The sequence below is a fragment of the Streptomyces sp. NPDC048352 genome (assembly GCF_040651895.1).
Lineage (GTDB): Bacteria > Actinomycetota > Actinomycetes > Streptomycetales > Streptomycetaceae > Streptomyces.
The window spans coordinates 1-54,381 of the sequence record NZ_JBEZKZ010000035.1 but is presented as its reverse complement, the minus strand read 5'-3'; the positions used below and the strand labels follow the sequence as shown (position 1 = coordinate 54,381).

56 protein-coding genes (1 of these 56 only partly in view) are annotated in these 54,381 nt (G+C 74.4%); 28 read left to right on the top strand and 28 right to left on the bottom strand.

The window, feature by feature from the left end; genetic code table 11:
- The 4 genes from AB0D45_RS19500 to AB0D45_RS19485 form a co-directional block, all read right to left on the bottom strand.
- A protein-coding gene (locus tag AB0D45_RS19500; protein ID WP_362460526.1) for a 2'-5' RNA ligase family protein crosses the window boundary here: on the bottom strand, positions 1-63 show its start. 489 nt of this gene lie to the left of the window's left edge; only the first 63 of its 552 coding nucleotides appear in the window; it begins with the start codon at positions 61-63; its stop codon lies off the left edge, out of view.
- Positions 64-195: 132 nt separating this feature from the next.
- A complete protein-coding gene (locus AB0D45_RS19495) occupies positions 196-693 on the bottom strand; it encodes a DUF3291 domain-containing protein (RefSeq protein WP_362460523.1) in 498 nt (165 codons plus the stop codon).
- 32 nt (positions 694-725) lie between these two features.
- A complete protein-coding gene (locus AB0D45_RS19490; RefSeq protein WP_362460521.1) occupies positions 726-1,430 on the bottom strand; it encodes a helix-turn-helix domain-containing protein in 705 nt (234 codons plus the stop codon).
- A gap of 145 nt (positions 1,431-1,575) precedes the next feature.
- Positions 1,576-2,025 carry an SRPBCC family protein gene (locus tag AB0D45_RS19485; protein ID WP_362460519.1) on the bottom strand — a complete coding sequence of 150 codons (450 nt, stop codon included), beginning with the start codon at positions 2,023-2,025 and terminating at the stop codon, positions 1,576-1,578.
- A 323-nt stretch (positions 2,026-2,348) separates the two neighbouring features.
- Here AB0D45_RS19485 and AB0D45_RS19480 point away from each other — a divergent pair, with 323 nt between their 5' ends.
- Complete coding sequence (locus AB0D45_RS19480) at positions 2,349-2,624, top strand: isoamylase early set domain-containing protein (protein ID WP_361609654.1); 276 nt, start codon at positions 2,349-2,351, stop codon at positions 2,622-2,624.
- Between the two features lie 45 nt (positions 2,625-2,669).
- Here the strand turns inward: AB0D45_RS19480 and AB0D45_RS19475 are convergent, their stop codons facing one another.
- Entirely contained in the window at positions 2,670-4,286 is a 1,617-nt protein-coding gene (locus AB0D45_RS19475) for an FAD-binding oxidoreductase (RefSeq protein ID WP_362460516.1), read from the bottom strand.
- Positions 4,287-4,358: 72 nt separating this feature from the next.
- On the opposite strand from AB0D45_RS19475, the gene AB0D45_RS19470 reads away from it, so the two are divergent.
- The 7 genes from AB0D45_RS19470 (at position 4,359) to AB0D45_RS19440 (ending at position 14,235) form a co-directional block, all read left to right on the top strand.
- The gene (locus AB0D45_RS19470; RefSeq protein ID WP_362460513.1) at positions 4,359-4,985 is read left to right on the top strand and encodes a TetR/AcrR family transcriptional regulator; all 627 of its coding nucleotides are present in this window, start codon (positions 4,359-4,361) and stop codon (positions 4,983-4,985) included.
- Positions 4,986-5,076: 91 nt separating this feature from the next.
- Complete coding sequence (locus tag AB0D45_RS19465) at positions 5,077-5,883, top strand: alpha/beta fold hydrolase (RefSeq protein ID WP_362460510.1); 807 nt, start codon at positions 5,077-5,079, stop codon at positions 5,881-5,883.
- Between the two features lie 240 nt (positions 5,884-6,123).
- Positions 6,124-7,689, top strand: a complete 1,566-nt coding sequence (locus AB0D45_RS19460) for an SDR family oxidoreductase (protein WP_362460508.1) — start codon at positions 6,124-6,126, stop codon at positions 7,687-7,689.
- 165 nt (positions 7,690-7,854) lie between these two features.
- Entirely contained in the window at positions 7,855-10,494 is a 2,640-nt protein-coding gene (gene lanKC / locus AB0D45_RS19455; protein ID WP_362460505.1) for a class III lanthionine synthetase LanKC, read from the top strand.
- The gene (locus AB0D45_RS19450; protein ID WP_362183365.1) at positions 10,491-10,628 is read left to right on the top strand and encodes a SapB/AmfS family lanthipeptide; all 138 of its coding nucleotides are present in this window, start codon (positions 10,491-10,493) and stop codon (positions 10,626-10,628) included. Before lanKC ends, AB0D45_RS19450 begins: the two co-directional genes overlap by 4 nt.
- Before the next feature lie 77 nt (positions 10,629-10,705).
- The gene (locus AB0D45_RS19445) at positions 10,706-12,484 is read left to right on the top strand and encodes an ABC transporter ATP-binding protein (RefSeq protein ID WP_362460502.1); all 1,779 of its coding nucleotides are present in this window, start codon (positions 10,706-10,708) and stop codon (positions 12,482-12,484) included.
- Positions 12,481-14,235 (top strand): ABC transporter ATP-binding protein, encoded by a 1,755-nt coding sequence (locus tag AB0D45_RS19440; RefSeq protein ID WP_362460500.1) that lies wholly within the window; start codon positions 12,481-12,483, stop codon positions 14,233-14,235. Before AB0D45_RS19445 ends, AB0D45_RS19440 begins: the two co-directional genes overlap by 4 nt.
- 16 nt (positions 14,236-14,251) lie before the next feature.
- On the opposite strand, the gene AB0D45_RS19435 is transcribed toward AB0D45_RS19440, so the two are convergent.
- A complete protein-coding gene (locus tag AB0D45_RS19435; RefSeq protein WP_362460497.1) occupies positions 14,252-14,860 on the bottom strand; it encodes a response regulator transcription factor in 609 nt (202 codons plus the stop codon).
- Between the two features lie 375 nt (positions 14,861-15,235).
- Between AB0D45_RS19435 and AB0D45_RS19430 the strand changes: the two genes are divergently transcribed.
- Positions 15,236-15,841, top strand: a complete 606-nt coding sequence (locus tag AB0D45_RS19430) for a sugar O-acetyltransferase (protein ID WP_362460494.1) — start codon at positions 15,236-15,238, stop codon at positions 15,839-15,841.
- A 36-nt stretch (positions 15,842-15,877) separates the two neighbouring features.
- Here AB0D45_RS19430 and AB0D45_RS19425 read toward each other — a convergent pair whose 3' ends face one another.
- Positions 15,878-16,543 (bottom strand): DUF4230 domain-containing protein, encoded by a 666-nt coding sequence (locus AB0D45_RS19425; RefSeq protein ID WP_362460492.1) that lies wholly within the window; start codon positions 16,541-16,543, stop codon positions 15,878-15,880.
- Positions 16,544-16,682: 139 nt separating this feature from the next.
- On the opposite strand from AB0D45_RS19425, the gene AB0D45_RS19420 reads away from it, so the two are divergent.
- On the top strand, positions 16,683-17,357 hold the full coding sequence (locus AB0D45_RS19420) for a VanZ family protein (RefSeq protein ID WP_362460490.1): 675 nt from the start codon (positions 16,683-16,685) through the stop codon (positions 17,355-17,357).
- Between the two features lie 63 nt (positions 17,358-17,420).
- Positions 17,421-18,095 (top strand): response regulator transcription factor, encoded by a 675-nt coding sequence (locus tag AB0D45_RS19415; protein WP_362460487.1) that lies wholly within the window; start codon positions 17,421-17,423, stop codon positions 18,093-18,095.
- Here AB0D45_RS19415 and AB0D45_RS19410 read toward each other — a convergent pair.
- The gene (locus tag AB0D45_RS19410) at positions 18,092-19,255 is read right to left on the bottom strand and encodes a histidine kinase (protein ID WP_362460485.1); all 1,164 of its coding nucleotides are present in this window, start codon (positions 19,253-19,255) and stop codon (positions 18,092-18,094) included. The genes AB0D45_RS19415 and AB0D45_RS19410 overlap by 4 nt on opposite strands.
- A gap of 266 nt (positions 19,256-19,521) precedes the next feature.
- Here AB0D45_RS19410 and AB0D45_RS19405 point away from each other — a divergent pair, with 266 nt between their 5' ends.
- The 3 genes from AB0D45_RS19405 to AB0D45_RS19395 all read left to right on the top strand — a co-directional run bounded on the left by AB0D45_RS19405 (position 19,522) and on the right by AB0D45_RS19395 (position 21,005).
- Positions 19,522-20,115, top strand: a complete 594-nt coding sequence (locus tag AB0D45_RS19405; RefSeq protein ID WP_362460482.1) for a hypothetical protein — start codon at positions 19,522-19,524, stop codon at positions 20,113-20,115.
- Positions 20,116-20,141: 26 nt separating this feature from the next.
- The gene (locus tag AB0D45_RS19400; protein ID WP_362460479.1) at positions 20,142-20,516 is read left to right on the top strand and encodes a hypothetical protein; all 375 of its coding nucleotides are present in this window, start codon (positions 20,142-20,144) and stop codon (positions 20,514-20,516) included.
- Positions 20,517-20,627: 111 nt separating this feature from the next.
- Positions 20,628-21,005, top strand: a complete 378-nt coding sequence (locus AB0D45_RS19395) for a hypothetical protein (RefSeq protein ID WP_362460476.1) — start codon at positions 20,628-20,630, stop codon at positions 21,003-21,005.
- 25 nt (positions 21,006-21,030) lie between these two features.
- Here the strand turns inward: AB0D45_RS19395 and AB0D45_RS19390 are convergent, their stop codons facing one another.
- Both AB0D45_RS19390 and AB0D45_RS19385 read right to left on the bottom strand, forming a co-directional pair.
- Complete coding sequence (locus tag AB0D45_RS19390; protein ID WP_362460473.1) at positions 21,031-21,534, bottom strand: dihydrofolate reductase; 504 nt, start codon at positions 21,532-21,534, stop codon at positions 21,031-21,033.
- A complete protein-coding gene (locus AB0D45_RS19385; RefSeq protein ID WP_361606851.1) occupies positions 21,531-22,328 on the bottom strand; it encodes a thymidylate synthase in 798 nt (265 codons plus the stop codon). The genes AB0D45_RS19390 and AB0D45_RS19385 overlap by 4 nt, the downstream gene beginning before the upstream one ends.
- A gap of 161 nt (positions 22,329-22,489) precedes the next feature.
- Between AB0D45_RS19385 and AB0D45_RS19380 the strand changes: the two genes are divergently transcribed.
- The 3 genes from AB0D45_RS19380 to AB0D45_RS19370 all read left to right on the top strand — a co-directional run bounded on the left by AB0D45_RS19380 (position 22,490) and on the right by AB0D45_RS19370 (position 25,496).
- Positions 22,490-23,176 (top strand): intradiol ring-cleavage dioxygenase, encoded by a 687-nt coding sequence (locus AB0D45_RS19380; RefSeq protein ID WP_362460470.1) that lies wholly within the window; start codon positions 22,490-22,492, stop codon positions 23,174-23,176.
- Between the two features lie 356 nt (positions 23,177-23,532).
- Positions 23,533-23,958 (top strand): YjbQ family protein, encoded by a 426-nt coding sequence (locus tag AB0D45_RS19375; RefSeq protein WP_361606857.1) that lies wholly within the window; start codon positions 23,533-23,535, stop codon positions 23,956-23,958.
- Positions 23,959-24,017: 59 nt separating this feature from the next.
- A complete protein-coding gene (locus AB0D45_RS19370) occupies positions 24,018-25,496 on the top strand; it encodes an MFS transporter (protein WP_362460467.1) in 1,479 nt (492 codons plus the stop codon).
- 12 nt (positions 25,497-25,508) lie between these two features.
- Here AB0D45_RS19370 and AB0D45_RS19365 read toward each other — a convergent pair whose 3' ends face one another.
- From AB0D45_RS19365 to AB0D45_RS19355, 3 genes are all read right to left on the bottom strand, one after another.
- Positions 25,509-27,932 carry a SpoIIE family protein phosphatase gene (locus tag AB0D45_RS19365; protein WP_362460464.1) on the bottom strand — a complete coding sequence of 808 codons (2,424 nt, stop codon included), beginning with the start codon at positions 27,930-27,932 and terminating at the stop codon, positions 25,509-25,511.
- Positions 27,929-31,999 carry a HAMP domain-containing protein gene (locus AB0D45_RS19360; protein WP_362460461.1) on the bottom strand — a complete coding sequence of 1,357 codons (4,071 nt, stop codon included), beginning with the start codon at positions 31,997-31,999 and terminating at the stop codon, positions 27,929-27,931. The genes AB0D45_RS19365 and AB0D45_RS19360 overlap by 4 nt, the downstream gene beginning before the upstream one ends.
- A 66-nt stretch (positions 32,000-32,065) precedes the next feature.
- Entirely contained in the window at positions 32,066-32,410 is a 345-nt protein-coding gene (locus AB0D45_RS19355) for an STAS domain-containing protein (RefSeq protein WP_361606866.1), read from the bottom strand.
- Between the two features lie 189 nt (positions 32,411-32,599).
- Between AB0D45_RS19355 and AB0D45_RS19350 the strand changes: the two genes are divergently transcribed.
- From AB0D45_RS19350 to AB0D45_RS19335, 4 genes are all read left to right on the top strand, one after another.
- Positions 32,600-33,517, top strand: coding sequence for a SigB/SigF/SigG family RNA polymerase sigma factor (locus tag AB0D45_RS19350; RefSeq protein ID WP_362460458.1), 918 nt, complete (start codon positions 32,600-32,602; stop codon positions 33,515-33,517).
- Positions 33,518-33,526: 9 nt separating this feature from the next.
- A complete protein-coding gene (locus AB0D45_RS19345) occupies positions 33,527-33,835 on the top strand; it encodes an STAS domain-containing protein (RefSeq protein ID WP_361606872.1) in 309 nt (102 codons plus the stop codon).
- Positions 33,832-34,782, top strand: a complete 951-nt coding sequence (locus AB0D45_RS19340) for a sensor histidine kinase (RefSeq protein WP_362460455.1) — start codon at positions 33,832-33,834, stop codon at positions 34,780-34,782. Before AB0D45_RS19345 ends, AB0D45_RS19340 begins: the two co-directional genes overlap by 4 nt.
- Before the next feature lie 175 nt (positions 34,783-34,957).
- Positions 34,958-35,422 (top strand): ATP-binding protein, encoded by a 465-nt coding sequence (locus AB0D45_RS19335; RefSeq protein ID WP_362460452.1) that lies wholly within the window; start codon positions 34,958-34,960, stop codon positions 35,420-35,422.
- 28 nt (positions 35,423-35,450) lie between these two features.
- Here the strand turns inward: AB0D45_RS19335 and AB0D45_RS19330 are convergent, their stop codons facing one another.
- The 3 genes from AB0D45_RS19330 to AB0D45_RS19320 all read right to left on the bottom strand — a co-directional run bounded on the left by AB0D45_RS19330 (position 35,451) and on the right by AB0D45_RS19320 (position 38,177).
- Complete coding sequence (locus AB0D45_RS19330) at positions 35,451-37,178, bottom strand: SpoIIE family protein phosphatase (RefSeq protein WP_362460449.1); 1,728 nt, start codon at positions 37,176-37,178, stop codon at positions 35,451-35,453.
- A gap of 416 nt (positions 37,179-37,594) precedes the next feature.
- Entirely contained in the window at positions 37,595-37,786 is a 192-nt protein-coding gene (locus tag AB0D45_RS19325; RefSeq protein ID WP_362460446.1) for a hypothetical protein, read from the bottom strand.
- 22 nt (positions 37,787-37,808) lie between these two features.
- Positions 37,809-38,177 (bottom strand): PRC-barrel domain-containing protein, encoded by a 369-nt coding sequence (locus tag AB0D45_RS19320; protein ID WP_361611540.1) that lies wholly within the window; start codon positions 38,175-38,177, stop codon positions 37,809-37,811.
- Between the two features lie 176 nt (positions 38,178-38,353).
- Between AB0D45_RS19320 and AB0D45_RS19315 the strand changes: the two genes are divergently transcribed.
- Positions 38,354-38,785 carry a hypothetical protein gene (locus AB0D45_RS19315; protein WP_362460443.1) on the top strand — a complete coding sequence of 144 codons (432 nt, stop codon included), beginning with the start codon at positions 38,354-38,356 and terminating at the stop codon, positions 38,783-38,785.
- Here the strand turns inward: AB0D45_RS19315 and AB0D45_RS19310 are convergent.
- Complete coding sequence (locus AB0D45_RS19310) at positions 38,746-39,723, bottom strand: helix-turn-helix domain-containing protein (RefSeq protein ID WP_362460440.1); 978 nt, start codon at positions 39,721-39,723, stop codon at positions 38,746-38,748. The genes AB0D45_RS19315 and AB0D45_RS19310 overlap by 40 nt on opposite strands.
- 436 nt (positions 39,724-40,159) lie before the next feature.
- The gene (locus tag AB0D45_RS19305) at positions 40,160-40,282 is read right to left on the bottom strand and encodes a hypothetical protein (protein ID WP_362460437.1); all 123 of its coding nucleotides are present in this window, start codon (positions 40,280-40,282) and stop codon (positions 40,160-40,162) included.
- A gap of 141 nt (positions 40,283-40,423) precedes the next feature.
- Between AB0D45_RS19305 and AB0D45_RS19300 the strand changes: the two genes are divergently transcribed.
- Together AB0D45_RS19300 and AB0D45_RS19295 are read left to right on the top strand one after the other, a co-directional pair.
- Positions 40,424-40,696 carry a WhiB family transcriptional regulator gene (locus tag AB0D45_RS19300; protein ID WP_361611486.1) on the top strand — a complete coding sequence of 91 codons (273 nt, stop codon included), beginning with the start codon at positions 40,424-40,426 and terminating at the stop codon, positions 40,694-40,696.
- A gap of 437 nt (positions 40,697-41,133) precedes the next feature.
- On the top strand, positions 41,134-41,595 hold the full coding sequence (locus tag AB0D45_RS19295; RefSeq protein WP_362460434.1) for a C40 family peptidase: 462 nt from the start codon (positions 41,134-41,136) through the stop codon (positions 41,593-41,595).
- A gap of 164 nt (positions 41,596-41,759) precedes the next feature.
- Here AB0D45_RS19295 and AB0D45_RS19290 read toward each other — a convergent pair whose 3' ends face one another.
- The 3 genes from AB0D45_RS19290 to AB0D45_RS19280 all read right to left on the bottom strand — a co-directional run bounded on the left by AB0D45_RS19290 (position 41,760) and on the right by AB0D45_RS19280 (position 43,447).
- The gene (locus AB0D45_RS19290; RefSeq protein ID WP_362460432.1) at positions 41,760-41,921 is read right to left on the bottom strand and encodes a hydrophobic protein; all 162 of its coding nucleotides are present in this window, start codon (positions 41,919-41,921) and stop codon (positions 41,760-41,762) included.
- Between the two features lie 173 nt (positions 41,922-42,094).
- On the bottom strand, positions 42,095-42,391 hold the full coding sequence (locus AB0D45_RS19285) for a hypothetical protein (RefSeq protein WP_362460429.1): 297 nt from the start codon (positions 42,389-42,391) through the stop codon (positions 42,095-42,097).
- Between the two features lie 264 nt (positions 42,392-42,655).
- Positions 42,656-43,447, bottom strand: coding sequence for an SDR family oxidoreductase (locus AB0D45_RS19280; protein WP_362460426.1), 792 nt, complete (start codon positions 43,445-43,447; stop codon positions 42,656-42,658).
- Positions 43,448-43,592: 145 nt separating this feature from the next.
- Here AB0D45_RS19280 and AB0D45_RS19275 point away from each other — a divergent pair, with 145 nt between their 5' ends.
- Complete coding sequence (locus AB0D45_RS19275; RefSeq protein WP_362460424.1) at positions 43,593-44,165, top strand: TetR family transcriptional regulator; 573 nt, start codon at positions 43,593-43,595, stop codon at positions 44,163-44,165.
- Between the two features lie 26 nt (positions 44,166-44,191).
- Positions 44,192-45,100, top strand: coding sequence for an allantoinase PuuE (puuE, locus tag AB0D45_RS19270; protein ID WP_361611246.1), 909 nt, complete (start codon positions 44,192-44,194; stop codon positions 45,098-45,100).
- 45 nt (positions 45,101-45,145) lie between these two features.
- Here the strand turns inward: puuE and AB0D45_RS19265 are convergent, their stop codons facing one another.
- The 4 genes from AB0D45_RS19265 to AB0D45_RS19250 form a co-directional block, all read right to left on the bottom strand.
- Complete coding sequence (locus tag AB0D45_RS19265) at positions 45,146-46,054, bottom strand: Rieske (2Fe-2S) protein (protein WP_362460421.1); 909 nt, start codon at positions 46,052-46,054, stop codon at positions 45,146-45,148.
- 96 nt (positions 46,055-46,150) lie between these two features.
- On the bottom strand, positions 46,151-46,510 hold the full coding sequence (locus AB0D45_RS19260; protein WP_362460418.1) for a subtilase-type protease inhibitor: 360 nt from the start codon (positions 46,508-46,510) through the stop codon (positions 46,151-46,153).
- A gap of 342 nt (positions 46,511-46,852) precedes the next feature.
- Positions 46,853-47,716 carry a DUF4389 domain-containing protein gene (locus tag AB0D45_RS19255; protein ID WP_362460415.1) on the bottom strand — a complete coding sequence of 288 codons (864 nt, stop codon included), beginning with the start codon at positions 47,714-47,716 and terminating at the stop codon, positions 46,853-46,855.
- Positions 47,717-47,938: 222 nt separating this feature from the next.
- Positions 47,939-49,351, bottom strand: a complete 1,413-nt coding sequence (locus AB0D45_RS19250) for a YhgE/Pip family protein (protein WP_362460412.1) — start codon at positions 49,349-49,351, stop codon at positions 47,939-47,941.
- A 155-nt stretch (positions 49,352-49,506) separates the two neighbouring features.
- On the opposite strand from AB0D45_RS19250, the gene AB0D45_RS19245 reads away from it, so the two are divergent.
- Positions 49,507-50,181 (top strand): MerR family transcriptional regulator, encoded by a 675-nt coding sequence (locus AB0D45_RS19245; protein WP_361611458.1) that lies wholly within the window; start codon positions 49,507-49,509, stop codon positions 50,179-50,181.
- Positions 50,182-50,191: 10 nt separating this feature from the next.
- Here the strand turns inward: AB0D45_RS19245 and AB0D45_RS19240 are convergent, their stop codons facing one another.
- The gene (locus AB0D45_RS19240; protein ID WP_362460409.1) at positions 50,192-50,590 is read right to left on the bottom strand and encodes a nuclear transport factor 2 family protein; all 399 of its coding nucleotides are present in this window, start codon (positions 50,588-50,590) and stop codon (positions 50,192-50,194) included.
- Between the two features lie 126 nt (positions 50,591-50,716).
- A complete protein-coding gene (locus AB0D45_RS19235; RefSeq protein ID WP_361611300.1) occupies positions 50,717-51,070 on the bottom strand; it encodes a hypothetical protein in 354 nt (117 codons plus the stop codon).
- A gap of 348 nt (positions 51,071-51,418) precedes the next feature.
- Between AB0D45_RS19235 and rox the strand changes: the two genes are divergently transcribed.
- A complete protein-coding gene (rox, locus tag AB0D45_RS19230; RefSeq protein ID WP_362460566.1) occupies positions 51,419-52,852 on the top strand; it encodes a rifampin monooxygenase in 1,434 nt (477 codons plus the stop codon).
- Positions 52,853-52,899: 47 nt separating this feature from the next.
- Here rox and AB0D45_RS19225 read toward each other — a convergent pair whose 3' ends face one another.
- On the bottom strand, positions 52,900-54,216 hold the full coding sequence (locus tag AB0D45_RS19225; protein WP_362460406.1) for a ClC family H(+)/Cl(-) exchange transporter: 1,317 nt from the start codon (positions 54,214-54,216) through the stop codon (positions 52,900-52,902).
- Positions 54,217-54,381 lie beyond the last annotated feature (165 nt).

Sequence of the window (54,381 nt, the reverse complement as noted above, 5' to 3'; positions counted from 1 at the left end):
CGGGATCCGGATGACGAGGCCCGTCTGGCCCGCCTGGAAGGTACTGGCGCTCTGATCTGACATGGCATCGGATGGTGTCACCTCCTCCGCGTGCCCCGCGGCTTCGGCGAGGTCGGCCGCCCCACGGGCCGGAGGAGGCCCGCGCGTACCCGGGTCCCGCGTGGCGTCCGGCCGTGCGCGCACGGGGCGTTCGCCTTACGGCGCCGTCGGCGTCGGCTGGAGGTGCGGGGCGGCCTCGGCCGTGGTGTACGAGGAGGCGAAGGTGAAGGCGCGCGGGGACGGCCCGTGCGCCCGCAGCTCGGCCAGGCGTTCCAGGGCCTCGGCGACGGTCGGGCGGTGGCCCGCGGGGATCCACCAGAGCACCAGGTGTGCCTCGACGTGCCGCTCGAACCATTCGCGGCGGCGCCGCATCACGTCCAAGTGCCCGCTGCGGTAGGCGAAGTCCCACAGCGCCTCCTGCGTCTCCCACACCGTCAGGTTGACGATGACGTCCTCACCCGCCGGGCGCAGGCCGGTGGCGTCGTCCGACCCCTCCTCCACGAGCCGCCACACGAACCCGGGCGCGCCGTCGGCGGCGGCGTTGACCGGGTCGAGCAGCTCGACGAACGGTGTCATCCGCGGGTCGTCGAAGGGGTGGCGGAGGGTGGCCACGTTGAGCTGGGCCAGGTGTGCGGCGTGCGGGGATGCGGTCATGGCCCCATCCCAGCACGCCGCCTGTTTCTATGTCAACGGTTGTTGTTTTTAGAAGGCTCCACCACCACGCAGCACTCGCCGGGCCGGGCGTCCATCCGTGCGCGCACGGGCCCGTCCACGCCGAGCAGCCCCTCCAGCAGGGCCAGGTTCATGCCGCAGACCAGCGGCGGGAAGCGTTCGGCGACGGCGTGGAAGGGGCAGTTGCGCATGCGGACGACGGGCCCGGCCTTCCCGGACTCCTCGACGGCTTCGGCGCCCCGGGCCTCTTCGCCGCCCTCCACGTACGGCTCGTAGCCGCGTGCCACCAGCGTCCGCACGGCCTCTTCGAGGCTGCCGCACGGCTCCGCCGAACCGCGCAGGGCCTCTCCCCTGCCGCGTGCGGCCGCACAGAGCCCGGCGTCCAGCCCGGCGAGCTCGGCGGCTTCGGCGAGCAGCTCGGCCGCGGTGCGGTAGTCGCGGGCCGGCAGCGAGACGGACCGCTCACCCGGCGCCCGCGTGTAGACCTTGGCGGGGCGGCCCGCCCCGGGCCCGGAGCGGCCGGTCAGCCGGCGGCTGCCGCTCTCCAGCAGCCCGGCCTCGGTCAGCTTGTCCAGATGGTGTGCCGCGAGCGTGCGCGCCACTCCGGCCGCCTCCGCGGCTTCGTTGCGGCCGACCTCCCGGCCCTGGGCCGCCACGTACTCGTACAGGCGGCGCCGCACCGGATCCTGCAGCACCGCGATCGCGTCGATGTCCTCCACCCGGCCATTCTAGGAACAACACGGGTTGGAGATAGAAGGCCCGGGCCCCGCCGCCGAAGCGGAGCCCGCCCTCGACGGGGCCGGTCCCGCCGCGCCGGCGAACGGCCGGCACGGCGGGACCGGAGTCCAGGGTGCGCGGGGGCGGTCAGACGTTGCCGCGCCAGGCACCCGTCTCGGCGCCGCGCTCCTCGATGAAGTGCTTGAACCTCTTCAGGTCACCCTTGACCTGCCGGTCGACGAAGCCGAGCTTGTCGGCGATGCTCTCCGCCATCCCCTCGGGGTCGAAGTCCATCATCAGCGTCACCTCGGTGTGCGCCGGGTCGATCGGCCGGAAGGTGACCAGGCCCGACTGCTCCGCCTGACCGCCCACCGTCACCCACGCGACCTTGTGGTCCGGAACCTGCTCCGTGATCTCCGCGTCGAACTCCCGCTTGACGCCGGCCATCTTCGTGACCCAGTGCGTGAGCGTGTCGGTCCGCTGCTCGATCCGCTCCACGCCCTCCATGAACTGCGGGAACGACTCGAACTGCGTCCACTGGTTGTAGGCCGTCGTCACCGGCACGTCAACCTCGATCGACTCCTTGACCTGCGACATCAGCAAAGGCTCCTTCCAGCTTCGGGTGCCCGCCGGCGGCGGCCGGCGGCCAGGACGATCCCTCCCCCGGCCGGCGCACCCTCCCCGCCCGGCCGCGCCAACACCACCCGCCCGGGGAGCGGCCCCTGGCGTGTCCGGGGCAACCGGCCCAGGGAAGCAGGGCACCGGTTGCGCCCGGCCCCGGGGCCCCCGCCGGCGGCCTTCGCCACTACCGCAACCGGGTGACGCCTCCCCGCCGGGCAGGCGCGGATGGCGCCGCCGGCCGGCCGCCGCGGCGAAGATGCCCGGAGCACGCCTTCCGCTCCCACGACTGGAGAGTCACGGTGCTCGAACGCAAGCAGCTCAAGGGCCGCACCCAGGTCACCTTCGTCCTCCCCGAGGACACCCCGGACGGTCCCGTGAGCGTCGTCGGGGACTTCAACCACTGGAACCCCGCCGCCCACCCCCTGACGCCCCGCGGCGACGGCACCCGCGCCGCCACCGTCGCGTTGCGCGCCCACTCCACCCACTCCTTCCGCTACCTCGCCGCCGGCGACTACTGGTTCGACGACGAGCACGCGGACGGCCACGACGGCACCAACGGCCGCCTCCACACCTGACGCGCGGGTCCCCGCGGCCCCGGCCGGCGACACCGCGCGGGCCCGTCAGTCCACCAGCACGCCGGGGTTCAGGATGCCCCGCGGGTCCAGTGCGCCCTTCGCGGCCCGCAGGGCCAGCGCGAAGGGCTCGGGCCGCTGGCGGTCGTAGCCCGGCCGGTGGTCCCGTCCGACGGCGTGGTGGTGGGTGATGGTGGCGCGGTGCCGGTGCAGGACCTCGCCCGCGACGGCCTTGAGGTCGTCCCACAGGGCGACCTCGCCACCGGGCCGGCCGGCGGCCAGCACGGTGAAGTACGGGGCGGCGCCGTCCGGATAGACGTGCGTCAGGCGGCAGTTCACGGTGGCGGGGTGCCCGGTGGCCTTGAGCGCCGCCGCACCGACCTCGCCGCGCACCTCGTCGATCAGGGCGGGCACGCGGTCCCAGGTGGCCGCCGTCTCGAAGGTTTCCGCGACCGCGCCCATCCTGACCAGCCCGTCACGCAGGTAGGGCATCCGCAGGAAGGCCGCGCGCCAGGCGCTCACGGCCGCGTCCCCGGCCGGTGCCTCCCCGCGCCCCCGGCCCGCACCGGTGCTCCCGTCGTGGCGGCCGCCGTGGGAGCGGGCCAGCTCGACGGCGCGCGCGAGCCGGCCGGCCACCGGTTCGTACGCCGACTCGAAGCCGAGGACGAGGACGGAACAGCCGTCGTGCGCGGCGCCCGACAGGGCCGCCTCGCCCGGATCGAGCAGCCGGCAGTTGGCGGGCGCGAGATCCGACTGCGCGAGGTCCCGCACCGCGCGGAGGGCGGCGGTGAAGTCGCTGAAGGCGACCGCCGCGGAGGCCTTGTGACGGGGGCGTTCCTGGAGGCGCATCCAGGCCTCGGTGATGACGCCGAGCGCCCCTTCGGAGCCGAGGAAGAGGCGGTCGGGCGAGGGGCCGGCGCCGGAGGCGGGCAGCCGCCAGGAGCCGCTGGTGCCGGCGGGGGTGACCACGCGCATCGACTGGACGAAGTCGTCGATGTGCGTGCGTCCCGTGGCGTAGTGGCCGCCGGCGCGGGTGGCGAGCCAGCCGCCGAGGGTGGAGAACTCGAAGCTCTGCGGGAAGTGCCGCAGGGTCAGCCCGTGCGGGCGCAGCTGGTCTTCGAGGCCCGGTCCGAGGGCTCCGGCCTGGATGCGTGCGGCGCGTCCCGCGGTGTCGACGTCCAGGACGCGCCCCATGGCGGTGAGGTCGAGGGACAGCACGGCGCGGTGCGCGTCGCCCCGGTACTCCACTCCCCCGCTGACCGAGGAGCCCCCGCCGTAGGGGACGACGGCGATCCGTCGGTCGCCGGCCCACTCCAGGAGGTCGGCCACGCCCTGCTCGTCGGCCGGGCGGGCGACGAGGTCGGGGATGCGGCCCGGCTGCCCGCGCAGGGCGCGCGCCACGTCCCGGTACGCCTTCCCCATGGCGTGGGCGGCGCGGTCCGCCGGGTCCGCGCTGACCAGGTGGGCGAGGCTCTGCGGCGCCTCGACGGCGGGGCCCCTGACGTCCAGGTCGCGGACGCGGGGTACCGGCAGCGGGCGGGCGAGGGTGCCGGGGAGCAGGGCCCCCATCGCGACGCATTCCGCGTCGCCGGGGTGCGCGTCGGTCCATCCCCAGCCCCACCAGGAGCGGGCGCGGGCGGTCGGCCGGGCGGTGGTGCCGTCCATGAGGGGTACTCCTGAGGGGGTGTCGGGTCTGAATTTACCTCGCGGTAAATTACGTACTGGTAATATCTCCGTATGGCAACCCCCCCGTCCAGAGCCGGCACCAAGGGAGTCCCCCGGGAGCAGCGCGCTCGGCAGCTGCTGGAGGCCGCCACGGCCGAGTTCGGGACCCGCGGCTACGCGGCCGCCTCGCTGCCCGCGATCGCCGCGCGCGTGGGCGTCACCAAGACGCTGCTGCACCAGTACTTCGGCACGAAGGAGGACCTCTACGTCGCCTGCCTCGTCCCCGTCGGCGACCGCCTCCTGGAGGCCGTCCGCACGGCGATGGGGGCCGAGGGGACCACCCCGCGAACTCCGCTGCGGGTGCTGCACGGGATCTTCACCGCGCTGGAGGGGCAGCGGGAGGCGTGGTTCGTGCTCTACGACACCACCCTGCCGCCCGGCGGAGAAGCCGCCCGCCGGGCCGCGGAGTACTGGTCGGCCATCGACCGGCTGGCCGCCGCCGGCACCGCCGAACTGCTGCGCGGCGCCGGGTCCGCCGACCCGCTGGACGCCGACGCGCTCCTGTACGTGTGGCGGGACCTCGTCGCGACCCTGGTGCGCTGGTGGGTCAGGCATCCGGAACAGACCCCGCAGGCCATGACCCGGCGTTGCGCCCGCCTGTTCGCTGCCGCCGCGCTCCTCACCCCCGAAGACCTCTGACCGGGGGGCCGGCGCGCGGCCGGCCCGGCGCGGGGCAGGGCGGGGCGGAGAGGGGATGATGGAGGCGTCGGCCGGATCGAGGTGGGTGCCGGTGAGCACGGAGGGAGCCCGTCCAGGCGTGGAAGGCCGGTTCCGCCACCGCGGGGCGGAGCTGGTGTACGACGACGCCGGCAGCGGCCCGGCGGCCGTGTACGCGCACGGCGGTTTCGTCAGCCAGGGCGTCGAGGAGCGGATGGGCCTCTTCGACTGGGCGCCCGTCCTCTCCGCGGGCCGGCGCCTGGTGCGTTACGACGCCCGGGCCCACGGCCGGTCCACCGGCGAGCCCGTGGCCGGCGACTACACCTATGCCTCGTTCGCCGACGACCTGCTGGCCCTGCTCGACCACCTGGGGCTCGCGGAGCCCGCCGCCGCGATCGGCGCCTCGATGGGCTGCGGCACCGTGCTGCACGCCGCCGTCCGCGCACCCGCCCGGTTCTCCCGGCTGGGGCTGCTGATCCCGCCGACCGCGTGGGAGACCCGCGCGGCGTACGCCCGGGCCGGCCGGGAGGCGGCCGACGCCATCGAGCGGGACGGAGCGGGGCCCTGGATCGCCGCCCGGAAGGGCCGTCCGCGCCCGGCGGTCGTCGCCGGCGTCCCGGAGTTCCCGCCGACGCCGCCGGGGCCGGTCCTGCCGTCCGTACTGCGGGGTCTGGCGCGGTCCGACCTGCCCGAGCCCGCCGCGCTCGGGGCCTTGCGGTGCCCGGCCCTGATCCTCGCCTGGGTGGACGACCCGGGCCATCCGCTGGCGACGGCGCACGCCCTGGCCGACTGCCTGCCCGGCGCCGTCCTGCACGTCTCGCGGACCCGGGCGGACGTCCGTACCTGGGGCGAGCGGCTCGCGGACTTCCTCACCCGGTGAGGAACAGCCGGCGGCACGCGCCGCCGCCGGACCGCCCCCTGGCCCGCTCCGGCGTCCGGGCGGGAGGTCCCGGGGCGCGGGCGCCGGCCGGCTGGAGCGCCTGCCGGGTCCGCGCCGGGCCACCGGGGCCCGTATCCGGAGACGATGCGGAACCGACGCGTTTTGCGCCCCGGCCGTACCCGGTCCAGGCTCGGAAGGGGCGGCGCCGACCGCGCGCGCCGCCGGAGGACGGGAGCGATCATGACGGGTGAGCTGTGCCTGGTCACCGGCGCCACCGGCTACATCGGCGGCCGCCTGGTGCCCGAGCTCCTCGACGCCGGGTACCGGGTACGGGCGCTGGCCCGCTCCCCGGAGCGGCTGCGCGACCACCCGTGGGCCGTACGCGTCGAGACGGCGCGCGGCGACGTCACCGACCGGGACGCGCTGGACGCGGCGCTGCGCGGGGTGGACGTCGCCTACTACCTGGTGCACGCCCTCACCGCCGGCCCCGGCTTCGAGGAACGCGACCGGGAAGCGGCCCGGCTCTTCGCCGAACGGGCCCGGCTGGCCGGCGTACGGCGCATCGTCTACCTCGGCGGACTCACCCCGCCCGGCCTGCCCCCCGAGGGGCTCTCACCCCACCTGCGCTCCCGGGCCGAGGTGGGACGCATCCTGCTGGCGTCCGGCGTGCCCTGCACCGTGCTGCGGGCGGCCGTGGTCATCGGCTCCGGCTCGGCCTCCTTCGAAATGCTGCGCTACCTGACGGAACGGCTGCCCGTCATGATCACGCCCAGCTGGCTGGGGACCCGGGTGCAGCCCATCGCCGTCCGGGACGTGCTCCGCTACCTCGTCGGCAGCGCCGCCATGCCCCCGGAGGTCAGCCGGGCCTTCGACATCGGCGGCCCGGACATCCTGACGTACGAGCAGATGATGCACCGTTACGCCGCCGTCGCCGGGCTCCCGCACCGGCGCATCCTGCGCGTGCCCATGCTCAGCCCGGGGCTGTCCAGCCTCTGGATCGGCCTGGTCACCCCCGTGCCCCGGGCACTGGCCCGGCCGCTCGCCGAGTCCCTGCGCCACGAGGTGGTGTGCGCCGAGCACGACATCGCCCGCTGGGTGCCCGACCCGCCCGGCGCCCCCCTCCCCTTCGGCCGGGCGCTGGAACTGGCCCTGCGGCAGGTGCGGGAGGCCCGGGTGGCGACCCGGTGGTCCTCCGCCTCCCTGCCCGGCGCCCCGAGCGACCCCCTGCCCACCGACCCCGACTGGGCCGGCGGCAGCCTCTACACCGACCACCGCAGCGCCGAGGTCGCGGCCCCGCCCGGGGCCCTGTGGCAGGTGGTGGAGGGCATCGGCGGGGAGCACGGCTGGTACTCCTTCCCGCTGGCCTGGGCCGTCCGCGGCTGGCTGGACCGGCTGGTGGGCGGCGCCGGCATCCGCCGCGGGCGCCGCGACGCCACCCGGCTGCGGGTGGGCGACGCGCTCGACTTCTGGCGGGTGGAGGAGATCGAGCCGGGCCGGCTGCTGCGGCTGCGCGCCGAGATGCGGGTGCCCGGGCTGGCCTGGCTGGAGATGTACGCCGAACCCGACCCGGCGCACGGGGGCCGTTCGCGCTACCGCCAGCGCGCCCTGTTCCACCCGCACGGCCTGCTCGGCCACGTGTACTGGTGGGCGGTGAGCCCCTTCCACGCGGCGGTGTTCGGCGGCATGGCCCGCAACATCGCCCACGCGGCGGAACAGGCCGCCGCCCCGGCGGCGCCGCCCGCGGAGCCGGCCGCGCCCGACCGGCCCGCGGCCCCTGCCGCGCCGGACCCGCGGCCGCGGCCGTGACCGGCTGAACCCCGCCGGCCCGGCCCCCTCTCCCCGCCTCCGACGAGGGCGCGCGGGCGCCAAGTGACCCGTGCGTACTGCACGTCGGGCTGGTGACAAACACGACTGTCGCGCGCTCCCGGCCACGTGTCACCTTTGGTCACGTCACCGACCGAGGGAGCAGGTGTGAACAAGGGGCATGCGGCCTTCTGCGACGCCGACCACTGGTTCTACGACGCCCCCTACCGGCGGGCCGGCGAGAGCTACCCGTTGGCCCTCGCCCCGGTGCCCGAGGGGTGGCGCTCGCACCGCAGCGGCGACTGGCTCGCCCTGCGCCCGCTCGGCCTCGACCTGCCCTCCCAGGGCTGGAAGATCCACGTCTCGGCCCGCCTCGACAACGCGGAGGCCGTCCTCGGCAAGGTGTACGCCTACTGCGTCGAGCGGGACATCGCCTTCAAGTTCGTACCCAGCCGCTACCTGCTGCACCTGCGCAACGCCAAGTACGCGGACCGCTCGGCGAGCGGCAAGTTCCTCACCGTCTACCCCGCCGACGCCGGCGCCTGCCGGCGCGTCGCCGAGGACCTGGACGCCCTGCTGGCCGGCGAGTCCGGCCCGTACATCCTCAGCGACCTGCGCTGGAACGACGGCCCGGTCCACCTGCGGTACGGCAGCTTCACCCTGCGGCACTGCTACGACGCCGACGGCGAGGTGGTCCCGGCCGTCGAGGCGCCCGACGGGCGCCTGGTGCCGGACGCCCGGGGCCCGGTGTTCCAGCCGCCCGCCTGGGTCGAACTGCCGGCCTTCCTGAAGCCCCACCTGGACCGGCGCTCGGCCGTCACCCTCGAAGGCGTCCCCTACGCCGTCGAGCGGGCCCTGCACTTCTCCAACGGCGGCGGGGTCTACGCCGGCCGCGACACCCGCACCGGCGAGCCGGTCGTCCTCAAGGAGGGCCGCCCCTTCGCCGGGCTCGCCGCGGACGAAGCGGACGCCGTGACCCGCCTGCACCGGGAACGCAAGGCGCTGGAGCAGCTGGACGGGCTGGACTGCGTTCCGTCCGTCCACGGCGCCTTCACGGTCGGGGACCACCACTTCCTGGCGCTCCAGTACCTCGAAGGCCGTCCCCTCAACACCTACTTCGCCCGCCGGCACCCGCTGATCGAGGCCGATCCCGACCCCGCGGAGCTGGCCTCGTACACCGACTGGGCACTGAAGATCCACGCCCGGGTGACGGAGGCCGTCGACGCCGTCCACGCACGCGGCATCGTCTTCAACGACCTGCACCTCTTCAACATCATGGTCGCGGAGGACCCCGCCACCGGCGAACCCTCCGTCGCCCTGCTCGACTTCGAGGCCGCCGCGCACGTCGACGAGGGCCTGCGCCAGACGGTCGCCAACCCGGCCTTCGTCGCTCCGGCCGACCGGCGCGGCTTCGCCGTCGACCGCTACGCGCTGGCCTGCCTGCGCCTGGCCCTGTTCCTGCCGCTGACCAGCCTGCTCGTGATGGACCGGGCCAAGGCGGCGCATCTCGCGGACATCGCCGCGGCGCAGTTCCCCGTGCCCCGGTCCTTCCTCGACGAAGCGGTCCGGGAGATCCTCTCCGGACCGGCGGCCGACGGCCCCGACGGGCGGATACCCGCCCCGCCGCGCCCGTACCTGCCGGCCGAGCCGGGGGACTGGCCGGCCGCCCGCGCCTCCCTGACGGCGGCCCTGCACGCCACCGCCACCCCCGATCGCGAGGACAGGCTCTTCCCCGGCGACCCGGCCCAGTTCGCCACCGCCGCCGGCGGAACCGCCTTCGGCCACGGCGCCGCCGGGGTCCTGTACGCGCTCGCGGAGACGGGCGACGCGCCCTGGCCCGAGGCCGAGGAATGGCTGCTCGCCCGCACGGCGGAACCTCCGTCGGGGACCCCGCTCGGCTTCTACGACGGCCTCGCCGGACTGGCCTGGACCCACGACCGGCTCGGCCACCGCGACCGCGCGCTCACGCTCGTGGAGCGCCTCCTGGAGCAGCCGTGGCAGTCCGCGGGCCCCGACCTGCACGGCGGCCTCGCCGGCATCGGCCTGGCGCTGGACTCCCTCGGCACGGCCACCGGCGAACGCGCCCTGCACGCCACCGCGCTGCGCTGCGCCGACCTGGCCTGCGAGGCGGCCCCCGGGCTGAAGCGGACGGGGCTCCTGTACGGCCACAGCGGGATCGCCCTGCTGCTCCTGCGCCTCTACGAGCGCACCGGCGAGCCGGAACTGCTCCAACGCGCCGGGCTGTTCCTGCACCGGGACCTGGACCACTGCGTGACCAGCGCCTTCGGCACCCTCCAGGTGGACGAGGGGTGGCGCACCATGCCCTACCTCGGCGCCGGCAGCGTCGGCATCGGCATGGTCCTCGACGACTGGTGCGCGTACGCGGCGGACGACCGCTTCGACAAGGCCCGGGCCCAGATCGTCCAGGCGGCCCAGGCGACCTTCTACGCCCAGCCCGGGCTGTTCCGCGGCGCCGCCGGCATGATCCTGCACCTGGCGCGGACCACCACGCCCGGCCCCGGCACCCGCCCCGAGGACATCGCCCGGCAGGTCGAGGCGCTGGCCCGCCACGCGCTCCCGTACCGGGGACACCTCGCCTTCCCCGGCGAGCAGATGATGCGCCTGTCCATGGACCTGTCCACGGGCACCGCCGGCGCGCTCCTCGCCCTCGGCAGCGCCGCGACCGGCGGTCGCGCGCACCTGCCGTTCCTCCCGCCGCCGCGCACCGCGGCGGCCCCAGAGCCGGTCCCCCCACGGGGGGCCGTGACCCATCGGAACACCACAGAGAAGAAGAGGAACCAGTCATGACGCTTCTGGACCTGCAGTCGATGGAGACCCCCAAGGAAGAGACCACCGAGGCCGCGCACCTCACGGGCGGTGGCAGCCGCGCCAGCCTGCTCCTGTGCGGCGACAGCAGCCTGAGCGTGACGACCTGTAACTGATCAGGTCCTTTCCGGGCCCGGGCGATTCGTCGCCCGGGCCCGTACCGCACCCCCGGGTACCCGAGGAGCCGCCGCCCATGACCGCGCCCGATGCCTCCGGTGAGGCGGCGGCCGCCCAGAGTGCCGACCGGGCACTGCGGGCGGCCGCACGGCACAGCGCCGGCCGCACCGCCGCCGTGGCCGGCTGTTCGCTGGCCGCCGCCTGCGCCGCGCTCGCCGAACCGGCCGTCCTCGGCCACGCCCTCGACCTGCTGTTGCGCCGCGACCCGTCCGGCACGCTGTGGACCCTGTGCTGCGCGGCGGTGATCGCCGCCGAGGTGCTGCTGGACGCGGCGACGGCCCGGCTCACGGGCAGCGTCGACGCCCGCTCCACCGCCTGGCTGCGACGGCGCGGGCTCGCCGCCCTGCTGCGTACGGCACCGCACCACGCGGCCCGCCACTCCCCCGGCGAAGTCTCGGCCCGGCTCACGGCGCACGCCACCGGTGCGGGCACCGTTCCCGCGGCCGTCGCCACCGCCGCCACCGCCCTGCTGCCGCCGCTCGGGGGCCTCGTGGCCCTGTTCCTCATCGACGTCTGGACCGCGCTGGCCTTCCTCGCCGGCGTGCCCCTGCTGGCCGTGCTGCTGCGGGCCTTCGCCCGCGCGTCGGGCGCCAGCGTCAGCCGCTACCAGCAGGTGCAGCTCGCCCTGGCCGGACGCCTCGCCGAGGCCCTGGCCGGGGCCCGCACCATCGCCGCCGCCGGCACCGCGGAACGGGAGGCGGCGCGGATCCTCGAACCCCTGCCCGAACTGGGCCGCGAGGGGCGGCGGACGTGGCGGATCTACGGGGCGACCATGGCCCGCACCAGCGCCCTCATGCCCCTCCTCCTGTACGTGGTCCTCGGCGTGGGCGGCGTCCGCCTGGCGGCCGGCGCGCTCGGAGTCGGCGGCCTGCTCGCCGCCGTGCGCTACGCGGGCCTCGCGGCCGGCGCCGGCGCCGTGACGGGCCGGCTGGCCGCCGTGGTGCGGGGCAGGGCCGCCGCCCGCCGCACGGCAGCCCTCCTCGACCTGCCCGCACTCGCCCACGGCGAACGGGAACACGCCGCCGACGGGCCCGGCACCCTGGAGCTGCGCGGCGTCCGCGTCGAGCGTGCGGGTGCGGCCGTCCTGCGGGACGTCGACCTGCTGCTCCCGGGCGGCACCACCACCGCCGTCGTGGGCCGTTCGGGCTCCGGCAAGACCCTGCTGGCCGCCGTCGCCGGCCGGCTGACCGGCTGTGACGCGGGCCAGGTGCTGCTGGACGGCACGCCCCTGGAGGACCTCACCGCCGCGGCCCTGCGCCGGGAGGTCGGCCACGCCTTCGACCGGCCGGCGCTGTTCGGGCGGAGCGTCGGCGCGGCCATCGCCTTCGGGGCCCGGCCCGAGCCGGCCGCGGACGCCGTGCGCGCGGCGGCCAGGGCCGCCGGAGCCGACCCGTTCGTCCGCCGCCTGCCCGAGGGCTACGGGACGCCGCTCGCCGACGCCCCGCTGTCCGGCGGCGAGCTGCAACGCCTCGGACTGGCGAGGGCGTTCTGCGGGGGGCACCGCCTGCTCGTGCTGGACGACGCCACCTCCAGCCTGGACACCGTCACCGCCCGCGAGGTGGAGCACGCGCTGGCCCACCGGGTGGGGGCCCGGACCCGCCTCGTCGTCACCCACCGCGCCTCCACGGCCGCCCGGGCCGACCTCGTCGTATGGCTGGAGGAGGGCCGGGTGCGGGCGACCGGGACGCACGAGAGGCTGTGGCAGGACCCCGCCTACCGCGCGGTGTTCGGCGCCGCCGGGGAGCCCGGCCCCGCCCCGTCCGGAGAGCCCGCCGCCCGCGGGGCGGTCCGGTGAGCGAGAACGGCGCCTGGCGGCGCATCGGCGGCGAAGGACGCCGCTTCCTGCGCGGCCGCGCCCGGACGCTCACCGCCCTCGCCCTGTGGTCGCTGCTCGAGTCCGCCCACACCTTCCTCGGCGGGTACGCGGTGGCCCGCGCCCTGGACGACGGCTTCCTGGCCTCCCGGACCGGCACCGGCATCGCCTGGCTCGCCGTGGCCGGGGCCGGCGCCCTCCTGGGCGGGCTCGCCCTGCGGGGGGTCTTCGCGGGGCTCGCGGACCTGGTCGAACCGCTGCGCGACGGGCTGGTGCGCCGGGCCGTCCGCCAGGCCCTGGAGCGCGCCGTCGCCGACCCGGCGCGGGCCGGGCACGCGGGGGCCGTGTCCCGGCTGGCCCAGCAGACCGAGATGGCCCGGGACTCCTTCGCGGGGCTGGTCCTCGTCGCCCGGTCGTTCGTCTTCACCGCGGCGGGCGCCCTGGCGGGGATGGCCGCGCTGGCACCGGTCCTGCTGCTGTTCGTCCTGCCGCCCCTGCTCCTGGGGACGGCCGGCTTCCTGCTCACGCTCCGCCCCATGGCGCGGGTGCAGCGGCGGGCGCTCGACACCGACGAGGCCCTGGCCGCGCGGACCGGTGAACTCGCGGCGGGCCTGCGCGACGTGGTCGCCTGCGGGGGCGGGGCCGAGGCGGGGGCCGGCCTGGAGCTGCTGATCGCCGCGCAGGAGCGGCTGACCCGCCGGCTCGCCCGGTGGGCCGCCCTGCGGACCGTGGCGCTCGGGGTCGCGGGCCGGCTGCCCGTCGTCGCGCTGCTGCTGGGGGCGCCCTGGCTGCTGGCGCGGGGGCTGAGCGCGGGCGCCCTGGCCGCGGCCCTGACCTACCTGGTCCAGTCCCTGCTGCCCGCGCTCGACTCCCTCATGGGGGCGCTCGGCTCGGCGGGCACCCGGCTCGTGGTGGTCCTGGACCGCTTCTGCCCGCAGGAGCAGCCGACGGGGGCGCCGCTCGCGGAACCGGCCCCCGCCCCGGCACCGGCCCCGGCCCCGCAGGAGCCGGTTCCCGCGGCCGAGCTGCGCCAGGTGCGCTTCGCGTACGGGCCCCACGCCCAGCCCGTGATCGACGGCCTCGACCTGACCCTGCGCCAGGGGGAGCACCTGGCCGTCGTCGGGCCGAGCGGCATCGGCAAGTCCACGCTCACCGCGCTGCTTGCGGGGCTCCTGCCGCCCGGCCGCGGCACCGTGCTCCTGGCCGGGGCCCCGGCCCGCCGGGGCGCCGGCCCCCGGGGGCCCGATCCCCGGCGGACCCTGCTGCCGCAGCAGGCGTACGTGTTCACCGGCTCCGTCCGCGAGAACCTGACGCACCTGTGCCCCGGCCCCGTGCCCGCGCAGCGGCTGGAACGGGCCGTGGCGGCCCTCGGCGCGGACGGCCTCGTGGACCGGCTGGGCGGCCCGGACGCGCCGCTCGACCCGGCCGGGCTCTCCCAGGGCGAGCGGCAGCAACTGGCCCTGGTGGCCGCGTACCTGTCGCCCGCGCCGCTGCTGCTGCTCGACGAGGCCACGTGCCACCTCGATCCGCGGACCGAGGAACGCGCGGAACGGGCGCTCGCCGACCGCCCCGGCACCCTCGTCGTCGTGGCCCACCGCATCTCCTCCGCGGCGCGGGCCGACCGGGTCCTCGTCCTCGACGGGACCCGCGCCGTCTGCGGTACGCACGCGGACCTCCCGGCCAGGTCGGCCCTGTACCGGGAGCTCGTGGGGGTGTGGGAGGCGCGGGTGTGAGCGGGCGGGCCGGGCCTCAGACCCAGCCGGCGCTCCGGGAGATCCGGATGGCGTCTATCCGGTTGCGGGCGCCGGTCTTGCGCGTGACGGCGGCCATGTAGTTGCGCACGGTGCCGCTGGCGAGGTGCAGGGCGTGCGCGATCTCGGCGACGGAGTCGCCTTCCGCGGCCCTGGCCAGGACGCTCAGTTCGCGCGGGCTCAGCGGCATGGGGTCGGCGTCCAGGAAGGCGGAGGCCAGGGAGGGGTCGACGAAGCGTTCCCCGGCGGCGACCTTGCGGATGGCGCGGACCAGCCGGCCGGGCGAGCCGTCCTTGTCCACGTAGCCGCGGGCCGCGGCCTGGACGCCGCGACGCAGCGAGCCGGGCGCGCCCGACGTGGCGAGCACCAGCAGCGGGGCGGGCGGGCCGGCGACCGGGCCCGCGGCCCCGGGGCGGGCCCCGAGGGTGGCGGACGCGCCCGGACAGTCCAGGTCGACGACGGTCACGTCCGGGCGTAAGGACTCGGCCTGGCGCGCGGCCGTGCGCCAGCCGGCGCACGTCACCTCGAAGCCGCCCACGGATCTCAGCAGAGCGGCGAGCGCCGACCACACGAGGCTGACGCTGTGCAGGACGAGGACCTTGGTCATCCGGGCTCTCCTCGGGTGGTGATCAATGGGCACCAAGCGGGTGCCCAGCTACCGGTGGGAAGGAACGTCCCCCCGCGGGGCGGACGCGGCGCGTGGCCGAAGCACGGCGTCCGGCGCCCGGCCGTATCCGCGGCCGCACCTGCGCCACGCTCAGCAGGTACGGATCCGGCGGCACGGGACGGGTACGGGCGGGTCGAAGCGGTAGGGCTGATTCCGGGCGCTTCGGCGCGGAACGCATGCCACCGGAGCGACCCGCTCCGCCCGGGAGGGCCGGGCTGGCGGGCACCCGTCGCCGCCGGGCGCGGCCCGCTTGACCGGGCCCCGCCACTCGGCGAACGTGGCACGAGCAGTCGGAGCGCAGGACGGAGGCCACCGGTGGGCGAGAACGAACGGCGCATGCGGGCCGGCGACTGGTTCCGCCCCGACGACCCGGTGCTGGCCGCCGCGAGCCGGCGCAGCGCGCTGCTGTGCGCCCACTACAACGCGCCGCAGGTGCTCGCACCGGAGCAGGGCGACGCCCTCCTGCGGGAGTTGCTGGGCCTGGTCGGCGAGGGAGTGCGGATCCGGCCGCCGTTCCACTGCGACTTCGGCTTCCACATCCGGATCGGCACCGGTACGTTCGTGAACTTCAACGCCGTCTTCCTCGACACCGCTCCCATCACGATCGGCGAGGACGTGCAGATCGGCCCGAACGTCCAGCTGCTCACCCCGGCCCACGCCATGGACCCCGGCCTCAGGCGGGCCGGGTGGGAGCGGGGCCTGCCCGTCACCATCGGCGACAACGTCTGGCTGGGCGGCGGGGCGATCGTCTGCCCGGGCGTCACCGTCGGCGCGAACACGGTCGTCGGCGCCGGGTCCGTGGTCGTCCGGGACCTCCCGCCGGACGTCGTGGCCGTCGGCAACCCGGCCCGCGTCGTACGCGCCCTCGGGCCGGACGAGTCGGGGCCCCGCCCCGGTCCGCGGGTCTCCGAGGGGGACTGAGCGCGGCGGGCGGGCGGGTCCTGCCCGGGCGCGGCGTCAGGCATAGGTGACCGTCACCTCGGTGAAGCCGAGGGAGCGCAGCAGCCCTTCGAGGACCGAGGTGGTGTTGCGTTCGGCGCGCTCCGCGAGCCCGCTCGCCCTGGCCGCCCCGCCGATCCGTTCGACCGCGACCCGCTGCACCGCCTGCTCGCCGCCGGGGTTGTCGGAGAAGAAGTCGCCGAGCCGGTCGAGCAGTCCGCGCTGCTGGGAGACCGCGTACGAGCGCGCCGGGTCCAGCGCCGGTGTGCCGAGCGTGGCGTGCGGCAGCCGCAGCGAGGCCGAGGTGCGGTCGGCGCTGACCGTCACGGCCCGCTGGTCGAGTCCGCCCAGCTCGACGTAGGCCGAGACGGAGCCGGCCCCGACGTAGAGGGTGCGGGTGCCCCGGATGGCGTCCGGGAGGAACGGCGCGTCGTGTTCCAGGTCCACCACCACCTGGTAGTCGCCGGCCGCGCCCTCCAGCCGGCTCATGTCCCGCAGGGACTTCAGCACGGCCGGGCCCGTCCGGTCGTGGGTCCGCGCGCCGAGGAGTCCGTCCAGCCCGGGCAGCGGGAGGAAGCGGACCGCGAGGACCAGGAGGGCGGCCGTGACCACGAGGGCGACGGCGCCCCAGGCGGCCGTCCGGCGCCACCGGGGCGGTGCCGTGTCCTTCTCCGAGGTGTTCATACCGCTACGGATGCCCCGTCAGTTCATGGTCACCCGGGCGCGGTTGCGGGGCGGGAGCGGGCGGCGCGGAGCGCGTCGTGCCCTCGGAGCGGGGTACACGGGCCTGCACGGTACGAGCGGGTCACGGAGGGAGCGGTCCATGGACGTGCGCGGGAAACTCGCCGCGGTGCGCCACGCGGAACGGCGGAAGCGGACGGATCGGTGGAAGCGTCCGGAGCGGTGGAGGCGTCCCGAGCGGGCGGTACGGGTGCCGCGGGCCGAGAAGGCGCGGGAGCCCGCCCCGGCCCTGCGGCCCCCCGCCCGGCCGGCGCTGCGCGCCCTGGCGGTGCTGGCCGCCTTCGCCGGGACCGTGGTCTTCAGCCTGATCCTGGCGCGCGTCACACTGGAGCCCTCGGCGGCGTCGGCCGCGCTCGTGCACAGCAACACGCACCCGGGGGCCTCGATCAGCCAGTACCTCGACGGCTCCGTCACGGAGGCCGCCGAACAGCTCGGCGGGAACGTCCTGCTCGGCGTTCCCTTCGGGGTGCTGCTCCCCGTCCTCCTCCCGCAGGCACGCGGGTTGCTGAGGGTGGCGGTGGTGACGGCCGTCGTGATGACGCTGGTGGAACTCATCCAGGGCGCCCTGGTCACCGGACGCGCCTTCGACGTGGACGACGTCCTCCTCAACACCGCGGGCGCGCTGCTGGGCTACCTCCTGCTGGGCCGCCGGATGGGCCGGGCCGTCCACCCGCGCCGCCACCACTGGTGGCACCGCCTGACCCGCCGCGGCGGCCGCACCCCCGCCCGGGGGTCCGCGCTGCCGCCGGCCCGGTAGGGGCAGCGGACACGGCCGCGGGGCCGGGCGGCACCGACGGCCGCCCGTGGTACATCAGGGAGCATGCCGATCAGCGTGGTGATTGCCGATGACCAGGAACTCGTACGCACGGGGTTCCGGATGATCCTGGACAACAGCCCCGGCATCGAGGTCGTGGCGGACGTCCCCGACGGGACCGCGGCCCTGGAGGCCGCGCGGCGGCTGCGCCCGGACGTCCTGCTGGCGGACATCCACATGCCCGGGCCCGACGGACTCGAAGTCACCCGGCTGCTGTGCGGGGAGGGCTCCCCGGGAGCACGCGGCGAGTGGCGCCCCCAGGTCGTCGTCGTCACCACCTTCGACGACGACGCGTACGTACGGACCGCCCTGCGCAACGGCGCCAGCGGCTTCCTCCTCAAGGACGCCGGCCCCGGCCTGCTGGTCGAGGCCGTCCGGGCCGCCGCGGCCGGGGACTCGCTGATCTCCCCCGCCGTCACCGTCCGGCTGCTGACGGAGATGGCGGCCGACGGGGGCGCCCCCCGCGGCGCCCTCCCGCCCCGTGACGTGCTCACCGGGCGGGAGGAGGAGGTCGTGGCGCTGGCCGCGCGGGGGCGCACCAACGCCGAGATCGCGGAGGAACTGCACCTGTCGGTGTCATCCATCAAGGCCCATCTGGCCCGGGTCCAGACGAAGCTGGGGGCCAGGAACCGTGTCGAGGTGGCCCTGTGGGCGTGGGAGAACGGCCTGAGCCGCGGTTAGGCCATCCCCTCGACCGGGTGGACCGGGGGGAGGCACGCCCTGACCTGCCAGCCGCCGGCGGGCAGCGGGCCCGCGGTGAGCCGGCCTCCCATGGCGGCCGCGCGTTCCTTCATGCCCTCGATGCCGAAACCGCCGCCGCGGGCCGGCCCGGGGAGCGGCAGGGCGTGCCGGCCGTCGTCCGTGACCAGCAGTTCCAGGCCCTCGGGGGTGGACGTGAGGGCGATGCGCACGCGGGTCGCGTCGGCGGCGTGCTTGCGGATGTTGGTGAGGGCCTCGCGGGTCAGGCGGTGGATGCCGGCGGCCGTGTCGGCGGGGAGCCGGGCCTCCAGGCCGGGTTCGATGGCGACCTCGACGGATCGGGTGCCGTCGGCGAACCCGGCGGCCAGCTCCCTGACCTCCCGGATGCCCGCTGCGGGCCCTCGGGACACGCCGCGAACGGGATCGGCCCGGCGCATCACGGTCACCAGGCGGCGCATGGCGCCGAGCGCTTCCTCCGCCTCCCGCCCGATGCCCGCGAGGACGCCGTCGACGGCCTCGGGGTCCAGGTGCGCGAAGCGCGCCCCCTTGACCTGCACCACGATGCCGGTGACGTGGTGGGCGACGACGTCGTGGAGCTCGCGGGCGAGCTCGCGCCGCTCGGCCGAGCGCATCGCGTCGAGATCCCGGAGCCGCTGCTCGGACTGGGCGCGCAGCAGGAGGGAGAACGCGGCGACCACCATGGTGACGAGCGTGAAGGCGAGGGTCCACTCGTGCGGGTCGGCGTCCCGGGCCGGCACAGCCGCGCAGGCCACCGCGAGGGCGGGGCCCAGGAACAGGGCGGTCCTGGCCGGTCCCCGCCACAGCACGCCCGCCAGCAGCAGGAGCAGGCCGGCGATCTCACCGAGGCCGACGACGGGGACGGGATCGTCGCCCGTCACCAGGACGAGCGTGACCGTCCAGGAGACGGCGGCCGCGACGGCGGCCCGCGCGGTCAGGCAGACGCGCTCCACCGGAACGGCGCACGCGCAGACGATCACCGCGCACCCCACCACCAGGACGGACAGCGTCGTGGACAGGTGTTCGAGGGTCAGGGCGTCCACCGCCGTCAGGCCCAGCAGGCACGCGGCCACCGCGAGCTTGACCCGGGCCGGCCAGGGAGGGTGCCCCTGGGCCCAGCGCATGAACGCCCTCACCGGTCCTGCCGCCCGCCCTGCCTCCGCGCGTCTTCCATGACGCCGACCTACCGCACGCCGCGGGTGCGGAGGGGGCCGAGCGGGTGCACCACGCGCCGACGCCACCCGATCGGCCCAACGCGAGCGATGTGTACTTTCGGGTACCTCCCTTTCCATCCCTTAGGCCGATACGGGCGCCGCCTGTGAATCCGTAGCGTTGTGCGTGTCGAGGAAAGGAAAGACAGGCATCCTTTCCACTCACGAGGGGAAGAGAAATGCGCAACGCATCTGCTCGCCGCCACCTGCGCAACGCGGTGGTCGCTCTGGGAGCCCTGGTGGCCATCGGCGGCACGGGCGCCGCCGCCCATGCGTCAGTGCCTGACACGCCGGAGGGCGTCAGCGCCGTCGCCGTCGCGACACAGCAGCGCAAGCCGGTCAAGGTGGAGCGGCTGGCCGACGGATCGGTCGCCAAGATCTACAAGGTGGGTGACCGCTACGAGGCGAGCATCTTCTTCCGCGGCAAGAAGATCGCCACGCTCAGCTCCACGACCACCGTCTTCCGCCACCACGGCGTGAACTACAGCTTCCACCCCTACAAAGGCAGTGTCTGGGCCGAGAAGGGCAAGCCCGCCAAGCCCCGCCCCGGGGGCCAGGTCAACCCGATACCGAACCCGAACCCCGACCCGGACGACGACACGGCCCCGCCGGTCCCGGCACCCAACCCGAACCCGAACCCGAACCCGGACGACGACACCGCACCGCCGGTCCCGGCACCCAACCCGAACCCGGACGACGACCCGGCCCCGCCGGTCCCGGCACCCGGTCCGGCAGCCGACGACAGCACCGCCCCGCAGTCCTCCGACGCCTGACACCTCCTGACCGGAAAGAGGCCGCCATGGACTTCATCAGGAGATCCGCCCTCGTCCTGGCCTGCGGCGCGGCCCTGACGGCGCCGGCCGCCACCGCCGCCTCCGCGGCGACCGGCCCGGGCTCGCCGCCCGGCCCCGCCCCCTCCGCCACGTTCTGCGGTACCGGGTGGGACGGCGGGCTCGCCGTGTACACCGGGGACAGGGCCCTGTGCCCGACCGCCCTCAAGGTCGCGAAGGCGTTCCACGCGGCCGCGCGGCACGACCCCACCAGCGAGAAACCGCTCTCCGTCCGGGTGGGCGGCGTCCCGTGGACATGCGAGACCCGTGAGGGATCCCCCAACCCGTACATCGCCTGCGTCAACCGGAAGGACCCGGGACAGCAGTTCACGCTGAATTCCTGACGCAGGAGCCGGAACCGCCGGAACGGCCGCGGGCCGGCGCGGCGCCGGGACTCCCCGTCCCCGCGCCGGCCCGCGTCCGGCAGCCCGCACCGACACGAGGAGCACGACGACATGCGTACGACCCCCCTGCGCTTCGCGGCCACCGCCGTCCTCGGCGCCGTCCTGGCCGCCGCGCCCGCCGCGACGGCCGCAGCGGCCGACACCCCCACCCCCAGCGCCTCCCACGAGGTCGGAACGGTCTTCACGACGAACCTGCACGGGCTGCCGTACTGCCCGGTCGGCTACGGCTACGTGGTCATCGACCGCGGCGAGGCCGTCCTCGTCGCCGGCAGCGGCAACTTCGTCAACGACGTCCTCACCCCCGGGCAGACCGTCGAGGACGGGCTCGGCGGCACGCTCACGTTCCACAAGGACGGCCGCACCATCACGTACGGCGACCACGACCACGGCGGCCGGCTCGTGACCGAGGCCTGCAAGCCCCACGCGTAGCCCCGCCGCACCCGCTCGGCCGGAGTTACTTCGACGGCACTCCCCGGCGGGTGTACCTGCGGATGCGGTAGCGCAGGCCGGACGCCGAGGACTGCCAGCCGCCGTCCGCGGCGGCCTGCCACTCGGGGCCCGGTGCCGGGGCGTAGGTGTCGCCGTCCACCGTCGTGTCGATCTCCGTCACGGAGAGCGTCGTGGCGTGGTCCAGGGCGGCGCGGTAGATCTCACCGCCGCCGATCACCCAGGTCTCGGCGGAGCCGGCCGCGAGTTCCAGGGCCCCGGCGACCGACCCGGCACGTTCGGCCCCTTCGGAGGCCCAGTGCGGATCGCGCGTCACCACGATGTTGCGCCTGCCGGTCAGCGGACGGAACCGCGGGGGCAGCGAGTCCCAGGTCCGCCGGCCCATCACCACGGGGTGGCCGAGCGTGGTCGCCTTGAAGTGCGCCATGTCCTCGGGCAGCCGCCACGGGATCGTGTTGTCCGCGCCGATCACGCCGTCCCGGGTCTGCGCCCAGATCAGTCCGACGTTCACACCGCCACCGGCGCCTTGATGGCGGGGTGGTGCCGGTAGTCGAGCACCTCCACGTCGGCGTAGGCGTACTCGAAGAGCGAGTCGGCCCGGCGCAGGCGCAGCCCGGGGAAGTCGAACGGGGTGCGCGAGAGCTGCTCGGTCACCTGCTCGACGTGGTTGTCGTAGATGTGGCAGTCGCCGCCGGTCCAGATGAAGTCGCCCGGTTCCAGGCCGGCCTGCTGCGCCACCATGTGCGTGAGCAGTGCGTAGCTGGCGATGTTGAACGGGACGCCGAGGAACAGGTCCGCGCTGCGCTGGTACAGCTGGCAGGAGAGCTTGCCGTCGGCCACGTAGAACTGGAAGAAGGCGTGGCAGGGGGCCAGGGCCATCTTGGACAGCTCGGCGACGTTCCAGGCCGAGACGATCATCCGCCGGGAGTCGGGGTCGCGGCGCAGGGTGTCGAGCACCTCGGTGATCTGGTCGATGTGCCGGCCGTCGGGGGTGGGCCAGGAGCGCCACTGGACGCCGTAGACCGGGCCCAGTTCACCGTTCGCGTCGGCCCACTCGTCCCAGATGGTGACGCCGTGGTCGTGCAGCCAGCCGACGTTCGAGTCGCCGCGCAGGAACCACAGCAGCTCGTACACGATCGACTTCAGGTGCACCTTCTTGGTGGTGACCAGGGGGAACCCCTGTGAGAGGTCGTAGCGCAGCTGGTGCCCGAACACGCTTCGGGTGCCGGTGCCCGTCCGGTCGGCCTTGGCCGTCCCGGAGGTGAGCACCAGCCGCAACAGGTCTTCGTACTGGGTATCCGCCACAGGCGTCGAGTCTACTGGCGGTGCGGGGGTGTGTTCGACCGGCATGGGCTCCGGCCTGCCCGTATGGCCGCCGTGTCGCTCACCCCGCCGTCCGGCGCCGACGGGCACAGTGGTCGGGCAGGCCGGCGCGCGCGACGGCGCCCGACGTCCAGGGAGGCCCCATGGCCGACAACGACCCCGCCCCGGCCAGCCGTCGCGCGGTCCTGATGGCCGCGGGCACGGCAGGCGTGGGGGCGCTCGCGTCCGTCCTGGCCGCGTCCGCCGCCGCGGGTGCGGACGCCGGACCGCCCTCGGCCGCGGGCCCGGCGGCGCCCGGCTGCGTCCTGACCACCGAGTGGGGTGCGGGCCCGTACTACCTCGACCTCGACCTGGTCCGCTCCGACATCACCGAGCGGCGCGAGGGCGTCCCCTTCCGGCTCGACCTGACCGTCGTCCGTACCTCCCAGGGCTGCCGGCCGCTGGAAGGGGCAGCGGTCGACGTGTGGCAGGCCGACGCCGCCGGCGACTACTCCGCGGGCGGCGCGACGTGGCTGCGCGGCACGCAGTTCACCGACGGCGCGGGGCGGTGCACGTTCCGGACCGTCGTCCCCGGCTGGTACGCGGAGCTGGCCCCGCACATCCACTTCAAGGTGCGGCCGGACAACCGCACGGAGACGTCCTCGCAGCTGTTCTTCCCCGAGGACCTGCTGAAGGAGCTGTACGCGCGCGAGCCCTACGCGCAGCGCGAGGTCCCCGGGCACCCGAACGAACGCGACAACCGCTACCGCGCCTCGGGAGCCGCGCTGACCCTCGCGCCCGTGCCCGACGGCGCAGGCTTCCGGGCCGCCTACACGGTCGGCATCGCCTGACCCACCGCGTCGGCCATGTTCCTTCGCGGGGACGGGGTTTGGGGGCGGCGATCGGGGACACACGCGCCGGTGACGGTGGCACGTCTCTCCAGGCCGGCGACGATCGCGGCCGGTGACCGCAGGCGGCACCCCTTCTCCCCGGGTCCCGCCTGCGGGCCACCGCCACGGCACCGCTCCGTCGTCCCGCCGCGGCACAGCCCGCGCCCGGTCCCTGCCTCCCCGCGGACCCGGCCCGGCCAAGCCCCCGGCGCCCACTGTGTCTCACAGCGGTCCCCGGGCCGCCGGCGGGACGACGACCGCCCCGCCCCCGCCCCCGCTTCCACGGCGCCGCGGTGCGGGTGGCCGAGGATGGGGGGATGACAGACACCTTCACGACCCGGACCGTCGACGTCACCACCGGCTCCGCGGAAACCGTCCACGATCTGACCGCCGCCTGCGCCGGCTTCCTGCGCGAGGTCGCCGGGGGGCGGGACGGGCTCCTCAACGTCTTCACCCCGCACGCGACGGCCGGCCTCGCGGTCATCGAGACGGGTGCGGGCAGCGACGACGACCTGCTGGACGCCCTCGGGACGCTGCTGCCCGCCGACGACCGCTGGCGCCACCGGCACGGCTCCCCCGGCCACGGCCGCGACCACGTCCTCCCGGCGCTCGTGCCGCCGCACGCCACGCTGCCGGTGGTCGGCGGCGAACTCGCGCTGGGCACCTGGCAGTCGGTGGTCCTGGTGGACACCAACCGGGACAACCCGCGGCGTACCGTACGGCTGTCCTTCCTCGGGGGCTGAGGTGGTCCGTACGGACCAGTGGCGGTTTGCGGGGTCGGGCGGCGGGCAACAGCGCGTGCATGGCTGAGCTTGGGGGACACTGCGCGAGCAGGGACACGGAGACCGTCACCACGAAGGTACCGGCGCGGCTTGACCGGCTGCCCTGGTCGCGGTGGCACTGGATGATCGTGATCGGGCTGGGGACGGTGTGGATCCTCGACGGCCTCGAGGTGACCATCGTCGGCAACATCGCCGGGCGCCTCTCCGAGGACGGCAGCGGCCTGTCCATCACCGACGCCCAGGTCACCGGTGTCGCCGCCGCCCTGTACGTGGCCGGGGCGTGTGCGGGGGCGCTGGTCTTCGGCCGGCTGACCGACCTCTTCGGCCGCAAGAAGCTCTTCCTCGTCACCCTCGGCCTCTACCTCGCGGCGACCGCCCTGACCGCGGTCTCCTTCTCGCCCTGGTGGTTCTTCCTCTTCCGCTTCCTCACCGGCTTCGGCATCGGCGGGGAGTACGCGGCCATCAACTCCGCGATCGACGAACTGATCCCGAGCAAGTACCGGGGACGCGTCGACCTGATCATCAACGGCAGCTTCTGGCTCGGTGCGGTCGCCGGAGCCCTGCTGTCCGTGGTCGCGTTGGACACCGACGTGCTGCCCGCCTGGCTGGGCTGGCGGCTGACCTTCGCCCTCGGCGTGGTCCTGGGGCTGGTGATCCTGCTCGTGCGCCGCCACGTGCCCGAGAGCCCCCGCTGGATGTTCCTCCACGGCAAGGCCCACGAGGCCGAGGAGCTGGTCACCGGCGTCGAACGGCAGGTGGAGGCGGAGAAGGGGGTGCGGCTGCCGGAGCCGGACGAGGAGATCACCGTCACCCCGCACCACAGCATCGGCTTCGGTGAGATCGCCCGGACCGTCTTCCGCTCCTACCCCCGGCGGGCCGTCCTCGGCCTGGCGCTCTTCGTCGGGCAGGCCTTCCTCTACAACGCCATCACCTTCGGCTTCGGCACCATCCTGATCCGCTTCTTCGACGTGTCCAGCGGCGTCACCGGCTACTACTTCGCCGTCATCGCCTTCGGCAACTTCCTCGGGCCGCTGCTCCTCGGCCGGTTCTTCGACACCGTCGGGCGCCGCCCGATGATCGCGGGCACGTACGTGCTGTCGGGGCTGCTGCTGTTCGCGACGGCGTGGCTCTTCGGGGCGGGCAGGCTGACCGCGCTGACGATGACCGCCTGCTGGTGCGTGGTGCTCTTCTTCGCTTCGGCGGGGGCGAGTTCGGCGTACCTGACCGTGAGCGAGATCTTCCCGATGGAGACCCGGGCGATGGCGATCGCGTTCTTCTACGCGATCGGCACCGCCGCCGGCGGCATCTCCGGCCCGCTGGTCTTCGCCGACCTCACCTCCAGCGGGGTCCGCGCCGACACCGTCCTGGCCTTCTGCGTCGGGGCCGGGCTGATGGTCGGCGCCGGAGTGGTCGCCGCCTTCTTCGCGGTGGCCGCCGAGGGGCGCTCGCTGGAGGAGATCGCCGCCCCGCTCTCCGTACGGTCCGACACCGCCTCCTGAGGCGGCGCGGCTTCAGTCGACCTGCACCCCGATGACGCAGGTGTCGTCGTCGGTGTCGGACCAGCTCTCGGTGAGCAGGCCGTCCAGCCGGCCGTCGAGGTCGTCGGCCCCCGCGGACACCGAGTCCAGGAGGTGGGCGAGGGAGTCCTGTACGGAGGCGTCCCGGCGCTCGACCAGGCCGTCGGTGAACATCAGCAGGGTGTCCCCCGGTTCGAGCCGGACCTGCTGCTCGGCGTAGGTGACGTCGGGCAGCGCGCCCAGCAGCAGGCCGTCGATGAGGGGGAAGGCCGTGGCGTCGTCCTTCCTGACGAGTACGGGCGGCAGGTGCCCGGCGCGCGCCCAGCGCATCACCCGGGTGCGGGGGTCGTACAGGCCGCAGACGGCGGTGGCCGTGACCTGCTTGGTCAGGTGGTGGGTGACCGTGTTGAGCCAGGACATCAGCTGGCCGGGGCCGGCTCCGGTGACGGCGAGGCCGCGCAGGGCGTTGCGCAGTACGACCATTCCGGTGGCGGCTTCGATGCCGTGGCCGGCGACGTCGCCCACCGACAGCAGGATCAGGCCCGAGGGCAGGACCAGCGTGTCGTACCAGTCGCCGCCGACCAGGGACTCCGTCTCGGCGGGCCGGTAGCGGACCGCGACCCTCATCCCCGGCGCCTCGATGTGGTGGTGCGGGGGCATGATGGCGTGCTGGAGCTGGAGGGCGAGCCGGTTGCGTTCGGCGGATTCGGCTTCCGTGAGGGCGAGCTGGTCCCGGGTCGCGGCGAGGGCCACCTCGGTCCAGTGCTGCGCGGAGACGTCCTGGTAGGCGCCGCGGACGGCGTGCAGCCGCTGGGCCGCGTCCAGCACGGGCTCGGCGACGACCCGTATGTGGCGCAGGATGCCGTCGGAGCGCCGCAGGCGCAGGTCGACGGAGGCGGGGCGCCGGTAGCGCAGGACGGCGCGCAGGAAGCGGCCGAGGGCGGCGGAGTCGTCCGGGTGGGCGTAGTCGGGCAGGTCCCGCAGCGGTACGGGGGACGCGGTGACCGGCAGGCCGTGGAGGGCGTACAGCTCGGAATTCCAGGTGATCTCGCCGTTGGCGAGGTTCTCCTCGAAGCCGCCGATGCGGCCCAGGCGCTGGGCGTGCTGGAGCAGGTTGGCCAGCCGGGCGGTCTCGTCCTCGATCCGCCAGATCAGCAGGACGGCGGCGCCGTGCCGGCTGACGCTGATGTCCGCGACGGAGGTCAGCGGGATCTGGTCGACCAGCGCGGTCAGGCTCACCCGCTCGGCCCGGAAGGGTTCGCCGGTGGCGTGCACCCGCTCGATGGTCTCGAACAGGCCGCTCTCGCCGGCGGCCATCGGGTAGGCCTCCAGCAGCAGGGCTCCGCTGACGTCACCGCGCGGCCGGCCCGCGGGGTCGGCGAACCGGCTGTTCACGTGGCGGATGCGGAAGTCGGCCAGCCGGCCGTCCTCGTCGAGGACGGGGGTGAGGATGATGGTCGGGTCGTGCAGTCCCTCGGCAAGGTCGATCAGCTCCAGGACGTCGGGGAGCAGTGCCTCGGCCACCACGGCGGACGGCGGGGCCGCCGTGTCCAGGGTGTGGGCGCACAGCTCGGCCAGCGCCTCGACCTGACGCTGGACCTGCGGCGGCTGCGGCGGCAGGGGCTGCGGCCAGCAGACTTCGAGGACGCCGTGCACGCGTCCGCCGGTGCCGGCCGGTACGGCCATCCGTCCGCCGTCGGGCCATTGCAGGTGCCCGATCGAGGGGAGGCCCTCTCTGCGCAGGTCGGTGAGGGTCACCGGGGCGCGGTCGCGCAGGGCGAGGCGGGGGACGGTCGCGACGCCCGGGGGTACGTGCCGCCAGCGCGAGGCTTCCTCGGAGGGGAATCCGGCGTGGCCGGCGAGGGTCAGCGAGCCGTCGGGAGCCGCGGCCCACACGGCCACCGCGACCGCCCCCAGCGGGGTCAGGGCGTTGGCCAGCAGGGATTCCGCCACGGCCTGGGTGTCGGCGGCGGCGGCGAGTACGCCGCTCTCGGCGGTGCGCAGGCGCACCGCGACGGCGGAGGTGCTCGGGGCCGGCTGCTGGACCGTCGCGGCGCGTTCGACGAACTCGGCGGCGATCTCGCTGACGTGGTCGCGGGCCGCCTGGTTGACGATGTCGGCGGCGAGTTCGAGCGGGGACAGCCCGGTCTCGCGGCACAGCTCGTCGAGCTGGCGGGCCGCGGCGGCGGGTGTGCAGTCCAGCCGGCCCATCAGGATCCCCTTGGCCAGTTCGACCAGGGCCCGGCCGTCGGCGGCCGCGTGGGCCTCCCGTACCTCTCGGCGCAGGCGCTCGACGGTGGCGACGAGGCGCCCCAGGGGGGTGGGCGCCTGCTGGGGCAGGGAGGGCAGCGGCCGTCCCCCGACGGCGGCCTCGGGCGCTCGCCCGTCGGAGGGCTGGGAGGTGTCGGAGAGGGTCACCGTACGGCCGATCCCTGGTCGACGCGGCCCGGAGCCGTCAGCCAGTGGCGGACGCGGCCGATGAGGTCGTCGGCGTCCACGGGCTTGGTGACGTAGTCGCTGGCCCCGGCGGCGAGGCTCTTCTCCCGGTCGCCGGGCATCGCCTTGGCGGTGACCGCGATGATCGGCAGTTCGGCGTGCTCGGGCATGCTGCGGATCTCCGCGGTCGCGGCGTAGCCGTCCAGCTCGGGCATCATCACGTCCATCAGGATGAGGTCGACCCCGGGGTGGCGGGTGAGCGTGTCGATGCCCTTGCGGCCGTCCTCGGCGTGCAGCACGCGCATGCCGTGCAGTTCGAGGATGCCGCTGAGGGCGTACAGGTTGCGTGCGTCGTCGTCGACGACGAGGACGGTGCGGCCCGCGAGGTCCCCGTCGAGGGCCTGCGGGGCCTGCTCGCCTTCCGCCGCCCGGTTCACGAGCGGCACCACCTCGCCGGGCTGGTCGGCGGACAGGTGCAGGACGATGCGTTCGCGCAGCTCGTCCAGGCTGCTCAGCAGTTCCACGCGGCGGGACTCGGCCCGTTCCCGCACGGCCTGTTCCTGGCCGCTCTTGAGGCGGGGGTTGTTGTGCGCGAGGACCGGCAGGGAGCTGAGCGCCGGGTCCCCGTCGAGCGCGTCGAGGAAGCGCAGGGCCTCACCGCCGGGCATGTCCAGTTCGAGGACGACGCAGTGGAACGGCTCGGACGCCAGTACGGCGGCGGCCTCGCGGGAGCTGGTGGCGCCGACCACCTGGATGCCCGGGTGCTCCCCGCTTCTGGTGTGGCGCGGTACCAGGTCGCGTTCGGCGCTCTCGGCGACGAGGGAGAGCAGGCCGTTGGGGCGTTCCTCGATCACGAGGAGGCGGCGGGCCTGCCGCTGGCGCGCGCCGGAGCTCTCGGCGTCGCCCGAGCGCCGCGGGTCGGGAAGCGCGAAAGCGGCGCCGCGGGGTGCCGGTTCGAGCGCGGCGGGCAGGGCTGCGGAGCCCGGAGCCTCCTCGAAGTCGGCGTGGCTGACCGGGAGGTAGAGCGTGAAGGTGCTGCCCTGGCCGGGCGTGCTCTCCGCCCCGACGGCCCCGCCGAGCAGCTGGGCGATCTCGCGGGTGATGGACAGGCCGAGTCCGGTGCCGCCGTACTTGCGGCTCGTGGTCCCGTCGGCCTGCTGGAAGGCGCCGAAGACGGCCTCGAGCTGCTGTTCGGGGATGCCGATGCCGGTGTCGCGGACGCGGAAGGCCATCATGCTTCCGCGGTGGAGCAGCCCGACGGGCACCTCGGCGTCGGAGGCCCTTTCGATGCGCAGCTCGACGCCACCGCGCTCGGTGAACTTGACCGCGTTGGACAGCAGGTTGCGCAGGATCTGGCGGAGCCTGGAGTCGTCGGTGAAGAGGTCGGCGGGCGCGTCCGGGGCGGTGGTGACGGTGAAGTCGAGGCTCTTCTGCGTGGTCATCGGCCGGAAGGTGGCCTCGACGTACTCCAGCAGCTGCGGCAGGTGGACCCGCTCGGGGTGGATGTCCATCTTGCCCGCCTCGACCTTGGAGAGGTCGAGGATGTCGTTGATCAGCTGGAGCAGGTCGGAGCCGGCCGAGTGGATGATGCCCGCGTACTCGACCTGCTTGGGGGTGAGGTTGCGGGTGGGGTTCTGCGCGAGCAGCTGCGCGAGGATCAGGAGGCTGTTGAGCGGGGTGCGCAGTTCGTGGCTCATGTTCGCCAGGAACTCCGACTTGTACTTGGAGGCCAGCGACAACTGCTGCGCGCGGTCCTCCAGTTCCTGCCGGGCCTGCTCGATCTGCAGGTTCTTGGCCTCGATGTCGCGGTTCTGGCTGGCGAGCAGGGCGGCCTTCTCCTCCAGTTCCGCGTTCGAGCGCTGCAACTCCTCCTGCTGGTCCTGGAGTTCGGCGGAGCGGGCCTGGAGTTCGGCGGTCAGGCGCTGGGACTCGTCGAGGAGTTCGTCGGTGCGCGCGTTGGCGACGATGGTGTTGACGTTGACGCCGATCGTCTCCATCAGCTGGCTGAGGAAGTCGCGGTGGACGGCGGTGAACGCGGAGAACGAGGCGAGTTCGATCACCCCGAGGACCTGGTCGTCGACGACGATCGGCAGGATCATCAGGCTGCCGGGGGTGGTCTGGCCGAGCCCGGAGGAGATGACGTAGTGCGGGGGCACCTGGTCGGTGGCGATGGTCCGGTGGCTGCGGGCCGCCTGCCCGACGAGGGAGTCGCCGAGGGCGAACTGCACGGTGACGCCGTCGGACACGGAGCGGCCGTACGAGCCGACGAGCCGGAGCACGGTGCCCCGGGGGGTCTCCTCGGCCAGGTAGAAGGCGCCGTACTGGGCGGCGACCAGCGGGGTCAGCTCGTCCATGACGAGTTCGGCGACGACCGCGAGGTCGCGGTGGCCCTGCATCAGGCCGGAGATCCGCGCCAGGTTGGACTTGAGCCAGTCCTGCTCCTGGTTGGCGCGGGTGGTCTCGCGCAGCGAGCCGACCATGGAGTTGATGTTGTCCTTGAGTTCGGCGACCTCGCCGGAGGCGTCGACCGTGATGGAACGGGTCAGGTCGCCCTCGGCGACCGCGCTCGCCACCTCGGCGATGGCCCGGACCTGGCGGGTCAGGTTGCCGGCGAGCTCGTTGACGTTCTCGGTCAGCCGCTTCCAGGTGCCGGAGACGCCCTCGACCTCGGCCTGGCCGCCGAGCCGGCCCTCGCTGCCGACCTCGCGCGCCACGCGGGTGACCTCGGCGGCGAACGCGGACAGCTGGTCGACCATCGTGTTGATGGTGGTCTTCAGCTCCAGGATCTCGCCGCGCGCGTCCACGTCGATCTTCTTCGACAGGTCGCCGTTGGCCACGGCCGTGGTGACGAGGGCGATGTTGCGGACCTGGCCCGTGAGGTTGTTGGCCATGGAGTTGACGTTGTCGGTGAGGTCCTTCCACGTGCCCGCCACGTTGGGCACGCGGGCCTGGCCGCCGAGGCGGCCCTCGGTGCCGACCTCGCGCGCCACGCGCGTGACCTCGTCGGCGAACGCGGACAGCGTGTCGACCATCGTGTTGATGACGCCGGCGAGCGCGGCGACCTCGCCCTTCGCCTCCACCGTGATCTTCTGCGACAGGTCGCCGCGGGCGACGGCGGTGGCGACCTGGGCAATGGACCGGACCTGGCCGGTCAGGTTGGACGCCATGACGTTGACGTTGTCGGTGAGGTCCTTCCACGTGCCGGAGACGCCCCGGACCGTGGCCTGGCCGCCCAGGTTGCCCTCGGTGCCGACCTCGCGGGCCACGCGGGTGACCTCGTCGGCGAACGCGGACAGCTGGTCGACCATCGTGTTGATGGTGGTCTTCAGCTCCAGGATCTCGCCCCGCGCGGTGACGGTGATCTTCTGGGAGAGGTCGCCCTGGGCGACGGCGGTGGCCACCTGGGCGATGGACCGGACCTGCGCCGTGAGGTTGCCGGCCATGAAGTTCACCGAGTCGGTGAGGTCCCGCCAGGTGCCCGAGACGCCCTTGACGTCCGCCTGGCCGCCGAGGAGGCCCTCGGTGCCGACCTCGCGCGCCATGCGGGTGACCTCGCCGGCGAAGGAGGAGAGCTGGTCGACCATCGTGTTGATCGTGTTCTTCAGCTCGAGGATCTCGCCCCGGGCGTCCACGGTGATCTTCTGCGAGAGGTCGCCCTGGGCGACCGCGGTGGTCACCTGGGCGATGTTGCGGACCTGGTCGGTGAGGTTTCCGGCCATGAAATTGACCGAATCCGTAAGGTCCAGCCAGGCTCCGCCGACGCCGGGCACCTCGGCCTGGCCGCCCAGCGTCCCCTCGGTGCCGACCTCGCGGGCCACCCGCGTCACCTCGGACGTGAACAGCGACAGCTGGTTGACCATACCGTTGAAGACGGTGGCGATCTCCCCGAGGAGCCCCTCCGCCGCATCGGGCAGCCGGGTGCGGAAGTCCCCGTCACGCACGGCCGTCAGTCCTGCCAGCAGGAGGCGCAGCTCCGACTCGGTGATCCCGCCTTCACCGGGTACCACTGGCGCCCCACCCGGTGCAATCGCGCCAGTCCGCTCAGCCATTGCCAACCTCACTCTCGCTGTTACTGCCGGGTGAAGGCTAACCCGGGCGGCGGTACCCCACGGCCCTCACGCACCCAGGGCGTCATGAACGTCACTGTGCAGCGACAGGACCGTATCCGCCCCGGTCAGGGCGAACAGGCGGCGCAACTGCTCGCCGGGAGCGGCGATCCGCAGCCCGGTCATGCGGTGCACCCGCAGCAGCAGGTTGAGGAAGGAGGAGTCGCCGAACGTGATGGCGCTCGCGTCCAGGATCACCGTCCGGTGCCGGTCCGCCGCGGCGGTCAGGGCCTCCTCCAGGGAGGCCAGTGTGTCCTGGTCCAGTTCTCCGCGTGCCGCGACGACCCACCCCGGCCCGGCCGGGTAGCTGCCCTCGACCACGCCGTCGCCCTGCACGTCCTCTGCTCCGGTCATGTCCGCCTCCCCGGATCTCACCTGTACGGGTTCCGGAATGGAGTATGCATGCTCGATCACCCGACGACGACGCCCCCGTCGCCCGGCACGCCCTGCGGGTGAAATCTTTCGCGTCCCGCAGGATTACGGTCCCGATCCCGGGGCAGAAGCGCGGCTGCAGCCATCGACTACAGGGAGGGAACGGCCACCATGCCTCGTTCGGCCGCAGTCGTAAGCCCCGATCGTGCGACGGACCACCAGGCTCCGGCCTGTGCTCCGGCCGTGGAAGAGCCGTCGGCGGAAGCCCGGCTCCCGCGGGTGGAACAGGCGAGGGAGGTCTCGCCCACGGACGCCAGGGAGTTGTCCCGGCTGTTCTTCGGGAGGTTGCGCACCCTGGAGGAGGGGACGCGGGAGTACCAGTACGCCCGCAACACCCTGATCGAGATGAATCTCTCCCTCGTGCAGTTCGCCGCCCGCCGGTTCCGCGCCCGGGCGGCCGGGGGCGGGGTCGACATGGACGACATCATCCAGGTCGGGACCATCGGCCTGATCAAGGCCATCGACCGGTACGACCCGGACCGCGAAGTGGAGTTCTCCACCCTCGCGCTCCCGTACATCACCGGTGAGATCAAGCGGCACTTCCGCGACACCACCTGGGCCGTCCACGTGCCGCGCCGCCTCCAGGAGCTGCGCACCGAGCTCGCCAAGGCCCAGGAGACCCTCACCGACACCCTGAACCGGGCCCCGACGGTCAAGGAGGTCGCCCAGCACCTCGGTCTTTCGGAGGACGAGGTGATCGACGGCCTGGTCGCCGCGAACGGCTACACCAGCGGCTCCCTGGACACCGCCGAGGCGGACGAGGCCCAGGGATCCGGGCGCCCCGCCCGGGCGCTCGCCGAGAAGATCGGTGACACGGATCCGGCCATGGAGCTCTTCGAGGACTTCCACACCCTCGCCCCGCTGCTGCGGGAACTGGAGCCGCGGGACCGGCTGATCCTGAGCATGCGGTTCGGCCAGGAGAAGACCCAGGCCGAGATCGGGGCCGAACTCGGCATCTCGCAGATGCAGGTGTCCCGGCTGCTTTCGCGTACGCTGGGCCGGCTGCGCGCCGGAATGCTCACCTCTTAAGGAGTCGTGGTGGCCCTGACAGCTCTGCCGCTGGGAGACCGTGCCGGCGCGCGCCTCAGCGGCAGCGGGGACCTCGACACGCGGCCGGCGCTGTGCTCGGCGCTGGCCGCCGTGAGCCGGATCCCCGGTCCCGTGGTCCACCTCGACCTGTCGGCCGTGAGCTTCCTCGACGCGGCCGCCGTGGCCGCCCTGGTGCAGGCGTCGGCCGCGTTCCGCGGGCAGGGCAGGTGCCTGTTGCTCCACAGCCCGCCATACTCGCTCCGCAAGGTAGTGGAGATGTTCCCGGACGAATGTGCCGCGCTGGAGGTCGCAGCATGATCACAGTTCCTGCGGCCAACGGCCCCGGGGCCTTCGTCCATCCCGCACTCTTCTACCAGGGACTCGACGAGTACCTGGCCGGCGTGGGTGGATTCGTGCGTACGGCGCTCGGATCGGACGAGCCGGTCCTGGTCGCCGTACCCGGCCCCCGGCTCGACGCGCTGCGGGACAGCCTCGCCGGCACCGGGTCGGACATCGAGTACGTGGACATGACGCGGCTGGGACGCAATCCGGGCCGCATCCTCGCCGCCCTGCGGGACTTCGCCGAACGGCACGAGGGTCGGCCCGCCCGGATCGTCGGCGAGCCGATCTGGCCGGGCCGGACGGCGGCCGAGGTGCTGGAGGCCACGCGTCACGAGGCCCTCATCAACACCGCCTTCGCGGGCCGCGACGCCACCATCCTGTGCCCGTACGACGTGACCGGGCTCTCCGAGGACGTCGTGGCGGACGCCCGGCGGACGCACCCCACGGTCATCGAGAAGGGCCGGGAGCTGCCGAGTCCCGCCTACACCGACGCCGCGGCCGTCTGCGGCGGCTGCGACCTCCCGCTGCCCGAACCGGCTCCGGGAGCGGCGAGCCTCGACTACGTGAGCGGGGACCTCGCCCTGGTGCGCGACTTCGCCGAGTCCTGGGCCCGCGACACGTCCCTGTCTCCGGGGCGGCGGGGCGACCTCATCCTCGCCGTCAGCGAGGCCGCGGCCAACTCCCTCGCCCACGGCGGCGGGCGGGGCACCCTGCGGCTGTGGACCGCCGGCGGGCAGGGCGTGGTGGCCGAGGTCCAGGACGGCGGCCGCCTGGCCGATCCGCTGGCCGGCCGGCGCCGCCCGGCGCTCGCCTCGACCAACGGCGGGCGCGGCCTGTGGATGATCCACCAGCTGTGCGACCTCGTGGAGATCCGTGCCACGCACACCGGCCTCACCTTGAGACTGCACGTGGCCGACGCCTGAGGACCCTCTCCCCTTAAACTGTCCCGGCACTCGTAGTCGCCGGGGATGCGGCCCGCCGGGTGTCCCCGGCCGGCCCGGGGGCATACGTACGGTCTGGAAACCGACGGAAAACAGCCGGGGCCCTTGCGGTCGCCACGAGAAGAAAGCCGTGTCAAACGGTGGGGGTGAGACCACAGTGAAGAGCAGCGGATCGCCGACCGGCCATCCCCCGCACCCGCAGTCGGCGGTAGCGGGCCAGCGCCGACTCCTGGCGCTGGACGGTGTGCGCGGCCAGGTCGCGAAGGGCCGCGATTTCGCGCGCCAGGCGTTGCGCGACTGGGACTGGGGCGGGACGGAGACCTCGGAGGACACCCTGCTCGTCGTCTCCGAGCTGGTCACCAACGCCGGCCTGCACGCGGACGGCTGCCTCCAGCTCGTCCTCACCCGCGGTGACGCCCTGCGCATCGAGGTCTTCGACGGTTCCACGGCCCTGCCGCGCCGCGACCTCTCCCCCCGGCGCGGTGTCCCGGGCGGCCACGGACTCAACATCATCGACCGCCTCTGCGACCGCTGGGGCGCCGAGCCCTCGGCGCACGGCAAGGTGGTGTGGGCGGAGATCGACGGCTCCCGGCTCGTCTCCGGCCGTTCCGTGGAGCGCTGAGCCGGCCGCCGCCGCGCCCGCCCGGCCCTCAGCGCACCTCGATGACGAGGAGGCAGGTGTCGTCCGCGAACTCCTCCCGCCCGTAGAGGTCCATCAGCGTGTCCAGGACGTGCTGGGCGCCCAGCCCGGAGCAGGTGGCCAGGCGTCGACGGAGCGTGGCGATGCTCTCCCCCAGGTCCTCGCCCCGCCGCTCGACGAGGCCGTCGGTGTAGACCAGCAGGACGTCCCCCGCTCGCAGGTCCACCGTCGCGGTGGCGTACCGGTCCCCCGGCAGCAGGCCCAGCAGGGGGCCCCGGTGCGAGGAGTCCAGGGTCGTCGCGCTGCTGCCCCGGAGCAGCAGCGGCGGCGGATGGCCCGCGCAGGCCCAGGTGAGGCGCCGGCCGGTGTCGATGTGCCCGATGACGGCGGTGGCCGTCTCGCCGGAGGGGTCGGCGCAGATCAGGTCGTTCAGCCAGGTCGTCAGGTCTCCGGCGTCGGTACCGGGGGCGTGGGCGAGGCCCGCCAGGGCGTGCCGTTGCTGCGCCATCCGGGCGACGGCGCCGAGCCCGTGGCCGCAGGCGTCCCCCACGGCGAGCAGGATCCTGCCGTCCGGCAGGACCCGGCACTTGTACCAGTCACCGCCGACGGCGGCGTCCGGCTCGGCCGGCAGGTAGGCCGCCGCCACGGCGTAGCCCAGCTCGGCGATCTGTGAGGAGTGGGTGGGCAGGAGCGCCTCGCGCAGCGCGGAGGCGACCCGCCGCTCGGCGGCCGCCTCCTCGCGGAGCCGCTCGGTCTGCCGCCGGCTGGCGGCGAGCCGCTCCCTGCTGCGGACCTGCGGGGTCAGGTCGCGGGCGATCAGGTAGAACGCCCAGGGCAGCCCGTGGGTGTCGATCACCGGGCGCCCCACCACGTGCAGGGTGCGGACGTCGCCGTGGACGTTGAAGCGGATGTCGGTGCCGGACGGCTCCTCGCCGTCGAAGAGTTCCCTCAGCAGCAGGCCGAAGCGGGTCACGTCCTCGGCCAGCACCGCGTCGCACAGGTCCGTGAGGGTCATCCGGCCGTCGGGTCCGGTACGGAAGATCGCGCAGAGGCCGTCGGACCAGGTGGTGGTTCCGGCCAGCAGGTCGAAGTGGGCCCATCCCATCGAGGCGATGTACTGGGCTTCCAGGGACATCAGCTCGGTGTGCACGTGCGCCGGCCGCCAGGTCGCGAGCACCTGCCCGCCGCAGGACGCGGCGTCGTAGAGCAGGGTCGTACGGTGCAGCCGGCCAGCCCGCCATTCGGTGTAGTCGACCGGGTGGGCCCGGAGGGGGTGGCCGGTGCTCAGGACGCCCGTCAGCGCGGCGAGGAGGCCGCCCGCCTCGGCGCCGGGCCGGGCCGCGAGCAGTCTCTGGCCGACCTGCCGGTCGGGCGCGTCGAGCCATTCGGCGGACCGGACGTGGTTTCCGGCGCGGACGACGAAGTCGACCGTACGGCCGCCGTCGTCCTCGACGGGGGCGAGGAGGGCGGCGGAGACGGGGATGGCGGGCAGGGTGGCGCACACGCAGGCCCAGGGGTCCTGGTCCCCGCCCGGGTCGCCGCACCGGTGGCCGTCCCGGCCGGTTCCGCAGGAGCAGGCCGGGGCGGCGGGCTCCGCCGGCCGGGCGGGTCCGGCGTCGGGGGCGGGCTCCTCGCGCCGGACCCCGGCGCTGCGTCCCGCCGCGGCGCGCAGCGCGGCCACCTCGCGCGCGATGAGCAGTTTGAGTCCCTCGGGGTCCTCGGGAACGGCGGGACTCATGACGGGCCTGCCTTCCGGCTGGATCGTCCGGACGGCGCGGGTCTGCCGCGTCGTCCGGTGGGGGCACAGGGCCATGCTGCAAGCCGCCGCCGGGGCGCGCACGTCGGGTTCCGCCGACCGGCCCTGAACCGGGGGGTTTGGAATCCCGGGGAGAGGACACACGCGGGATGTCGGTGCGTTGCCCCTTTGAGCGGTGTGGCAACCCCCGAGAGCGGTGGCCGCACTCCGTCCTCCTTCCCCCCGGAACGGCGTGCGGCCACCGCATGGCCATGTCCGCATGCCTGTTCGCATGCCTGTCCGCGTCCGCCCCAGTACGCGCCTTCTCGCGGGGGCCGCTACCCGACGGGCGGGGGCCCGGACACGGCTGTGGCTCCCCGGCGCCTTTTCCAGGCGCCGGGGAGCCACAGCCGAACCTGTCACCGCCGGCGGTCGCGGCCCGCCGTACGGCGCTGTGCGTCGGTGTTCGGGGTCAGGGCGTCGCCCGCCTCCCCGTCCTCGCTGCCGGGGATGACGGCGTCCTCGGCTTCCTTGCGTGCCGCGCGGTCGCCGCTCTCCCCCGGTGCCTTCGAGGGCGGGGTCGTCACCTGGTGCTTCTTGTGCTCGCTCATCTGCGGTGCTCCTTGGGGCGGTTCAGAGGGGGCGGCCGCCGAAGGCGCCACCGGCCTTGTAGTAGGCGGCCAGTTCGTCGTGGTAGCCGGCGTCCCCGAGGTGCTTCTCGCGGTGGAACTCGGGGGCGTTCTTGATCTGCTCCTTCGTCCGGTCCACGTAGATCTTCTCCTCGTCCACGTCGATCCGCGAGACGGTGCCGGCCGGCAGGAGGACCTCCTTGCCGAAGATCCAGGGGCCGGTGTCGACCACGATGTAGGCGGAGCCGGCCTCGTCGGAGTGCTTGTCGACCTTGCCGATGCTGCCGTCGACGGCCTCGACCTTGAAGCCGCTCAGGTCCGCGCCCTGCAGCCGGCCGGACGTCTCGCGGTAGCCCCACGCGTTCTCGGTCATGAAGAGTGGTCCTTTCAGCTCGGATGGTGTTGTCGTCTTGCGTGACAGCCCGCCTGCCCCGCATGTCGGTTCTCACACGGGCGCATCGGGCATGTGCTTCGTTTTCCGGCTTTCGGGCGCGGATCCGTTCGCCGAGCGGCTTTCGCCGCGGGCCGGGGGCGGCTGAAGTAGGAGGCATGCCTCCCACACAGTCCGTACCGACCGCCGAACCCCCGGAGGAAGGTGGCGGCGACGACTGCGAGCGGGTCCGGCGCGTCCTGGCCCTGGCCGGCTTCGACACGTCGTCGCGGGAGGGGGAGGGCCTGCGGGTGTGGGCCGCCGCCGAGGGGGTCATGGTCGGCTGGGTCGCCCGTGAGGTGCTGCGGCCGGCCGTCCAGGTCCACGGCCACGAGGAGGACCTGAGCCGGTTCACCTCGCTGACGGGCCTGCACACGGCACTTCGGACGGCCCTCGCCGTGACCCTGCGCGAAGCGGGCCTGGAGGTCCGGGCGAGCGGGGAGCACCTGCTGGCCGTCCTGCCCGGGCCGGCTCCGGCAGGTGCGGGGGCCGGGGGCGAGGGGCTGACTCCTCAGGACCGGCCGAGGGTGTGCCGGGGAGCGACGCCGTAGGCAGCCCGGTAGGCCGCAGAGAACCGGCCCTGGTGGTGGAAGCCCCACCGGCCGGCGATGGCCGCGACCGTGTCCCGGGAGGGGTCCGCGGCGACCAGGTCGGCATGGGCCAGGGCCAGCCGCACGCGGCGCAGGTAGGCCATCGGCGTCGTGCCGAGGTGGCGCCGGAAGGCGTACTGGAGGGCTCGCGGGGTGACGCCGGCGGCCGTGGCCATCTCGGCCAGGCCGATTTCGCCGGCCGGCCGGGACTCGATGAAGGCGACGGCCCGGCGGACGGCGTCCGGCGTCGCGTCCCGGGTGTCCGCGAGGACGGGATCGGGCCGGGCATCGGTGGGGAAGGCGGCCAGGACGGTCGCGGCGAGCATCCTGGCGACGGCGTCGACGACCAGCGGTTCGCCGCCCGCCGGCCGGGCCAGGACGCTCTCCTCGACGTAGTCGACGGTCCTCTTCCACTGGCCGGCCATGGCCGGGGAGACGGGGGTGAAGCGGAGGAAGCGCAGTGGACGGGCGGCCTGCCCGGGCGGGCGGCCCGCGAGTTCCTCCACGAGGGCGACCGGTACCGTCACGGCCCGCAGCTCGGCCGCGTACACCCGACCGGCGTAGGGCAGATGGGGCTGTGAGATCGCCAGGACGTCGCCGGGGCCGGCTTCCGTGACGTCGTCCGCGCATTCCCGGGCCATACGGCCGCCGACCACATGGGTGACGGCCACGGCGCCGAGGGCTCCGGTCGCGTAGGAGTAGTCCGTCGGCAGGGAGAGGGTGCTGAGCGACACGGGGCCGGCGCTGGCGCGGGAGTACCGGAAGGGGCTGCGGGGCTCGGGCGCCTTGATGCGCAGGCTCGTCCCGTACGCGGCCTTCAGCCAGTCCCGGGCCTCGTCGACATCGGTGGTCCGGAAGGCGGGCGTGCCGGCTGGACCCGGGTTCTGCGGCTGTCGCACGGCGAGGGTCCCCCTGTTCCGCGGCGGGCGCGGCACGGAGGAGCAGCGCGGCTTCAGCGTACGCCGGACCGCGGGCGGGCAGATGCGCCCGGCCCTGCTGTCCGGCCCCGTACCGCCGTCTTCCCCGCCGGGGGGCCGCCGTCCTGTGCCCGTCAGCCGCCCGGCCCCGGTGTGGGACGGGAGCGGCGGCGGGGGCCGCCGACGGGGTGGCCGGGTGGCGCCGGTGCCTGCCCCGGGGCAGGGCCGGCTTCGGCTCTCCGGACGCTCCGCGGTCCGTCGGGGGATCCGGCACGGGGTGCGGGGGCCCGGCACCCTGCCGGGGCGGGGCCGCAGCGCTTGCCGCCGGGCCCAGCATGCGCTCCTCGTAGCGGCCGAGCCCGAGGACGGCGCACAGCAGCAGGGGTGGGATGAGCAGCGCCAGGAACAGCACGGAGGGCTACCGGTGCCTGGTCAGCGTGGTCACCAGGACGAGCACGGCGAAGGCCATCACCAGCAGGTGCAGCCACACGGGTCCGGATGGCGCGGCCCAGGCGAGCACCGCGGTCGTGTTCGATGTCATACAGGCGCGCATGCCCCCGTGCGGAGAGGTGACACAGCCGGCGGGCGGCCGTCCGGGGCCGAGTGGCAGGTTTGATCCGAACGGGTGGGAACAGACGTGCTCCTGACACCGGTACGGATACCGACGCTGAAGGAGCGACCCATGCCGAAGCCTCCCCGCCTCCGCCCTGTGCTCGAGCACTGGGCCTGGCAGTTCCACGCCGCGTGCCGGGGGGTGGAGTCGGAGCGGTTCTTCGGCCCCTGGAACGAGTCCCGCGGCGACCGGGAGCAGCGCGACCAGCAGGCGAAGGAGTTGTGCGCGTCCTGCCCGGTGCGCCAGGCGTGCCTGCGGCACGCGCTGCTGATGGGTGAGTCCTACGGCGTGTGGGGCGGTTTGACCGCCCCGGAGCGACGCCGGCTCCAGACCGTCGGCTAGGCCATGCCTGCGGTCTGCGGCGGCGCGGGCGGTCGCGAGGAGGGGTCTGCCGGTCCGGCGGGCCCCTCTTCTCTGCGGCCGGGGACTTCTCGCACCGGCAGGTGGCAAGGGTGGGTCCGTGGCCGGGCGTTAATCCATTCGAGTCGGCAACGACCATGACGGAAGCGGTAGTTCGCTCACAAAAGCGTCCCTCCCCAGCCGGCCGGAGCCTTTCACCGGGCCTCGACAGAGGTGGGGCGCCGAACGGGCGAATGGCCTGTCCGGGTGGGCACATGATCTCCGGCCGGTTTACCCAACCGAGATAATTCCTGCCGTGTCCGACGCCTCGCAGGTGGACACTTCGTGCAAAATGGGCGGTCGTCGGGAGCCGTTACGCAGTCACCGAGAACAGTCACCGTCATGGTCTTGTTCCTGTATCGAATGCGCAGGTATCACGATTGCCGAAAACAAAAAAACGCCCCGAGAGCCATCGCTCCCCCGCTTTGTTCCTCGCGATCTCCGTGGCCGCCGCCCTGTTCACGCCCGCCAGCCCGGCGCAGGCCGCTTCGCTCTACGGCATAAAGGCCGTTGCCATCGCGGCATCCAAGAAAGGCTCCCCTTACGTCTACGGCGCCACAGGGCCCAACGAATTCGACTGCTCAGGACTGACCCTCTACGCCTTCCGCAAGGCCGGCCGGGCCCTTCCCCGCACCGCGGCGGCCCAGTACGAGAGCACCCTGCACATCCCGCGCACCCAGCGCGCACCCGGCGACCTGGTCTTCTTCCCCACAGGGGGCACCATGGGCCACGTCGGCATCTATGCGGGGCACAACAAGATCTGGCACGCCCCCAAACCCGGTACCCGTGTGCGGCTCGAGCGCATCTGGACCGGCACCGCCCGCTACAGCCGGGCCAATTGAGCGGCCGCGAACAGGCCGACACCGACGACCGGTGAAACAGCGAAACCCGACCGGCGAACCACGGCCGGCGAACGGCGGGCATCCCCGAAAGCCCGGGGGCCGCGTCGGTGCGGCCCCCGGGCCGGGGTCATTCTCCGAATTCGTCTACGGGGCTCTGCGCCGCCCTACCAGCGGTACCACCGCCCGCTGCTGCCGCTCGGCCGCGCGACGAAGCCGACCAGCCAGAGGACCAGGACCGCCAGAGCGACCCACCACAGAATCTTGATCGCGAAACCCGCACCGAAGAGAATCAGCGCGAGCAGAAGTACCAGAAGCAGGGGAACCATGTTTATCAACCTCCGAGAAGCCGTATGCCCGGGAGCCCCGCCCCCATGCACGGCGCCGACGAATCGTCACTCCGTCGGACGCTTCCCGCCCCGCCCGCAATTCCCCCCGGCCGCCGGTGAATGGGGGCCGAAGGACCCTGGTTCCGTGACGCGGCGGATCCCGGCGCAGGCCGCTACCCGGCGCTGACGGCCGTCACGTGCGTGGTGCCGTCCCGCAGTGCGGTGACGCGGACCTGGCCCGCGGGGAAGGGGTCGCGCCCGTTCGGGCCGGGTACCTGCGCGAACAGGGTCCAGGAGCCGTCCGGCCTCCTGATGCCGTACCGGACCCGTGCGACGGTAAACCACGGGCCGTTGTCGGGCGCGATGCCGAGCACCACGACGGAGCCGTCCGCCATGCCGGCCGCGGCGCACTGGACGCCCGTGAACGAAGCGGCGTCGGCGGGGCCCGGCGGGGGCGCATGCCGCTCCACGAACCGTCGGGGTGGCGCTCGGTGTGGAAGAGCGCGCGCTGCTCGACGTCGTACGGGGGCAGTTGGGCGGAGGAGAACCACACCGGGTGGGTGAGGGCGACCAGTTGGAGCTTCGGGGGTGTTCGCTCGGCACAGTCGCGCTCTCCGTTCACGTCGGGGCGGCGCGGGAGGCGTCCGTGTGCGGCGCGGCCGCCGGGAGGCGGGCGGAGCGGTGGGGGGAAGGGGCAGCGGCGGTCCCGCCCGGCGGTGCGGGACCGCCGCCGTCTACCGGTGCGAGCGCTGGGCCTCGACGATCTGTCGCACGGAGCCATCGAGGCCGGCCCGGGCCTGGACCCGCTCGGCGAAGCCGGGGAACTGCCCTGCGACGGCGCTGAGCAGCCGCAGTTCGAGCGGCGCGACGTTGATCTCGCACCGGTCGCGCCGGACGGCCCGTACGACGCCGTCGGCGACCTGCGCGGGCGTCACGGTCCTGATCCCGCTCGGCGGGGTGGCTCCCGTCGCCGCGAACATCCCGGCGTCGCGGACGAAGCCGGGCTGGACGAGGGAGACGCCCACGCCCGTGCCCCGCAGCTCCTGGCGCAGGGCGAGGGCGAATCCGCGCAGCCCGAACTTGGTCGCGTTGTAGAGGGAGGTCGACCTGGTCGCGGCCTTGCCGGAGATGGAGCCGACCAGCACGATGTGGCCGCGGCCGCGGGTGGCCATGTGCTCGGCGAGGAGCCGGGACAGCAGGACGGGCGCGCGCAGGTTGACGTCGAGGGCCCGGTCCAGCTGCTCCTCGGTGTAGTCCAGCAGGTCGCCGCTGGCGGGCAGGGCGGCGTTCGCGACGAGGACGTCGGCGTCGGCGCAGGTCTCGGCCAGCCGGACCACGTCGGCCCGGACCGCCAGATCGGCAACGACGGTCCTGGCGCCGTATGCGTCGGCGGTCGTCTTGAGGGCCTCCTCCCTGCGCCCGGTGACCGTGAGGCGGGCTCCCTCGGCGGTCAGGCGCGCCGCGAGGGCGGAGCCGATGCCGCCGGTGGCTCCGGTGAGCAGAACGTGTGATCCGGATATGTCCATGAATGACTCCCGTGCGGCGTCCCTCAACTGTTCGTTCGAACGAACAGTAGGGATCGCTCCGTGCCTTGTCCACACCGCGGACGCACCAACTCCCCTGCCGGGGGCGGGCGGAGGGCCGCGGCGGCCGATGGGGCAGAATGCCGTCATGCCCCATGCTTCCGACACCCGCCAGCGCATCGTCGACGCCGTGCTGCGGATCATCGGGCAGGACGGGATCGCCGCTCTCACCAACCGGCGGATCGCCAAGGAGGCCGCGGTCTCCCTCGGCTCCGTCACCTACCACTTCGCCACCCAGCACGAGCTGCTCCGCGAGAGCCTGCTGCACTTCGTGGCCGAGGAGACCCGGCACTTCACGGAGCTCGCGGACGCGTGCGCCGACGAGCGCTTCGACATCGGGCAGGCGGCCGAGGTGGTGGCGCGGGTGGCGGGTGGCAACGCCTTCGACAGCCGGCACATCGCGCCCTTCGAGCTCTACGTCCAGGCCGGCCGGGACGAGCGGCTGCGCGCCGCCGCCGCCGAGTGCTTCGCCGCCTACGACCTGCTGGCCGCCCGGATCCTGGCCCAGCTCGGCGTTCCGGACCCCGAGCGCCTGGCGGGCGTGGCCGTCGCCCTGGTCTTCGGGCAGCAGTTGCGCCGCCTGGCCACCGGCGCCCCGGCCGAGGACCTCGTCGACACCCTGCTGGTCCTCACGCAGCTCACCGCGCCGCAGGCCCCGTAGCCCCCGCTCCCGATAGGGTGCGGCCCGTGTCCGAGCACCAGCGCGATCTCGTCGGCTACGGCGCCGAGCCCCCGCACGCCGCCTGGCCGGGCGGCGCCCGCGTCGCCGTCAGCCTCGTCCTCAACTACGAGGAGGGCGGCGAGCAGAACGTCCTCGAGGGCGACCCCGCCTCCGAGGGCTACCTCCATGAGATCGTGGGCGCGCCGCCGGTGGTCGGCGGGCGCGAGCTGAACGTCGAGTCGATGTTCGCCTACGGCTCGCGCGCCGGCTTCTGGCGCGTCCACCGCACTCTCGCGCGGCACGCCGCGCCGGTCACCGTCCACGCCGTGGGGCAGGCGCTCGAGCGGAACCCGGAGGCGGCGCGGGCGATGGGCGCCGCCGGGTGGGAGGTGGCGGGCCACGGCTGGCGCTGGATCGACTACCGCCACGTACCCGAGGACACCGAGCGCGCCGACGTCCGCCGTTGCGTCGCGACGATCGAGCGTCTCGTGGGCCGTCGGCCCGTCGGCTGGTACACCGGCCGGACGAGCCCCCGCACGCGGCGCCTCGTCGTCGAGGAGGGCGGGTTCCTCTACGACTCGGACGACTACTCCGACGACCTCCCGTTCTACGTGGAGGCGGCCGGCCGGCCGCACCTCGTCGTGCCGTACAGCCTCGACGCGAACGACTTCAAGTTCCTGATCGTCCACGGCTTCACCACCGCCGACGACATGCTGGCCTACCTCGTGGACACCTTCGACGCGCTCCACGCCGAGGGGGCCGACCGCCCGCGCATGATGAGCGTGGGCCTGCACTGCCGGATCATCGGCCGGCCCGGCCGCATCCGCGCGCTGGACGGCTTCCTGGAGCACGTCGCGCGGCGCGGCGGAGCGTGGATCGCCACCCGGGAACAGATCGCACGCCACTGGGCGACCGCGCACCCGCCGGGGCGCTGACCCGCGCCCCCCGGCGCCGGCCGCCGGCGCGCCCGTTCTCCGCGGTCACTCCTGCGGGTGCCGGCGCCGCAGGCGGGCCTCGACCTGGCCGTCGACCGTGCGGCATTCGAAGGAGGGCTGCGGCGCGGTCGCGGGGCCGCGCACGTTCCAGCCGTCCGACAGCCGGAAGACGCTCCCGTGCCAGGGGCAGCGGACGCAGCCGTCCTCGATGTCCCCCTCGAACAGGGGCCCGGCCATGTGGGAGCAGCGGCCGGCCAGCCCGTGGATCTCGCCGCCGGTCTGCCGCACCACCAGCACCTCCACGCCGGCCACCACGACCCGTACCGGCCGGCCCACGGGGAAGTCGGCGACGGCGCCGATCCTGATCCAGCCCTGCGGGACCAGGTGGGGCACCGCCTCCGCGTGGTTGGCGCCGGCCGCCTGACGGTAGGCGAGGTGTCCGCCGAGGGCGCCGCCGATCCCGACCGAGGCGAGGCCGGCCGCCGCGAGGAGCCGGCCGCGCAGCTGCCTCCCGCGCAGACGGGCGGTGAGGGAGGCGGCGTAGAAGGACACGCCCGCCAGGTTCGCCGCCGCGTGGACGAGTCCCACCCGCGCCTGCTCCGGCGGCAGCTCCGCCCAGTCCGCCCAGCCGGCCACCGCGGCCGGGGCCGCCGCCGCGAGACCGACGCCGATCAGCACCTGCTGCTCCCCCCGCCGGCCGGGCATGCAGTCCAGCACGGCGGCCGAGAGCCAGGCGCCGAGGGGGACCTGCACGAGCAGGGGGTGCAGCGGGTGTCCGAGCGGGAGGCCGTGCAGGACGTCGCGGCCCCGGCCCAGCGGGACGGCGCGCACGGCCCGGCGCACCACGGACGCGAGGCGGTCGGCCGCGGACCACTCCTCCAGCCGTTCCAGACCGGTGAGCAGGCCTTGCGACCAGGCGGGGGAGGCGGATCGGGTCAGGGGTTGACTGGTCATGCGCGGCGTCTACCCGGAAGTCCGCGCTCTACCGCCCGGGGCCGTGGCGGCGGCCCCGGAGGCCGCCGCCCGGGACGGCCGCCGGGGTCCGGGGCATCAGAACGCGAAGACGGCGTTGCCGTTGACGGTCGCGGCCATGGCGCAGCTGTTGGAGAAGGTGTGCTTCCAGCTGACCCGGCTGCCCTGCCAGACGCCTTCCGCGGTGACGGTCACGGGCGCGTAGTGCATCGGGCAGGCGCGGTTCACGTCCGGGGCGGCGAGCAGCCGGTCGAAGCTGCCGCCGGTGGCCTTCAGGGCGGTACAGGCGGCCTGGGGGTCGGGGTGGGTGCCCTGCGCGGACGGCATGCAGCTGAGGGTGGCGGCGCGCAGGACCGTGCCCGAGGCGTCGTCGCCCTGGGCGACGGAGAAGACCATGGCGGACGGGGCGTACAGGCTGGCGGGCTTTGCCTCCGCCATACCGGTGGCACCTCCCAGGCACAGGAGGGCGGCGGCGGGGACGGCAGCGAAGCGGTAACGCACGACAGGACTCACTTTCGATACGAAGGTTGAGCGCGACAATTACTTGCGTTGTCTGGCTCCGACGCGTCCGAGTCTGTCGGATGTGAAGGTGGGATGCAGGTCGATGGCCGTTTTACGGACAACACGTCCGACTATCGGATACCGAAGGGCTGTTCGGGCAGCTCACGCGGCATGCGCCGCTCCCCCGGCCGCCCCGAAACCCGGGCGGAACGGTGCGTGGCCAGCCGGACGCGTACCGCTGACCTGGCGTCCAGCGGCCCGTGTTCACCTGAAGGTCACTCAGCTTGTCCGGATCGGTGCGCTTGCCGGGCCTTCCAGCGCGGCGGGCGGGGCCGCGGGGGCGGTGGGGGCGTGGGAGGAGCCGTACCGGTCGTCCCGGTGGTCGTCCCGCACCCGGACCGCCGGGGACGCGCACGCGACGACGATGCCCAGGACGAGGATCAGCACGATCAGCGCCTTCGCCGGCGTACCGAGGACCAGGGGGCGCGTACCGGAGGGCACGGCCGGGGCGGAGAGGCCGACGGCGGGCGGGGCGTCGCCGAACAGGCCCTTGGGGTAGGCGGAGGTCAGCATCATCGTGTACGCCTGGTAGCGCATCCGGTACCGGGCCACGGCGGCGACGGCGCCGAAGACGGCCGGGGGCATGCGCCCCAGCACCAGCGTGATCAGCCAGAACACCCAACAGACGGCGGCCCAGCCGTACTGCAGGAGGGTGGTGACGATCACCGCCGGGATCATCAGGACGATGCGGAACAGCACGGCCGACCGGTTCAGCTCACCGGGGCGCAGCTCGATGCGGACCGGGTGGCCGGGCGCCTCGAAGGAGAACGGCGGGTACCGGTCCACCAGCAGCATCGCCGCGGCGGTGACCCGGGTCTCGTACGCGAGGAACAGGCCGAGGAACCGGGCGACCCCGTCGGGCAGCCGGCCCCGCACCAGGGCGGCGAACCAGCCGGCGATCGTCACGAAGAAGGCGGCGACCCCGAGGAGGGCGGTGACGATCAGCTGCGGCAGCAGCAACAGCAGCCGCAGCAGGACCGTCCAGCGCCGCTGCCGGCCGGGCGGCGGGACGTCGAGCTCCGGCAGGTGCTCACCGCGGGGCTGCCCGGCGTCGGGCGGGCGGGGGGTCCAGCCTGTGGTCATCGGGCGCTCCAGCCGTCGGGGGGCGCGCGGACCGTGACCCCGCCGGACGTCCGGGCGGCTCGTGGCCGTGGAACCGGCGGGTTCCGCGCGTACGCCCTGCCAGGGGTACCGCGCGGAACCCGCCATTCCAAGGACCCCGGCTGGAGGGGGCCGCTCGTTGCCCTGAAGGGCCGCGCGGCGGGGCCGGGCGGACCGTTGCGGCCCGGCCCGGCCCAGCCGGCCTCAGGCCTTGGAGGGCGCCTCGGCCTCGGCGGACGCGGCCTCCGGAGCGTCGCCGGCCGTCGCGGCCTCGGCGGGGGCCTCGTCGGCGGGGGCGGACTCCGGGGACCCGGCGGCGGTCGACCCGGCGGCGAGCCCGGTGGCGGCGGGGGCCGCGGATCCGGCGGCGGCGGGGTGGGGGATGCGGTGCAGTCCCCTGACGTCGTACAGGCGGGTGACGGCGAAGCCGAAGGCCAGCGCGGCGACGAAGGCGACCCCCATCGCGGACCAGGCCCGGGTCAGGCCCGCGTCTGCCTGGGCCCCGTAGTAGAGCAGGGAGCGCAGCCCCTCGGTGATCTGGCGCAGCGGCTCGAACTCGGCGAGGGCCCGGAAGAAGCCCGGCAGCGCCTGGAGCGGCACCGTGGCGCCGGAGGAGGGGACGGCCATCGCGATGAACACGATGGTGGCGAGCAGCATGCCGGGGGTGCCGAAGGCGGCGAACAGGGCCAGGCTGCCGATGCCGACGACCGCGATGGTGGCGACCGAGTACAGCCACAGCAGGCCCAGGTGGGAGGCGTCCATGTCGAGCACGGCGACCGTGGCGACCTCCACCAGGGTGCCCATGACCACGGACAGGCCGAGCATGAGCGCCATGCCGATCGCCAGGGTGCGGACGCGGCTGGTGTGCTGGACGGGTTCCCGCTTGCGGAAGGGGCCGAAGTCGGTGTGCACGTAGCCGAGCGCGGTGTCGACCTGGGAGTTGACCACGTTGGCGCCGAGCATGCCGCAGACGATGAGGACCAGCGCGTAGTAGAAGGCGCTCAGGCCCATGGCGCTGCGGGAGCCGACGGGGTGGCCGTCGGCGACGGTGACCGTCACCGGGTCGGCCAGCTTGAGCTGGGCGGCCGTCGGCAGCGGGGTCTTCTGGGCGGCGGCCTGCTGGAGGAGCTGCTGGCCGATCTGCGCGGACGCGGCGTGGGCGGCCTTCTGGGCCGCCTGGGAGGACATGGAGGAGCCTATGCTGCCGGCGGCCTGGTTGGTCAGGACGGTCAGGACCGGCGGTGCGGGCTTGCCGGCGGGCGGCTGCGGGGCGGCGAGCGCGGTCACCGTGGCGGAGAAGTCCCGCGGGATGACGAGGGCGCCGAAGACCTTGCCCCGGCCCAGCCGCTTGTCGGCCTCCTCGCGGCTGACGAGCTGCCAGTCGATGCTCTTGTCGCCCTGGGCGGCCTTCTCGATCCCGGCGACGACCTGCTCGCCGAGGTTGACGCGGCGGCCGCCCGCGTCGGCGCCGGTGTCGGCGTTGACCAGGGCCACCGGCAGGTCGCGCAGGTTTCCTCTGGGGTTGACGTTGCCGCCCACGTAGAGCAGGGCGAACACCATCGAGACCACTGCGGCGATGAGTCCCGTACCGATCCACAGCTGGGGTCGGCGGAGCACGGAGGGTGGCGTGGGGTGAGGCATCGATTCTCCGGTGCGGCTGCGATTCCTGGACTGGATACTTCTGGTATCCAATGCTGGATACTGGCAGTATCTTGTGGTGGTGTCCAATCGCCGATGACGGGTACCGGCCGCACGACCAGCAGGGAAGCCGTATGAAGATCTCGGAGCTCAGCCGGCGCACCGGGGTGCCGGTCGCCAGCATCAAGTACTTCCGGCGGCAAGGGCTGTTGCCCGCGGGACGGGCCACCGCCGCGACCCTGGCCGAGTACGGGGAGGAGCACGCGGAGCGGCTGCGGCTGATCAAGGCGCTGACCACGCTGGGCGGCCTGTCCATCGCCGCCACCCGGGAGGTGCTCGGCGCCGTCGACCAGGCGCACAGCACCGAGGGCGCCCTCGGGGCGATCAGCTACGCGCTCCCGGTCCCGGTGGCCTCCCACGGCCCGGAGGACGGCGAGGGGGAGGACGAGGCGGAGGAGACGGCCGGGGCGGAGGTGGCGGAGCTGCTCGCGGCACTGGACTGGCGGGCGCCGGCCACGTCACCGCACGTGCAGGGGCTGACGGCGGCCCTCAGGGAATTGCGCCGGCTGGACGCCCAGTACGCCCCGGGCGAGCTCGCCGCCTACGCGCGGCTGGCCGAGTCGGTGGCCCGGCTGGACCTCGAGCGCGCGTCCTGCCTCGACGACCCGGTGGCCCTGGCGGAGCGGGCGGTCATCGTCTTCGCGATCTGCGCCCCGGTGTTCGAACTGCTGCGCCGCCTCGCCCAGGAGGACCAGGTCCGGCGCCGCATCGCGGACGACGGCACGGGCACCGCCGCCGCCCCCTGCTGAGCCGTCGCCCTCACCCGGCCACGGTGTCGCCGTGGCGATGGGCCACCCGCCACGCGCCCTGTTCCCGGCGGTAGACCTGGGTGGCCCGCAGGGTGTAGGTGCGCGGCTCTCCGTCGACGGAGGCGGAGGTGTGTTCGAGGCCGGCCGTGTAGGCCATGTCACCCACCACGTCGTACGCCAGTAGTTCGAACGCGTACGACGTGCAGTCGGAGAAGCTTCCCTCCAGGGCGGTGAACAACGCGTCGAGCTCCTGCCGGCCGACCGCGTTGCGCCACGCCCCCAGGACGCTCACCGGCTCGTCGTGCGACCACAGCGCCCGGCGGGCAGCCGCGTCGCCGTTGTGCAGCGCGCGTTCCGCCTCGTACAGATCGGTCCTGACCCACAGCAGGAAGTCGTCGCGGTCGCTCATGCCGTCATCTTGCACCCGCGGTACGGGCCGGCGCGGCGGCCGACACGCGCGGCGCTGCGGGGCGCGGCGGTGCCGCCGGAGCCCCGGAGGGCCGGGCCGGCGGCACCCGGGGGGGCTGCGGCGGGGTCAGATGGTGACGCAGATGCCGTCCTCGATGGACCGGCCGTCGCGCTCCAGGCCACCGCACACCAGCTTGGACCCGGCCTGCTCGTAGCCCACCACCCACCGGTGGGAGGCCGCGTTGACCTTCGTGCTGTGGTAGTTGCCCCAGTAGGAGCGCAGCGTGCCGGGCAGGCCGTCGCGGGTCCGGACGGTGATGTCCTGGACGAAGCGGTTGTGGTGGGCGGTCATCACGCAGATGTACTGGCCGCACTGGCTGTCGACGGCACCGGGACGCGCGTCGGCGGGGGTCGCGGCGGTGAGCGCCAGGGCGGCGCCGGTGGCCAGGGTCGCGGCGAGGTACCGCAGGCGATCGTTCATGGAAAGGCCGTCTTTCTGTCGCTACTCGGGGAACGCCGGCAGGCGGCGGTGTCAGCCGCACCCGCGGGGGTGGGCCTGATCACGATCCGGTTGTAACGACCGGCGGCGGGGCCCGGACAGGCCCTGGGCCGCCAACTCACCCGGGCGGGCGAGCGCCTTCACCCGGTGAAACGCCACTGCACCCGGAGGCAGCGGACGGCGGAAAAGACAAAGACAAAAGACAAAGGCAAGGAGTCGCCCACTCCTTGCCACTCTCAACATATAGCGCACGGGGGGCCTTGCGGCAAGACCCCGTTCGCCCCGCAGAATGAGCGGCCGAATCCAGAACCTGCTGAAATGGGCGTTTTCATGATGGACGTGATCGTTGCCGGCGGCGGCCCGACCGGTTTGATGCTGGCCGCCGAACTCCGGCTGCACGGAGTGCGCGTGCTCGTACTGGAGAAGGAGACGGAGCCCGCCGGCCATGCCCGTGCGCGCGGTCTGCACGCGCGCAGCATCGAGTTGATGGACCAGCGCGGCCTGGCGGAACGCTTCCTCGCACGCGGTGAGCGGTTCACGGTCGGCGGCTTCTTCGCCGGCATCGGCGGGGCCTGGCCGACGGGGCTGGACACCACGCACGCGTACGTCCTCGCCATCCCCCAGGCGGTCACCGAAGAGCTGCTGGCCGAGCACGCCCGCGGACTCGGCGTCGAGGTCCGGCGCGGCTGCGAACTGGCCGGACTGACCCAGGACGAGGACGGGGTGGACGTCCGACTGGCCGACGGCACACGGCTGCGCTCGCGCTACCTCGTGGGCTGCGACGGCGGCCGCAGCACGGTGCGCAAGCTGCTCAACGTGGGCTTCCCCGGCGAACCCAGCAGGAACGAGACGCTGTTGGCCGACGTGGAGCTGACCGCGTCACCGCAGGAGCTGGCCGCCGTGGTGGCCGAAGTCCGCAGGACCCAGCCGCGGTTCGGCGCCATCCCCGAGGGGGACGGGGTGTACCGCGTCATCGTGCCCGCCGAGGGAGTGGCCGAGGACCGCTCGGTCCCGCCGTCCCTGGACGAGCTCAGGCAGCAGTTGCGGGCGTACGCCGGCACCGACTTCGGTGTGCACGCGCCGCGCTGGATCTCCCGCTTCGGCGACGCGACGCGGCTGGCCGAGCGCTATCGCGTCGGCCGGGTGCTGCTGGCCGGCGACGCGGCGCACATCCACCCGCCCACCGGCGGGCAGGGGCTCAACCTGGGCCTCCAGGACGCGTTCAACCTCGGGTGGAAGCTCGCCGCCGCGGTGGCCGGCTGGGCGCCGGACGGGCTCCTGGACAGCTACCACGCCGAGCGGCACCCGGTGGCGGCCGACGTACTGGACAACACCCGCGCGCAGATGGAGCTGATGTCCACCGAGCCCGGCCCCCGGGCGGTGCGCCGGCTGCTCGCGGAACTGATGGACTTCGAGGAGGTGAACCGGCACCTGATCGAGAAGATCACCGCGATCGGGATCCGCTACGACCTCGGCGAGGGCCATGAACTGCTCGGCAGGCGGCTGCGGGACGTGCGGCTGAAGCGGGGGCGCCTCTACGGGCTGATGCACCGCGGCCGCGGGCTGCTGCTCGACCAGACCGACCGGCTCTCGGCGGCGGGCTGGGCGGACCGGGTCGACCACGTCGTCGACGTCAGCGGGGAACTCGACGTCCCCGGCGTGCTGTTGCGCCCGGACGGGCACGTCGCGTGGGCCGGCGAGGACCAGCGGGAGCTGCTCGGGGCGCTGCCGCGGTGGTTCGGGGCCGCCTCCGCCCGCGCGTGACGCGTCCCCGCGACGGCGGATGCCGGGAGCGGCCGCCTCCGCCGGATTCAGGGCCGTTCCAGCATCCGCCGCCGCAGGCTGTCGTAGATGGGCTCGCTCTCCAGCCGGTCGGCGGTCAGGACCGCGGCGAAGCAGGCGACCAGCAGGGGGAGGACGAGCGCGGTCGCCCCGGTCATCTCCACGACCAGGACGACACCCGTGAGCGGCGCCCGCACGACGCCGGCGAACAGGGCGGCCATCCCGACGGCCGCGAAGGCGCCCGGGCCGATCGGATCCGCCGGCAGCAGCGGTGCGGTGACGGCGTGCGCGAGGGCCCCCCACAGCGCTCCCACGGCGAGCAGCGGAGCGAACAGCCCGCCGGGGGTGGCGGCCGCGTAGCTGAGCGGACCCGCCAGGAACCGGACGGCGAGGTATCCCGCGAGCACCGCCACGGCGGGGCTCGCCCCGGCGAGCAGTCCCTCGCTCAGCGGGTCACCGCCCCCGCCCAGCAGCGGGTCGTACGCCATGAGCAGGCCGACCACGGCCCCGATGAGGGCGGCCCGGGCCACGGGCGGCACCCGGGTGAGCCGGTCGCCCACCGCCAGCATCCCGACGACGAGGCCGCTGTAGGCCGCGCCCAGCGCTCCGGCGGCCGCGCCGAACAGGAGGAAGAGGGGCAGTGTCCACACCGGGGGGAGGCGTGCCCCGGGGACCGGGAAGACCGGGGCGTCACCGACGAGGAACCGGGAGACGGCGAGCGCCGAGGCCGTGCCGATGAGGGTGAGGAGCACCAGGCGGGGCCGGACCGTGCGGGTCACCTCCTCGCAGACGAACAGCAGTCCGCCGAGGGGGGCGGTGAAAGCCGTGGCCAGACCCGCGCCGCCGAGCGCGGTGTGCAACCGGCGGGCGTCGGCGGCGGCCAGCCGGGTGAGGCGGCCCGCCTCGGCGCCGATCGAGGCCCCCATGTGCACGATCGGGCCCTCCCGGCCGAGGACCAGGCCCGAGCCGATGGCGAGGAGCCCGCCGAGGAACTTCGCCGGCAGCAGCCAGGGCGAGCGGGAGCGGGGGTCGGCCTCCTCCCGCCAGACGGCCTCCACGTGCTGGATCCCGCTGCCCGCCGCGTGCGGGACCCGCCCGGCGATCAGGCAGGCCGCGGCCGCGCCCGCCGCCGCGAGGGCCATCGGGATCAGCCATCTGAGGCCGCCGAGGCCGGCCGCCGCCTCCAGCACCGTGCCGCGCAGCTCGGCGGCGCGCGCCAGGCACCACCGGAACGCGCCGCCGACCAGCCCCACCAGGCAGCCCGCGGGCACCGCGACGAGGTAGGCGCGGTACCCGTCCGGATCCCTCCACCCCGTGGGCCGGGGTCCGGGCCGAGCACCGGGCATGCGCTGCCTCCCCACCGATCCGTACGGGACGTCGTCCGAGCCTGGCCCGGGCAGGCGCGCGGCACGGCGAAGCTCGCCGGGCCCGCGCCCGCGAGGCGCCCGACCGGCCGAAGGCCCGCGCGTGCTCCGCGCCTGCGCGCCGGGCGCGGCGGCGGCCGTCACCTG

Bases quoted from the DNA above. Each gene is read 5' to 3' on its own strand.
- AB0D45_RS19370 (WP_362460467.1), top strand. From the start codon at position 24,018: ATGGCTGAGCTTGGGGGACACTGCGCGAGCAGGGACACGGAGACCGTC.
- AB0D45_RS19395 (WP_362460476.1), top strand. From the start codon at position 20,628: ATGCGTACGACCCCCCTGCGCTTCGCGGCCACCGCCGTCCTCGGCGCC.
- AB0D45_RS19485 (WP_362460519.1), bottom strand. From the start codon at position 2,025: ATGTCGCAGGTCAAGGAGTCGATCGAGGTTGACGTGCCGGTGACGACG.
- AB0D45_RS19330 (WP_362460449.1), bottom strand. From the start codon at position 37,178: ATGAGTCCCGCCGTTCCCGAGGACCCCGAGGGACTCAAACTGCTCATC.
- AB0D45_RS19275 (WP_362460424.1), top strand. From the start codon at position 43,593: ATGCCCCATGCTTCCGACACCCGCCAGCGCATCGTCGACGCCGTGCTG.
- AB0D45_RS19340 (WP_362460455.1), top strand. From the start codon at position 33,832: ATGATCACAGTTCCTGCGGCCAACGGCCCCGGGGCCTTCGTCCATCCC.
- AB0D45_RS19435 (WP_362460497.1), bottom strand. From the start codon at position 14,860: ATGACCAAGGTCCTCGTCCTGCACAGCGTCAGCCTCGTGTGGTCGGCG.
- AB0D45_RS19225 (WP_362460406.1), bottom strand. From the start codon at position 54,216: ATGCCCGGTGCTCGGCCCGGACCCCGGCCCACGGGGTGGAGGGATCCG.
- AB0D45_RS19415 (WP_362460487.1), top strand. From the start codon at position 17,421: ATGCCGATCAGCGTGGTGATTGCCGATGACCAGGAACTCGTACGCACG.
- AB0D45_RS19320 (WP_361611540.1), bottom strand. From the start codon at position 38,177: ATGACCGAGAACGCGTGGGGCTACCGCGAGACGTCCGGCCGGCTGCAG.
- AB0D45_RS19425 (WP_362460492.1), bottom strand. From the start codon at position 16,543: ATGAACACCTCGGAGAAGGACACGGCACCGCCCCGGTGGCGCCGGACG.
- AB0D45_RS19280 (WP_362460426.1), bottom strand. From the start codon at position 43,447: ATGGACATATCCGGATCACACGTTCTGCTCACCGGAGCCACCGGCGGC.
- AB0D45_RS19300 (WP_361611486.1), top strand. From the start codon at position 40,424: ATGCCGAAGCCTCCCCGCCTCCGCCCTGTGCTCGAGCACTGGGCCTGG.
- AB0D45_RS19360 (WP_362460461.1), bottom strand. From the start codon at position 31,999: ATGGCTGAGCGGACTGGCGCGATTGCACCGGGTGGGGCGCCAGTGGTA.
- AB0D45_RS19420 (WP_362460490.1), top strand. From the start codon at position 16,683: ATGGACGTGCGCGGGAAACTCGCCGCGGTGCGCCACGCGGAACGGCGG.
- rox (WP_362460566.1), top strand. From the start codon at position 51,419: ATGATGGACGTGATCGTTGCCGGCGGCGGCCCGACCGGTTTGATGCTG.
- AB0D45_RS19325 (WP_362460446.1), bottom strand. From the start codon at position 37,786: ATGAGCGAGCACAAGAAGCACCAGGTGACGACCCCGCCCTCGAAGGCA.
- AB0D45_RS19305 (WP_362460437.1), bottom strand. From the start codon at position 40,282: ATGACATCGAACACGACCGCGGTGCTCGCCTGGGCCGCGCCATCCGGA.
- AB0D45_RS19240 (WP_362460409.1), bottom strand. From the start codon at position 50,590: ATGAGCGACCGCGACGACTTCCTGCTGTGGGTCAGGACCGATCTGTAC.
- AB0D45_RS19405 (WP_362460482.1), top strand. From the start codon at position 19,522: ATGCGCAACGCATCTGCTCGCCGCCACCTGCGCAACGCGGTGGTCGCT.
- AB0D45_RS19265 (WP_362460421.1), bottom strand. From the start codon at position 46,054: ATGACCAGTCAACCCCTGACCCGATCCGCCTCCCCCGCCTGGTCGCAA.
- AB0D45_RS19450 (WP_362183365.1), top strand. From the start codon at position 10,491: ATGACGCTTCTGGACCTGCAGTCGATGGAGACCCCCAAGGAAGAGACC.
- AB0D45_RS19255 (WP_362460415.1), bottom strand. From the start codon at position 47,716: ATGACCACAGGCTGGACCCCCCGCCCGCCCGACGCCGGGCAGCCCCGC.
- AB0D45_RS19470 (WP_362460513.1), top strand. From the start codon at position 4,359: ATGGCAACCCCCCCGTCCAGAGCCGGCACCAAGGGAGTCCCCCGGGAG.
- AB0D45_RS19260 (WP_362460418.1), bottom strand. From the start codon at position 46,510: ATGGCGGAGGCAAAGCCCGCCAGCCTGTACGCCCCGTCCGCCATGGTC.
- AB0D45_RS19355 (WP_361606866.1), bottom strand. From the start codon at position 32,410: ATGACCGGAGCAGAGGACGTGCAGGGCGACGGCGTGGTCGAGGGCAGC.
- AB0D45_RS19445 (WP_362460502.1), top strand. From the start codon at position 10,706: ATGACCGCGCCCGATGCCTCCGGTGAGGCGGCGGCCGCCCAGAGTGCC.
- AB0D45_RS19290 (WP_362460432.1), bottom strand. From the start codon at position 41,921: ATGGTTCCCCTGCTTCTGGTACTTCTGCTCGCGCTGATTCTCTTCGGT.
- AB0D45_RS19315 (WP_362460443.1), top strand. From the start codon at position 38,354: ATGCCTCCCACACAGTCCGTACCGACCGCCGAACCCCCGGAGGAAGGT.
- AB0D45_RS19495 (WP_362460523.1), bottom strand. From the start codon at position 693: ATGACCGCATCCCCGCACGCCGCACACCTGGCCCAGCTCAACGTGGCC.
- AB0D45_RS19410 (WP_362460485.1), bottom strand. From the start codon at position 19,255: ATGCGCTGGGCCCAGGGGCACCCTCCCTGGCCGGCCCGGGTCAAGCTC.
- AB0D45_RS19350 (WP_362460458.1), top strand. From the start codon at position 32,600: ATGCCTCGTTCGGCCGCAGTCGTAAGCCCCGATCGTGCGACGGACCAC.
- AB0D45_RS19380 (WP_362460470.1), top strand. From the start codon at position 22,490: ATGGCCGACAACGACCCCGCCCCGGCCAGCCGTCGCGCGGTCCTGATG.
- AB0D45_RS19235 (WP_361611300.1), bottom strand. From the start codon at position 51,070: ATGAACGATCGCCTGCGGTACCTCGCCGCGACCCTGGCCACCGGCGCC.
- AB0D45_RS19460 (WP_362460508.1), top strand. From the start codon at position 6,124: ATGACGGGTGAGCTGTGCCTGGTCACCGGCGCCACCGGCTACATCGGC.
- AB0D45_RS19475 (WP_362460516.1), bottom strand. From the start codon at position 4,286: ATGGACGGCACCACCGCCCGGCCGACCGCCCGCGCCCGCTCCTGGTGG.
- AB0D45_RS19245 (WP_361611458.1), top strand. From the start codon at position 49,507: ATGAAGATCTCGGAGCTCAGCCGGCGCACCGGGGTGCCGGTCGCCAGC.
- AB0D45_RS19375 (WP_361606857.1), top strand. From the start codon at position 23,533: ATGACAGACACCTTCACGACCCGGACCGTCGACGTCACCACCGGCTCC.
- AB0D45_RS19400 (WP_362460479.1), top strand. From the start codon at position 20,142: ATGGACTTCATCAGGAGATCCGCCCTCGTCCTGGCCTGCGGCGCGGCC.